This window comes from Massilia mucilaginosa (assembly GCF_011682145.1).
In the GTDB taxonomy this organism is placed as follows: Bacteria; Pseudomonadota; Gammaproteobacteria; order Burkholderiales; family Burkholderiaceae_D; genus Telluria_A; species Telluria_A mucilaginosa.
Window position 1 is genome coordinate 55,812 of the sequence record NZ_WHJH01000004.1, and the last position, 57,671, is coordinate 113,482.

Annotated in this window: 37 protein-coding genes (2 of these 37 cut by a window edge); 20 read left to right on the forward strand and 17 right to left on the reverse strand. The window is 62.5% G+C overall.

The window, feature by feature from the left end:
- Window positions 1-9,516, forward strand: the 3' portion of a protein-coding gene (locus F2P45_RS05540) for a putative Ig domain-containing protein (protein WP_166871279.1). 735 nt of this gene lie to the left of the window's left edge; 9,516 of the gene's 10,251 nt are visible here — the last part of the coding sequence; the start codon falls outside the window, past its left edge; the stop codon is at window positions 9,514-9,516.
- Between the two features lie 272 nt (window positions 9,517-9,788).
- Here F2P45_RS05540 and F2P45_RS05545 read toward each other — a convergent pair whose 3' ends face one another.
- Both F2P45_RS05545 and F2P45_RS05550 read right to left on the reverse strand, forming a co-directional pair.
- Window positions 9,789-10,103 (reverse strand): RlpA-like double-psi beta-barrel domain-containing protein, encoded by a 315-nt coding sequence (locus F2P45_RS05545; protein WP_166871281.1) that lies wholly within the window; start codon window positions 10,101-10,103, stop codon window positions 9,789-9,791.
- Window positions 10,100-10,336, reverse strand: coding sequence for a hypothetical protein (locus F2P45_RS05550; protein ID WP_166871283.1), 237 nt, complete (start codon window positions 10,334-10,336; stop codon window positions 10,100-10,102). The genes F2P45_RS05545 and F2P45_RS05550 overlap by 4 nt, the downstream gene beginning before the upstream one ends.
- A gap of 327 nt (window positions 10,337-10,663) precedes the next feature.
- On the opposite strand from F2P45_RS05550, the gene ahpC reads away from it, so the two are divergent.
- Together ahpC and ahpF are read left to right on the forward strand one after the other, a co-directional pair.
- On the forward strand, window positions 10,664-11,227 hold the full coding sequence (gene ahpC / locus F2P45_RS05555) for an alkyl hydroperoxide reductase subunit C (protein WP_166871285.1): 564 nt from the start codon (window positions 10,664-10,666) through the stop codon (window positions 11,225-11,227).
- A gap of 120 nt (window positions 11,228-11,347) precedes the next feature.
- A complete protein-coding gene (gene ahpF, locus F2P45_RS05560; protein WP_166871287.1) occupies window positions 11,348-12,949 on the forward strand; it encodes an alkyl hydroperoxide reductase subunit F in 1,602 nt (533 codons plus the stop codon).
- Between the two features lie 65 nt (window positions 12,950-13,014).
- Here the strand turns inward: ahpF and F2P45_RS05565 are convergent, their stop codons facing one another.
- From F2P45_RS05565 to F2P45_RS05595, 7 genes are all read right to left on the reverse strand, one after another.
- On the reverse strand, window positions 13,015-14,445 hold the full coding sequence (locus F2P45_RS05565) for an aldehyde dehydrogenase family protein (RefSeq protein ID WP_166871289.1): 1,431 nt from the start codon (window positions 14,443-14,445) through the stop codon (window positions 13,015-13,017).
- Window positions 14,446-14,611: 166 nt separating this feature from the next.
- A complete protein-coding gene (locus tag F2P45_RS05570; protein ID WP_166871291.1) occupies window positions 14,612-17,251 on the reverse strand; it encodes a TonB-dependent receptor in 2,640 nt (879 codons plus the stop codon).
- A 180-nt stretch (window positions 17,252-17,431) separates the two neighbouring features.
- A complete protein-coding gene (locus tag F2P45_RS05575; protein WP_166871292.1) occupies window positions 17,432-20,572 on the reverse strand; it encodes an alpha-1,6-glucosidase domain-containing protein in 3,141 nt (1,046 codons plus the stop codon).
- Between the two features lie 621 nt (window positions 20,573-21,193).
- The gene (locus tag F2P45_RS05580; RefSeq protein ID WP_166871294.1) at window positions 21,194-22,126 is read right to left on the reverse strand and encodes a phosphatidate cytidylyltransferase; all 933 of its coding nucleotides are present in this window, start codon (window positions 22,124-22,126) and stop codon (window positions 21,194-21,196) included.
- A 10-nt stretch (window positions 22,127-22,136) separates the two neighbouring features.
- Window positions 22,137-22,748 (reverse strand): lysophospholipid acyltransferase family protein, encoded by a 612-nt coding sequence (locus tag F2P45_RS05585; protein WP_166871296.1) that lies wholly within the window; start codon window positions 22,746-22,748, stop codon window positions 22,137-22,139.
- Between the two features lie 416 nt (window positions 22,749-23,164).
- A complete protein-coding gene (gene cphA, locus F2P45_RS05590; protein ID WP_166871298.1) occupies window positions 23,165-25,735 on the reverse strand; it encodes a cyanophycin synthetase in 2,571 nt (856 codons plus the stop codon).
- Between the two features lie 95 nt (window positions 25,736-25,830).
- On the reverse strand, window positions 25,831-28,026 hold the full coding sequence (locus tag F2P45_RS05595) for a cyanophycin synthetase (protein WP_166871300.1): 2,196 nt from the start codon (window positions 28,024-28,026) through the stop codon (window positions 25,831-25,833).
- Between the two features lie 289 nt (window positions 28,027-28,315).
- On the opposite strand from F2P45_RS05595, the gene F2P45_RS05600 reads away from it, so the two are divergent.
- The 4 genes from F2P45_RS05600 to F2P45_RS05615 all read left to right on the forward strand — a co-directional run bounded on the left by F2P45_RS05600 (window position 28,316) and on the right by F2P45_RS05615 (window position 33,637).
- Window positions 28,316-30,565: a cyanophycin metabolism-associated ABC transporter gene (locus F2P45_RS05600; RefSeq protein WP_166871575.1), complete on the forward strand. Its 2,250-nt coding sequence runs from the start codon at window positions 28,316-28,318 to the stop codon at window positions 30,563-30,565.
- A 2-nt stretch (window positions 30,566-30,567) separates the two neighbouring features.
- Window positions 30,568-31,047, forward strand: a complete 480-nt coding sequence (locus tag F2P45_RS05605; protein WP_370663209.1) for a cyanophycin metabolism-associated DUF1854 family protein — start codon at window positions 30,568-30,570, stop codon at window positions 31,045-31,047.
- Window positions 31,048-31,068: 21 nt separating this feature from the next.
- Window positions 31,069-31,371 carry a YciI-like protein gene (locus tag F2P45_RS05610; protein ID WP_166871304.1) on the forward strand — a complete coding sequence of 101 codons (303 nt, stop codon included), beginning with the start codon at window positions 31,069-31,071 and terminating at the stop codon, window positions 31,369-31,371.
- A 73-nt stretch (window positions 31,372-31,444) separates the two neighbouring features.
- Window positions 31,445-33,637, forward strand: coding sequence for a patatin-like phospholipase family protein (locus tag F2P45_RS05615; RefSeq protein ID WP_166871306.1), 2,193 nt, complete (start codon window positions 31,445-31,447; stop codon window positions 33,635-33,637).
- A 277-nt stretch (window positions 33,638-33,914) separates the two neighbouring features.
- Here the strand turns inward: F2P45_RS05615 and F2P45_RS05620 are convergent, their stop codons facing one another.
- From F2P45_RS05620 to F2P45_RS05635, 4 genes are all read right to left on the reverse strand, one after another.
- Window positions 33,915-34,367, reverse strand: a complete 453-nt coding sequence (locus tag F2P45_RS05620; protein WP_441295243.1) for a HipA N-terminal domain-containing protein — start codon at window positions 34,365-34,367, stop codon at window positions 33,915-33,917.
- A 2-nt stretch (window positions 34,368-34,369) separates the two neighbouring features.
- Window positions 34,370-34,633: a helix-turn-helix domain-containing protein gene (locus F2P45_RS05625; protein WP_166871308.1), complete on the reverse strand. Its 264-nt coding sequence runs from the start codon at window positions 34,631-34,633 to the stop codon at window positions 34,370-34,372.
- Between the two features lie 378 nt (window positions 34,634-35,011).
- Window positions 35,012-35,572: a 3'-5' exonuclease gene (locus F2P45_RS05630; protein WP_166871310.1), complete on the reverse strand. Its 561-nt coding sequence runs from the start codon at window positions 35,570-35,572 to the stop codon at window positions 35,012-35,014.
- A gap of 111 nt (window positions 35,573-35,683) precedes the next feature.
- A complete protein-coding gene (locus tag F2P45_RS05635) occupies window positions 35,684-37,513 on the reverse strand; it encodes a DUF885 domain-containing protein (protein ID WP_166871311.1) in 1,830 nt (609 codons plus the stop codon).
- 143 nt (window positions 37,514-37,656) lie between these two features.
- Between F2P45_RS05635 and F2P45_RS05640 the strand changes: the two genes are divergently transcribed.
- From F2P45_RS05640 to F2P45_RS05665, 6 genes are all read left to right on the forward strand, one after another.
- Window positions 37,657-38,937, forward strand: coding sequence for a glycosyltransferase (locus F2P45_RS05640; protein WP_166871313.1), 1,281 nt, complete (start codon window positions 37,657-37,659; stop codon window positions 38,935-38,937).
- A 92-nt stretch (window positions 38,938-39,029) separates the two neighbouring features.
- Window positions 39,030-41,672 carry a TonB-dependent receptor gene (locus F2P45_RS05645; RefSeq protein ID WP_166871315.1) on the forward strand — a complete coding sequence of 881 codons (2,643 nt, stop codon included), beginning with the start codon at window positions 39,030-39,032 and terminating at the stop codon, window positions 41,670-41,672.
- A gap of 87 nt (window positions 41,673-41,759) precedes the next feature.
- The gene (locus tag F2P45_RS05650) at window positions 41,760-43,127 is read left to right on the forward strand and encodes an MFS transporter (RefSeq protein WP_166871316.1); all 1,368 of its coding nucleotides are present in this window, start codon (window positions 41,760-41,762) and stop codon (window positions 43,125-43,127) included.
- Between the two features lie 19 nt (window positions 43,128-43,146).
- Window positions 43,147-44,091 (forward strand): glycoside hydrolase family 43 protein, encoded by a 945-nt coding sequence (locus tag F2P45_RS05655; protein WP_166871318.1) that lies wholly within the window; start codon window positions 43,147-43,149, stop codon window positions 44,089-44,091.
- A gap of 30 nt (window positions 44,092-44,121) precedes the next feature.
- The gene (locus F2P45_RS05660; RefSeq protein ID WP_166871321.1) at window positions 44,122-45,183 is read left to right on the forward strand and encodes an aldose epimerase family protein; all 1,062 of its coding nucleotides are present in this window, start codon (window positions 44,122-44,124) and stop codon (window positions 45,181-45,183) included.
- Window positions 45,183-46,043 carry an SMP-30/gluconolactonase/LRE family protein gene (locus tag F2P45_RS05665; protein WP_188130091.1) on the forward strand — a complete coding sequence of 287 codons (861 nt, stop codon included), beginning with the start codon at window positions 45,183-45,185 and terminating at the stop codon, window positions 46,041-46,043. The genes F2P45_RS05660 and F2P45_RS05665 overlap by 1 nt, the downstream gene beginning before the upstream one ends.
- A gap of 48 nt (window positions 46,044-46,091) precedes the next feature.
- Here the strand turns inward: F2P45_RS05665 and F2P45_RS37200 are convergent, their stop codons facing one another.
- Genes F2P45_RS37200 through F2P45_RS05680 form a run of 3 tightly spaced genes read right to left on the reverse strand, consistent with a single transcriptional unit; the run spans window position 46,092 to window position 46,698 of the window.
- Window positions 46,092-46,232 (reverse strand): RES domain-containing protein, encoded by a 141-nt coding sequence (locus tag F2P45_RS37200; RefSeq protein ID WP_187367146.1) that lies wholly within the window; start codon window positions 46,230-46,232, stop codon window positions 46,092-46,094.
- A 30-nt stretch (window positions 46,233-46,262) separates the two neighbouring features.
- A complete protein-coding gene (locus F2P45_RS37205; protein WP_188130092.1) occupies window positions 46,263-46,481 on the reverse strand; it encodes an antitoxin Xre/MbcA/ParS toxin-binding domain-containing protein in 219 nt (72 codons plus the stop codon).
- Window positions 46,465-46,698: an antitoxin Xre-like helix-turn-helix domain-containing protein gene (locus F2P45_RS05680; protein ID WP_166871325.1), complete on the reverse strand. Its 234-nt coding sequence runs from the start codon at window positions 46,696-46,698 to the stop codon at window positions 46,465-46,467. The genes F2P45_RS37205 and F2P45_RS05680 overlap by 17 nt, the downstream gene beginning before the upstream one ends.
- 225 nt (window positions 46,699-46,923) lie before the next feature.
- Between F2P45_RS05680 and F2P45_RS05685 the strand changes: the two genes are divergently transcribed.
- From F2P45_RS05685 to F2P45_RS05715, 7 genes are all read left to right on the forward strand, one after another.
- Window positions 46,924-48,663: an IlvD/Edd family dehydratase gene (locus F2P45_RS05685; protein WP_166871327.1), complete on the forward strand. Its 1,740-nt coding sequence runs from the start codon at window positions 46,924-46,926 to the stop codon at window positions 48,661-48,663.
- A 52-nt stretch (window positions 48,664-48,715) separates the two neighbouring features.
- On the forward strand, window positions 48,716-49,708 hold the full coding sequence (araD1, locus tag F2P45_RS05690; RefSeq protein ID WP_166871329.1) for an AraD1 family protein: 993 nt from the start codon (window positions 48,716-48,718) through the stop codon (window positions 49,706-49,708).
- Window positions 49,705-51,276 carry an aldehyde dehydrogenase (NADP(+)) gene (locus F2P45_RS05695; RefSeq protein ID WP_166871331.1) on the forward strand — a complete coding sequence of 524 codons (1,572 nt, stop codon included), beginning with the start codon at window positions 49,705-49,707 and terminating at the stop codon, window positions 51,274-51,276. The genes araD1 and F2P45_RS05695 overlap by 4 nt, the downstream gene beginning before the upstream one ends.
- A gap of 84 nt (window positions 51,277-51,360) precedes the next feature.
- Window positions 51,361-52,128 (forward strand): SDR family NAD(P)-dependent oxidoreductase, encoded by a 768-nt coding sequence (locus F2P45_RS05700; RefSeq protein ID WP_166871333.1) that lies wholly within the window; start codon window positions 51,361-51,363, stop codon window positions 52,126-52,128.
- A gap of 50 nt (window positions 52,129-52,178) precedes the next feature.
- Window positions 52,179-53,729 (forward strand): alpha-N-arabinofuranosidase, encoded by a 1,551-nt coding sequence (locus F2P45_RS05705; RefSeq protein WP_166871335.1) that lies wholly within the window; start codon window positions 52,179-52,181, stop codon window positions 53,727-53,729.
- A gap of 115 nt (window positions 53,730-53,844) precedes the next feature.
- Entirely contained in the window at window positions 53,845-54,855 is a 1,011-nt protein-coding gene (locus tag F2P45_RS05710; protein ID WP_166871337.1) for an arabinan endo-1,5-alpha-L-arabinosidase, read from the forward strand.
- Between the two features lie 7 nt (window positions 54,856-54,862).
- The gene (locus tag F2P45_RS05715; RefSeq protein WP_166871340.1) at window positions 54,863-57,220 is read left to right on the forward strand and encodes a glycoside hydrolase family 127 protein; all 2,358 of its coding nucleotides are present in this window, start codon (window positions 54,863-54,865) and stop codon (window positions 57,218-57,220) included.
- Window positions 57,221-57,254: 34 nt separating this feature from the next.
- On the opposite strand, the gene F2P45_RS05720 is transcribed toward F2P45_RS05715, so the two are convergent.
- Window positions 57,255-57,671 carry the 3' portion of a hypothetical protein gene (locus F2P45_RS05720; protein ID WP_166871342.1) on the reverse strand. It continues 216 nt past the right edge of the window, so 417 of the gene's 633 nt are visible here — the last part of the coding sequence; its start codon lies beyond the right edge, outside the window — the gene reads right to left on this strand; it ends in the stop codon at window positions 57,255-57,257.

The window sequence follows — 57,671 nt, forward strand, 5'->3', positions numbered from 1 at the left end:
GCGCGTAGCACGCGATTTATCGATAACGCTGGGCGTGGCATTGTTTATGGGACGGACAATGCCGATGTCATGGACGCGGATTACTTGAAACGATCAAAATTGTCGTTTGATATTGATCCACGACTAAAAAAAGCAATCGAAGACTATGGAGTTGCAATCGTAGGTGCTGGCGGCGCTGATGAGTTGACAGGCGGTGTACGTGGTGATGCGTTATATGGCGGTATTGGGAATGACACCTTGACGGGCGGTGCAGGCAAGGACAAATTACTTGGCGGGGTAGGCAACGACAAACTCGACGGCGGCACCGACAACGATCTGCTCAACGCCGGCGAAGGCGACGACACATATGTATTTAGCGGTAATTACGGTAACGACGTCATCTACGATCTCGGCGGCGTTGGCCGCATTCAAATCGATGGCGTGACGATCGGCAAAGGCATCGCTAACGGCAAGCGCGACCAGTGGCGCTTCGACATGGGCGGCGGCGTTTCAGCCACGCTGTCCTTGATGGATTCCGCTGAGAGTAGCACCGGCAAAAAACTGGTGATTGCCAAAGGTAACGACAGCAATAATAGCGTCAGTATCAGCAATTTCGATCTTGCAAAGGCGCAAGCGGGCGGCTACCTGGGCATTCAGCTCGACGGTGCGGTCAAGGCCGCGATCAAGGTCGGCGGTGGCGGCAATGTCTGGAATCAGCCCGGCTTCGACGGGAGCTTGTCAGGCAGTACCGAGCTGGTGGAAGGCACTGGCCGCACCTTCACGCTCTACCTGAACCAGGCGGCCAAGGCAGGCCAGACTGTTACCCTGAAGATCGGCGGCACTGGGGATAGCCTGAAAGCCATCCTCGGCGACGTCACTGTGCCCGCCAGCGGCGCGCTCATCCCGCTCGTGGAGGGACAGACACAGGTCTCGTTCGCGCTGGTCCAGGAGGGCCCATTGAGCACCGATGCCAGCGCGACTGTGGCAGCGAGCGTCTCGGGCAAAGATGGCCTCATCACGACCAATACGTTCAACCTGGTCCTGAAGAACAGCGGCGACTTCACGCGCACGCTGCGGGGCGATCAGAGTCCGCCGCTGGTAGGCGAATACTACGATTGGAGTAAAACAGAGTGGTTGGCCGACGGCACGATGAGCAATGGCGTGACGCAGCCAAATTTCCCTGACGTACTTCGGGCAGGCCCCCTGCGCGACAGACTACTTGGCATGGGTGGCAACGATGCGCTCGATGGGGCGGGCGATGCCGACTACATCGACGGCGGCGATGGCGACGACATGATCGGTGGCGGCCCAGGCAGCGATTACCTGTTGGGAGGCGCGGGAAAAGATCACATTTCCAGCTCGTCAACCCTGAACATGCCGCGCCGCACAAGTTCGAAGGATACTTGGAAACCACCGGAGGGGAAGCCTGTTGTCACCGCTGGCCCAAATTGGGGGGTGTATGTCAAGAGCGTTGGCGACAGCCCGGTCAATACCTGGGATGGTGTCGATGATCCATTCGGCGCGGATTCTGATTATATCGATGGTGGAGCTGGCGACGATACGCTGATCAGTAGCGATGGCGCCGATCGTGTTCTCGGTGGTACGGGTAATGACAGGATCAGCGGGCGCGCCGGCGACGACGTACTCGAGGGTAACGACGGCAACGACAACATCGATGGCGACGGTACAACCGTGACGGGTTTGCTCAGCAGCGTTAGCGATTCGATACACGGTCACGATTTCGTCGATGGCGGGGCCGGGAATGACACGATTTCCGGCGATGGCGGTTCCGACGTCGTGTTCGGTGGCGCCGATAACGACAAAATATGGGGTGACTCGGCCGGCAAAACCGACGCCAAAAATTATGCGGGCCTTCAATTCCATGGCGAGGATTACCTCGATGGCGAAGATGGCGACGACTACATTGAAGGCGGCGCCAGGAACGACACCTTGTACGGCGGCCTCGGCGCTGACAATTTATTAGGGGACACCTCTGCAGCGAATCTATCTTCTCCTGCGGACAATGCCCTCATCTGGGGCGAGGACTACCTTGATGGTGAAGAAGGCAACGACAGCCTGACTGGCGGTGGCGGCAATGACGCCATGTTCGGCGGCACCGGCGACGACAAACTGTGGGGCGATTCGTCAGGCGCCAGCACGGACGAAAGCTATATCAAGGCCGAGTTCCAAGGCAATGATTATCTCGATGGCGAAGATGGGAAGGATTTCTTGCAGGGCGGTGGCAAGAACGATACCTTGTACGGTGGCGCGGGCGATGACGCGCTGCTGGGCGACATGTACGGGTCGCAGGCAGCGGGCGACGCGGCGTTTGTATGGGGCAATGATTATCTTGTCGGCGAAGAAGGCAAAGACACCATCGAAGGCGGCGGTGGCGACGACACGCTGAGCGGAGGAACTGGCAACGACTTCTTGTTCGGCGACGAAGGCAGGCTGACGCTGAACGGCAAGCTGCACGGCAACGACCTGCTCGAAGGCGGCGAAGGCGATGATCAAATGGCTGGTGGCGGGGGCAAGGATAGCCTGATCGGCGGCGCCGGTAACGACCTCATGTGGGGCGACGATGAGGCGGCCAAACTGCTGGTCGAATGGAATGACAGCGATTTTCTTGATGGTGGCGATGGCAACGACCAACTCGTTGGGGGCGGTGGCGACGACGTACTGCTGGGCGGCGCCGGCGACGACGTGCTCGATGGCGGCAGCGGTGCCGACATCCTCGATGGCGGGGAAGGCAACGACAGCTACACCGTCGACAATGTCGGCGATGTGATCCGTGAAACCGCGCCGCCGGCCCCCGCCACGGCGAGCAAACAGTCGTCCACGTCCGGGGGACTGGACCAAAGCGGCGACGCCTTGATGATGATGGCCGGCTCGTCCGCAGCAGTGGTTGCCGTGCCAGGCATTGATTACGTTACCAGCAGCGTCAGTTATCAGCTCGGCGACAATCTCGAGAACCTGACCCTGACGGGCAATGGCAGTATCGATGGCAGCGGCAATGAACTGGCCAATAGCATTACTGGTAACGCTCTGGGCAATACGCTCGCCGGTGGCGGCGCCAATGACTGGCTCAAGGGAGGCGCAGGCAATGACGTGTACCTCTTTAACCGTGGCGATGGTGCGGATGCCATCGATAATACCGATCTGTTGCGCGATACCGCCAATCCGGCAACCGTTCAGGCGGTCGATGTGCTGCGTTTCGGCGCGGGTATTGCCGAGTCGGATATCCTCGCGCAGCGCGGCGGTAACGATATGGTGTTGAGTATCAAGGATAGTAGCGATCAAATCTTCATCAAGAATTACTACGCTCCCGATTTGATCGAAGGCACAAAAGTCTCTGACCAAAAAATTGACCGTATCGAGTTTGCCGATGGCGTGGTCTGGACTGCCGCACAGGTCGATGCAAAGATTGTCCGGCAGCAGAATAACAAGACGCCAGTGGGTGGGCCGGGGATCCCCTATCTGTCAGCGCGCGCGGGCGTGCCCTTCAGCTACACCCTCGCCGCAGCCAACCTGACCGAGCCGGATGCGGATGACAAGCTGAACTACAGCGTTACGATGAGCAACAATTCGCCGGTGCCTGCCTGGCTGAAATTCGATGCTGCGACCCGTACGCTGTCGGGCGTGCCCGACGCCGCGAGCGTCGGCAACTTTCAGGTATCGATAAAAGCAAGCGACAATTATGGCGCCAGTGCCATCATTGGCATTGGGGTGAATATCGGTGCGGCCAACCTTCCGCCGGAGGCCAAGCTTGTGCTGAACGACTTGAAAACGGCGCGCGGCATGCCTCTCAGCTACACCTTGCCCACTGGCCTTTTTGTCGATCCCGACAAGGATGCGATGACCTACAGCGTGACTCTGGACAGCGGTGGAGGTTTGCCATCCTGGTTGAAATTCAATGCCGCAACAGGTGTCCTGAGTGGTACTTCAAGCACCCTCGAGCGTCTGGTACTTGCCGTAACGGCCACCGATGCCAACGGGCTGAGCACGAAAACCTTGCTCAAGCTCGACGTTGAAAACCGCGCCCCGACAGTCGTTGTGGTGCCCAAAGGATCAGGCGGCGCGGCCAACGATCTGTGGCAATTGAGCATACCGGCCGGTAGTTTTGCCGACGCCGATGCAGGCGACATCCTGTCCTATTCGGCGAGTGCCGCCAACGGCGGACCTCTGCCGGCATGGCTCAAGTTCGATCCGGCCACGCTGACCTTTTCGGGTATTCCGCCGGTGACGGGACCGACCACGGTCCTGATTACGGCCAGCGACAGCAACGGTGCGCTGGTCTCGGCCCCGTTGACGATCTTGATCGACCCCAACGAGGCCTACACCGGTACCGCGGCGGCCGAGCAGAAAGAGGGGGGCTGGGGCCACGACACGCTCAAGGGCCTGGCCGGCAACGATACCCTGCTCGGTGGGTTCGGCAACGACCGCCTTGAGGGCGGGGTGGGTAACGATCTCCTCAAGGGCGGCGGCGGTGCCGACACCTATGTCTTCGGTAAAGGCGACGGCAACGACACCATCGACAACCAGGATATGCCATCGCACGCCGGTGTCGACACCATCGAGTTCTTGCCTGGCGTCGCGGTGGCCGACGTCAAGCCGGTCCGCGTCGACAACGACCTGATCCTCAGCTTGCCGGCCAGCGGCGACAGTGTGCGTGTCTTGAACTACTTCAAGGCTGACGAGCTGGCGTTGTCGCAGGTGGAGACAGTCAAATTTGCCGACGGCACCAAATGGACCCTGGCCAACATCCTGCCCTTTTTACTTACCGGAACCGCTGGTAACGACAAGCTGTACGGCAGCGATGCCAACGACCTGATGGATGGCAAGGCCGGGAACGACCGCGTCGAGGGTTTCGCCGGCAACGACACCCTGGCCGGGGGCGCTGGCAACGATGACCTCATCGGCGGCGGCGGTACGGACACCTATCGTTTCAACAAGGGCGATGGCAAGGATACGATCAGTGACGTCAGTCCGGTCGTCGTCTCACCCGAGGTGGACCGGCTCGAGTTCGGCGCCGGTCTGGCGCCTGCCGATGTGGAGGCCACGCGCGACGGACCCACCTTGCGCCTCAATTTTGGCGCCACGGGCGATGGCGTCACCATATGGAGCTACTTCAGCGGCCGTACCGACCTCAACCTGGCGGTCGAGCAGATTGCATTCGCCGACGGCACGCTGTGGACCATCCCCATGGTCCATCAGTTGACGCTCAAGGGCACGGACCTGAACGACAAGCTCGAAGGCTTTGCCGGCAACGACCTCATCACGGGCCGCAAAGGCCAGGATACGCTGCTGGGCCTGTCTGGAAACGACAGCCTGTCTGGTGGGGAAGGCAACGATACGCTCGATGGCGGCGCTGGCGACGACGTGCTGGGCGGTGGGCCAGGGCGCGACCGGATGGTGGGTGGCGCCGGCAACGACACCTTCTTGTTCGGCAAGGGCGATGGACCGGATGCGATCGTCGTCAATGATGTCGCGGCCGGCAAGGTCGACACCATCCGCATCGCCGACGGCGTGCTGGCCAGTGATGTGCTGGTCGAACGATGGGAAAACAAGCTGGTCCTCACGATCCTCCCTGGCGATACCTTGTTTGTTGAAGACTATTTCTTGTCGACCAATGGAGTTCGTACTGGAAAGATCGAACAAGTGCTGTTTGCTGACGGCAGCAGTTGGAATACCGCTGCCATCGATCAGATGGCAGTCCCGCACAGAAACGAACAGCCGTTAGCCCGCGATACGATTCTTCCGATGTATGGCAACATCAACAGTCCGTTCAGCGTGGTGTTGCCGACGGATAGGCACGAGGAGTATGACCGGTACGATGTGCTGTCGTTTAATGTCGGGCCGCTACCTGGCTACCCTGCATTGCCATCGTGGCTGAACTTCGATCCCCTCACCATGAGACTATGGGGGACGCCAGCGGCCAGCGATCAGGGTAAGTTGGTTTTCTACCTCTACGGCACGGATTTGTACGGCGAGAGCGCGAAAGCGCCATTGAACCTTACTGTCGGTCCGGCAAGCGTGGCGCCCACCGTCAAGTCGGCCATACCCGACGTCGCCACTTCGGAAGGGTCATCATTCCAGTTCAGCCTTGGCGACGTGTTCGCGGACGCGGACCAAGGCGATGTGCTCACTTACAGCGCCACCCTCAGTACAGGCGCCGTGCTGCCCGAATGGTTGACCTTCGATCCGGTGCTGCGTCGTTTCAGCGGATGGTACGACACGCCATCGACCGTGAGCGTCAAGGTGACAGGAACCGACCTGAGCGGCAAATCCGCATCGGATGAGTTCGATATTGTTGTCAGTCCCAATCTCAGCATCGAAGGCACGCCTGGCAATGATGTGTTGAATGGGGGACCCGCGAATGACCGGCTCGACGGATTGGGAGGCGACGATGAACTCGATGGCGGGCCTGGCTACGATGTTCTGCTCGGCGGCACCGGCAACGATACCTATTCGATCTACGACGAAAGCGACCTCATTTCCGAATACGAAGACGAGGGCACCGATACGGTTCGTACAACGCTGGCCAGTTACGCGCTGCCCGACAATGTCGAGAATGTTGTGCTCAGCGGCGAGGGCGAGGGCGCGGTCCTGACCGGCAACACGCTGAACAACCATTTGATTGCCGGTAATGGCATCCAGACGATTGATGGTGGCCTGGGCAAGGACACCATGGCTGGCGGCGCGGGTGACGACGTATACCTGGTCGACAACACACTCGATGTCGTCGTCGAACTGGCGGGGGACGGGGATGATCATGTCGATGCCAGCGCTACTTTCACCCTGCCAGCCAATGTGGAATCGCTGACCTTGACAGGCGAGGACAATATCGGTGCCACCGGCAACGCCGACAGCAACCTCATCGTCGGCAATGCGGGCAACAACCGTCTCGATGGCGGCGCCGGCATGGACCGCCTGTTCGGAATGGCGGGCGACGATACCTATATCATCGACAGCATGAATGATGAGATCGAGGACGAAAGCGGCATCGATACCATCGAGCGCAGCTTTGATTCGCACTACTACCTGATGACGGAGATCGAAAACTTGACCCTGACCGGCAACGCGGTCATCGGTTATGGTAACGAGCTTGATAACGTCGTTACTGGAAACGGGCTTAATAACAATCTGAGTGGCTTCGCGGGAAATGACCGCCTCTTTGGCAAGGCCGGCAACGATACGCTGTTTGGCGGTGCCGGTAACGATCAGCTCGCGGGTGGCACGGGCAAAGATTACCTGAAGGGCGAGGCGGGCGATGATGTGTATTTATTCGAACGTGGCGACGGCAACGATCAGATTGATAACCTGGATGACATCAGCGCCGTCGACACATTACGCTTTGGCAAGGACATTACCGAGAGCGACATCAAAGTGGAGAAGAATAATGGCCGCCTGATACTGACAATCAAGGGCACCACGGATTCAGTCTTTTTCGCTAATTATTTTTCCCCCGACGCAATCAATAATGGCGTGTCCGCGAATAATAAGATAGAACGCATCGAGTTTGCGAACGGAATTACATGGAATCAGGCCAAGATTCAAAGTTTCATTGATAGCGCGGCAGCGAATAACCGGCCGGACGTCAAGTTGCCGGTACCTGCTTTCACGGCCCAGGTTGGCAAGCCTTTCACCTATACAGTGGCCGCCGGGACGATTGTCGATCCCGACCCTGGCGACTCCGTTACGTACAGTATCCGTGCCGATAAGCTGCCTCTGCCGGCCTGGCTCAAATTCGATCCGGCGTCGCGCACGCTAGCGGGTACACCTGCGTTGGCCGATATTGGTACGACGCCATTCCTCCTGATGGGCACCGATAATTATGGCCTGGCTATCGGAACCTATGTTTCGGTCGTGGTCAACCCCGCAAACCGCTCGCCCGTCCTGTCCAGCGCCCTTGCCGACCAGTCCAATGCGCTTGGCACCGCCTTCAGCTATGTGCTGCCGGCCGGCGCTTTCACCGATCCGGATGCAGGCACCGTGCTTTCCTACAGCGCCACCTTGGCCGATGGAGCCGCATTGCCGACGTGGTTGTCGTTCAATGCCACTACCCGTACCTTCGGCGGCACGGCGGCCACGGCGGGAAAATTCAGCGTCAAGGTGAGCGCCAGGGATAGCGGGAATCTGAGCGCGAGCGATGTCTTCGACCTCACCGTCGGCTTGCAGAATCAGACACTGAGCGGTACCGCCAGCGCCGATCAGTTGAACGCCGGTGCCGGTAACGATGTGCTCAATGGCATGGCAGGAAACGACGCGCTCAGCGGCGGCGCCGGCAACGACACGCTCGATGGCGGCGCGGGCACCGATACCATGACTGGCGGTGCGGGTGACGATACCTATATGGTTGAAGCAGGCGCCGACAAGATCATCGAGAGCGCCAGTGGCGGCACAGATGTTGTTCGTTCCACAGTGAGCTACATCCTGCCTGCGAATGTGGAAAACCTCACCTTGACTGGTACCGCGCTTGCCGATGCGACAGGCAATGAACTCAACAACGTCCTGGTCGGTAACGCGGCCAGCAACGTCCTCAACGGCATGGCCGGCATCGATACCATGACTGGCGGCGCTGGCGACGACGTGTACATCGTCGATAATATCTCCGACGTCGCGATCGAAGCGGCCAACGAAGGCAGCGATACGCTCAAGTCCATTTTCAACAGCACGTTGGCGGCCAATATCGAAGCGCTGTTCCTGACAGGCTCGGCCGGCGTCAGCGGCACGGGCAACACGCTCAACAACCTGCTTGTTGGCAACATCGCTGACAATGCGCTGAGCGGCGACGCCGGCAACGACCTGCTCCAGGGCGGCGCTGGTGACGATACGCTGACTGACACCGTGGGCAATAATCTGCTCAATGGCGGCGCCGGCGCCGACAAGCTCACCGGTGGGCTCGGCAAGGAGATGCTGATGGGCGGCGCCGGCAGCGACGTCATCGTGACGGGCGGGGGCGCCGATATCATCGCGTTCAACCGCGGCGATGGGCAGGATGTGGTCAATGCGAGTGCCGGCAAGGACGATACCGTTTCGCTGGGCAAGGGCGTGCTGTACGCGGATTTGCTGTTCAAGAAAACCGCGAACGACCTGATCCTCGTTACCGGAGCGTCCGAACAGATCACCTTCAAGGACTGGTATGCGGCGCCGGCCAATCGCAGCGTTGCCAATCTGCAGATGGTGATCGAAGGCGGCAGCGACTACAACGCCACCTCGGCCAACAAGTTGAACAACAAGAAGGTGGAACAGTTCAACTTCGACGGACTGGTCGGCGCTTTCGATGCAGCCAGGACGGCAACGCCGGCCATGACCAGCTGGGCATTGTCGACTTCCCTGCTCAATTTTTACCTGAGCGGAAGCGACACGGCGGCGATAGGCGGTGATCTTGCCTATCAATACGCCGGGAATGGCAACCTGTCCTCGATGTCGATGTTGCCAGCCGGCGCATTGTTGTCGAGTCCTGCGTTCGGTGTCAGCGCGCAGCCCCTGCAGGCAGGTTCGGCATTACGCGATTTGTCGCCGCAACTTGTCTGATTGAGTGACGTCCAGAAGCGGGCGAAAACCCGCTTCTTCCTCGTGCAAGCCGTCCGTCTTACCTCGGGCGGCATTTTTACACGAATGGATCCGCGAACGCACTGGTAAATAGTCCGGCAGGGTGCGGCGCGGCGCTGCGTTGATGTCAAGGACGCCATTTACCGCTTTCGTGCTGGGGTGCAGGGCAATGCGCACCGATTCTGGACGAATGGCAGCCCCTGGAACGATGATCGGCAAATTCGGCAGGGGAAACTAGTCAGAAGGATGCAGTATCAGGTGGCAACATGAATGATCGGCTTGTGAAAGGCACCGATGACAATCACGTCGTCGATAATCTGGGCCGTCAGTCTGACCTCGCCGTCCAGCAGATCAAATCCAATAATCGTATACGACCCGTCGAAAGATGCCTCATAGAAGTCGACAGAGGTCGCCTCTGCAAATTCGTGCCAGGGAGATTCTGTATGCGCTTTTAATGCTCGCAACACGCGTCTGTAAAGCACGAGGTCATCGGCCATCAATTTGTTCAGCTGACGCGAAAATATCGAGCCAGATAGATCAAACCGGGCAAACGCGGGATAGGGCATCAAGAAGCATCTCTTGCTTCATCCAGAAGACGATCAAAGTCGTCTTTTGACATCGGCTGCGGGGGCGTTGTGCAAGCCCGTAAGGCATTTTCTTCAAGCGCGCGCAGAGTCAGCTCGCTGAACCCTGCGGATGCCAGCGGTGCAGGCGGAACGTCGTTGAGCGCTTTTTCACCATGTTGCTTAGTCAGTGTGACGGTTTTTTGTGATTTACGGACCATGTCGTCCTCCATTGTCATGGCGACTTCCCGGCGTGGCAATCGAACAGCAGCACAGGCTTTCGCTGGTAAGCATCAGCACGTCGGGCTTCTATCCTTACCGAATTCTCTACATCGTGGGTACATACTATCATGTCCCTGCGCGTGCGCGCATCGAAGCGCGCCCTCAACCACGGGGAAAGCCGTCACTTTCGCCAGCTCCATGCTCGGCCTCATACAAAATTCCCAATGACCCTCATTAATACAAACAATGAGGTGTCCGGCCTATCTTGTCGTATCATAGAAACCAATGAGAGCTTCTCATTCGATAGTTTTTCTTAACCCACAAAACCACGCACGAGGATATCTATGTCGCTGATCAATACGCAAGTTCCAGAGTTCAAAACCCAAGCTTTCCACAACGGCAAATTTGTTGAAGTCTCGAACGAGTCGATGAAGGGCAAGTGGTCGGTCGTGATTTTCATGCCTGCCGCGTTCACCTTCAACTGCCCGACCGAAGTCGAAGATGCAGCCCAGAACTACGCCGAGTTCCAGAAAGCCAACGCGGAAGTGTACATCGTCACCACCGACACCCACTTCTCGCACAAAGTCTGGCACGAGACCTCGCCTGCCGTCGGCCAGGCCCAGTTCCCGCTGGTTGGCGATCCAACCCACAAACTGACCCGCGCCTTCGGCGTGCACATCGAAGAAGAAGGCCTGGCGCTGCGCGGCACCTTCATCATCAACCCGGAAGGCGTCATCAAGACCCTGGAAATCCATGACAACGCCATCGCCCGCGACGTCAAGGAAACCCTGCGCAAGCTCAAAGCTGCCCAGTTCGTCGCCGCCAACCCAGGCCAGGTTTGCCCAGCCAAGTGGAACGAAGGCGCAAAAACCCTGACCCCATCGCTGGACCTGGTCGGCAAGATCTAAGTAGTCATGCACTAGCAACACCCCGGGGAGGGCGCGGCGCCTTGCGCTGCCTTCCCCGCACCGGGAACCAGCCCGACGGTTCCCGGTCTTAATTCAAGGCACTTTCTTACGGATATCAACATGCTTGACGCCACCTTAAAAACCCAGTTGCAAGGCTATTTGCAAAACCTGCGCGCGCCGATTCGTCTGATCGCCACGCTCGACGACAGCGACAAAAGTGCCGAACTGCGTGAACTGCTGGCCGAGATCAGCAGCCTGTCCGATAAAGTCAGTGTTGACGAGTCGGGCACCGACAGCCGCAAGCCCTCATTCGTGATCGCCCGCGAAGGCGAAACCCACGGCGTGCGCTTCGCCGCGATTCCGCTCGGCCATGAATTCACCTCGCTGGTGCTGGCCTTGCTGTGGACCGGCGGCCATCCGCCCAAAGTGGAACCCGACGTCATCGACGCCATCAAGGCGCTCGACGAATCGATGGATTTTGACGTGTACATGTCCCTGTCCTGCCACAATTGCCCCGACGTGGTGCAGGCAGCGACCCTGATGGCGGTGTTCAATCCGAAGATCCGCACCGTGATCATCGACGGCGGCATGTATCCGGCCGAAGTCGAGGCGCGCCAGGTGATGGCGGTGCCGATGGTCTTCAAGAACGACACCATGTTTACGTCCGGTCATATGACCGTGGAAGAACTGGTCGCCAAGCTCGACGTGAATTCGGCTGACCGTGAAGCGAAGAAACTCAATCAAAAATCCGCCTACGACATGCTGATCGTCGGCGGCGGCCCGGCCGGCGCGGCAGCGGCGGTGTATGCGGCCCGCAAAGGCATCCGTGTCGGCGTGGCGGCGGAGCGCTTCGGCGGCCAGGTCAACGACACCATGGCCATCGAGAACTATATCTCGGTGCTGGAAACCGACGGGCCCAAATTCGCCGCCGCCCTTGAGGCGCAGGTTCGTCATTACGAAGTCGATATCATGAACCTGCAGCGGGCCGAGCGCATCGTTCCCGCGGCCACGCCGGGCGGCCTGGTCGAGGTGCACATGGAAAACGGCGGCGTGCTCAAGGCGCGCAGCGTGATCGTCTCGACCGGCGCGCGCTGGAGGAATGTCAACGTGCCCGGCGAAGCCGAGTACAAGAACAAGGGCGTGGCGTATTGCCCGCATTGCGATGGTCCATTGTTCAAAGGCAAGCGCGTGGCCGTGATTGGCGGCGGCAACTCGGGCGTGGAAGCGGCGATCGACCTGGCCGGCATCGTCCAGCACGTTACCCTGGTCGAGTTTGCCGATGCGCTGAAAGCCGACGCGGTGCTGGTCAACAAGCTCAAAAGCCTGTCGAACGTGACCATTCACGTCAATGCGCAGACCACCGAGATTACCGGTGATGGCCAGAAGGTCAATGGCCTCGGCTACAAGGATCGTGCGACCGGTGCCGAGCATCACGTGGCGCTGGAAGGCGTGTTCGTGCAAATCGGCCTGGTGCCGAATACCGAGTTCCTGAAAGGGACTTTGGAGCTGAGCAAGTACGGCGAGATTGTCGTCGACGCCAAATGCCACACTAGCCTGCCCGGCGTGTTTGCCGCCGGCGACGTGACCACGGTGCCGTACAAGCAGATCGTGGTCGCTGCGGGCGAAGGATCGAAAGCGGCACTGTCCGCCTTCGATTACCTGATTCGCCAGCCAGTGGTGACTGATGTTGCCAAGGAAGAGGAAGTGGCGGAAGCGGCCTGATTTCCGGTTTGCATCGCTGTCCCGCAAAAACGCCCGGTGTCGACCGGGCGTTTTTGTTTGCATGCTTACACGCCGCAGTAAGCAGTCTTGACGGTGGTAAAGAACTCGGCCGCGTACGTGCCCTGTTCGCGCGAGCCGTAGCTCGACCCTTTGCGCCCGCCAAACGGCACGTGGTAGTCGACGCCCGCAGTCGGCACATTGACCATCACCATGCCCGCTTCGGCGTGGCGCTTGAAGTGGGTCGCATGCTTGAGCGAGGTGGTGACGATGCCGCTGGCCAGGCCGAACTCGGTATCGTTGGCCATGGCTAATGCGTGCTCGTAGCTGTCGGCAGGAATGACCATGCCGACCGGGCCGAAGATTTCTTCGCGGCTGATGCGCATGTCGTTGCTGCATTCGGTAAACAGGGCCGGTCGCAGGAAGAAGCCCGGCGTGGCGCACTCGACCCGTTCGCCGCCGAAGGCCAGGGTGGCGCCTTCTTCGCGGCCGATACCGATGTATGCCATATCCTGGTCGAGCTGGCTCTGGTCGACCACCGGGCCGATGTCGATGCCGGCGCCGAGCGCGTCGCCAACCGTCAGGGCAGCCAGTTTTTCTTTCATGGCGGCTACAAAGGCCGGGTAGATGCCCTTTTCGACGATCAGGCGGCTCGACGCCGTGCAGCGCTGGCCGGTCGAGAAGAACGAGCCCTGCACCGCGCAGTTGACGGCGGTGGCGAGGTCGGCATCGTTGAGCACGATCAGCGGATTCTTGCCGCCCATCTCGATCTGCACCTTGGCCATGCGTCCGATGGCGGCGGACGCCACCTTGGCGCCGGTCGCGGCCGAGCCGGTGAAGCTGATCGCGTTGACGCGGCGGTCATGCAGGAAGGCCTGGCCGACCACGCTGCCGCGGCCCATCACCAGGTTGAACACGCCCGGCGGCAGGCCGGCGCGGCTGATGATTTCGGTCAAGGCCCAGACGCTGGCCGGCACCAGCTCGGCCGGCTTGATCAGCACGCAGTTGCCGTAGGCCAGCGCCGGTGCGATTTTCCAGGATGGAATGGCGATCGGGAAATTCCACGGTGCGATGATGCCGACCACGCCGACCGGCTCGCGCGTGACTTCCACGTCGAGGTTGGGACGCACGGACGGCAGCTTGTCGCCGCGCAGGCGCAGGCATTCCTGGGCGAAGAATTTGAAGATGGCGCCGGCGCGGGCGACTTCGCCGATGCCTTCGGGACGGGTCTTGCCTTCCTCGCGCGAGAGCAGGGTGCCGAGCTCTTCTTTGCGGGCCAGGATTTCGCTGCCGATCTTGTCGAGCGCGTCCGCGCGCAGCTGGATGTTGGACAGCGCCCAGCCCGGTGCGGCGGCAGCGGCGGCGGCAATCGCCAGCTCGGTTTGCTGCGCGTCGGCCTGGGCGTAGTGACCGATGATGTCGTTCGTGTTCGATGGGTTGATGTTGGCGGAAGACGAAGCGCCGTCGACCCAGGCGCCGTTGATATAGTTCTGTTTCATGGAAGCTTTCTACGTGGCTCGCAAGGGCTCGCGATGCGTGTTTATCAAAAAACAAGAGCTTACCATTGCGGGCGCAATGCTGCCGGCGGGAGGGCGCCGATCAGGGGGTGTTGTGCCGATTGCGGCGCTTATCGCGAGCGCCGGCAACCGGCCTTCATCAAATGGATCAATGCTTGTAATGCAAGGCCAGGCCCACCGCCCGGTCATACCTGCGCGTATCGCGCACCAAACCCGGGTCCTTGTTGAAATAATCGTGATACGGCTGGTCCAGCAGATTATTCCCATCCAGCGTCACGGTCAGCTGCTTGCTGATCCGGTACGACAAGGACCCGTCCAGCGAGCGTAACGGCGCCACATACAAGTCCAGCTTGTCGTTGCCGCGATAGCGTTCCTCGGCCATGAACTTCGAGCGCCAGTTGTACGCCAGGCGCGCCGACCAGGCCTCCTTCTCGTACAGCCCGACCAGGTTGTAGGAGGTCTTCGACATCCCCAGGAATGCCGATTCGCGCCCGTCCGGGTTGGTCTGCTTGCCGGTGATGTAGGTGAAGTTCGCCTCCAGTCCCAGCCCGCTGAGCATCCCCGGCAGGAAGTCGTAAAACTGCCGGTAGCTCATCTCGAAGCCTTCCAGGTTGGCCTTGGACAGGTTGTACCGGCGCGTTACATCGTATTCGCGGCCATCGATGATTTCGCGCGCCGCCTTTTCCACTGAACGGTCGGTAAACTTGTGCTTGAAAACGGTCCCGGTGAGGGAACCGGTTGGCGCGAAATACCATTCCAGCGCCACGTCGATATTATCCGACCTGGTCGGCCGCAGGTTCGGATTGCCCGCCGTGCCGGTGCCGACGATGCCCGACGAGTTCGCGGTCGCCGCCACGCCGTCGGTCAGACGCAGCGCCGGATTGTAATCGGCAAATGCCGGCCGCTCGACCGCGCGGCCGGCGACCACGCGCCCCACCAGGGTCGGGCGCAGGTCCGCGCGCAGCGCAAAACTCGGCAGCACGTCGGTGCGGCTGGTATCGACCGACACCGGCGCCACCACGCCGACGATCGACGAATTGCCCTTGAGCGTCTGTTCGGTGCGCACCACGCGCGCGCCCACCACGCCGCTGATCGGCACGCCCATGTGGAAGCCGAATTTGGCCTTCGCATACAGGGCCGAGGTGCGTTCCACGTCGCTGTAGTACGACAGTGGATTGTCTTCCAGCTGCGCCGGCGAACCGGTGAGGATGGTGCGCACCACGTCGGTGTGATCGAGGATGTAGTTATAGTCGGCCACCACGTAGCGGTTCACGCCATAGTTGCCGCCGGTCGGCGCCGACAGGGTCCACAAGCCCGGGAATTGGCTCGCCGGCACGCCCTTTTGCGGGCTATTGTCGTACCACATATCGCGAATCCCGCGCGACGACGCCTTGCGCTCGGCCAGGCGCACGCCGCCGGCCAGCTCCTTCACAAAACCGAGGATGCCGTTATCAATGGCGTCGTACACCACATCGCCGCGCCAGTCGTTGGACGTGCCCTGGCGCGCGTTGGCGATGTCGGTGCCGCCGCGCACGCGGAATTTTGCGTCGTCCGGGTTTTCCATGTTCGTGCCCGGGAAGTCCATGTAGCCGCCGCCCGCACGCACCGCGCCCACGAAGCCGCGCGCGGTGTAATCGAAATCGAAAATCACGCGCCGCTCCTTGAAGTAGCTGGCGGTACGCGCCACTTCGGTGGTGAACCGCAGCTTGGGCGTGGCATCCCAGCGCGCGCCCAGCGCCACCTGCTCGTTGCTTACATCGTGCTGGTAGGCCTGGGTCGACGCAAAGCCCGGCGCATCCTGGTTCAGGCGCGTGATGGTATCGAGATTGTTGGTGCCCGGCTTGGTGGTGATGGTCGCGCCGGCGAAGTGCGGCGGGAATCCGATCATGAAATTGTTCTGGTAGCGGTGGTCGATATTCGTGCGGAAGCCTTCCGCGAATACTTCCACGGTTGGCGCCGGGCGCCACTGCAGCGCAAAATTGCCCGCCTCGCGTTTGCGGTCGCCGTTGCCCATGAAGCGGCCGAAGTTCTCGGCGCCGGTGATGCCGTTGTCGATCGGGAGCGGAAAGCCGGCGAACGCCACCTCATCATGATAGCGCCCGCGCTGGTACGACAGGCCGACCAGCGCGCCGATCTCGCCGATGCCGGTTTTCCAGCGGTCGCTGAACATCGCGCTCACGTCGGGATTATTGGTCTTGGCCTTGTCGCGGTTTTCGACGCGCGCGTTCAGCTTGATTTGCCGTCCCTTGAAATCGAACGGCCGGTTGGTGCGCACGTCGATCACGCCGGCGGTGCCGCCTTCGGGCAGGTCGCCGCCCTGGGTCTTGTAGACATCGATCCGCTGCAGCATGGACGCCGGCACATCGGCCAGGTACAGGCTGCGGCCGGTATCGGAGAAGAACTCGCGCCCGTTCAGGAGTGCGACCACGCCGCCGAGGCCGCGGATGATCACGGTGCCCGCTTCACCGGCGCCGCGCGTGACCTGCACGCCAGTGACGCGCTGCAGGATTTCGGCCACGTTCTTGTCGGGGAACTTGCCGATATCGTCGGCGACGATGGAGTCGACCACCTGGTCGGCGTTTTTCTTGATCGCCTGCGCGCTTTGCGCCGCCTTGCGCACGCCGCTGACGGTGACCACCGCCGTATCAGCCGGTGCGGGAATCGCTTCCTGGGCGGCTACGCAGAGGTGCGTCAGCATGCCTGTGGCGAGCAGGGAAGCGACCAGCGATTTGAGGACGATCGGATGGGCCGCGCGGGAGCGGCCACGGGCGAGGGCGGGATGGTTCATGGGTCTCCATTATCGTTATTGAGCTAGATGCTCTTGTTTGCCCGAATAATAGGGGACGCGCACGAAATGCTCCAATCATGTTTTTGCCGAAGGTGATACCGATCCGGGTATCGGCGACACCCGTGTCGTCCCCGGCCTTGGCGGCCCGCCACGGCCGGGGACGACGCTACTTTTGATGGCCTAGTCGTCGTTCTGCCAGAACGGACCATTCTCCACGAACACCACCGTCGTGCGCGGCGGGATGCTGAAGGTACCGCTGGCGCGCTCGTAGCTCGCCGTCCTGGCCAGCCGGTCGTTGTTCGACTTGCGCTGCACCTTGTGCAGCGCCAGCTTGCGCCCTTTGAGTTCATCGATCGTGATGCGCTTCGCGACCTTGTCCACATTGAAGAAGGTCACCACGCTGCCGTACTTCGCCCCCGGATAGCGCTTGCCGTCGATGCTCATCGCGATCAAGCCGGCGATCTGCTGCGGCCCCGTGTTGTGAAACCTGAGCCGCTCGCTCACATCGTTCGCGCTGCGCAGGCGGAACAGGGTGCTGTCCTTGCGAATCGCCAGCAGGTCGATGAAATAGTCGCGCGCCGACACAATCGCCGCCATATCGGGCTTGATCAGCGCATTGGCCAGAATCGGCGACATCAGTTCCCAGTTAGCCTTGTTCACGCCCGCCATCGGCAAGCCAACCCCGAAATTATTCGACTGGTAGCCAAAATCGAGGCGGTTGAACCAGTCGCCGGCGTTGTAGCTGTCGCGGTCGAGCGACTTCGAACGCAGGATCTCCTGCCCCGCGTGGAAGAAGGGCACGCCCTGCGACAGCATGTTGATCGCCGCGCCCAGGTTCTGCACGCGCACGCGATCGGCCAGGCTGGTCGACTGCGGCAGCTTGAACGCGTTCAGGTCGAACAGGGTCTGGTTATCGTGCGCTTCGACGTAGTTGATGGTCTCCGCCGGACTGGCCGCAAACCCCGCCTTCTGCCCGAAATAGTCGATATCCGCGTTCTTGCGCAGCACGCCCGCGCGGTCGGTAAAACTGTAGTCGCGCAGGGTGCCCGACAAGCCCACCTTGATCAAGTCGCCCAGGCGCAGCAAGTCGTCCTTCGTTTGCGTGCTGGTCGCATTCGGGTCGGTAAAGGCGCCGTTGATGAAGCCCTGCTGGCTGATCAGATCGGCCCCGCCATCGCAGCAGCCGCCGCCACGCACGGCGTCGCGCAAGCGGTCGTTGAACGAACCGACGCCGGTGCCGAACATATTGGCCTGGCGCGCCTGCACGAAGCGCGCATCGTTGCCGACCGCGCCGAAGTTCCAGGCCTCGCCGTACAGATAGATGTCGCGCTGCGCTGCGCGGTCGACCTTCGTTTTCAGATCGGTGATGACCGACAGCGGCGCCATGCCCATGATGTCGAAGCGGAAGCTGTCGACCTTGTAGCCGGTGGCCCAGGTGACCACGGAGTCGGTCATCAGCTTGGCCATCATCGCGTTTTCGGCGGCGGTGTCGGCGCAACAGCTGTCGTTGATGATCGCGCCGCTCGGGTTGAGGCGGTAATAGTAGGTCGGCACGATCTTGTCGAGCACCGACAGCGGGCCTTGCTGCGAGCCGCTGGTGTGGTTGTAGACCACGTCCATCGTCACGCGCAAACCTTGTTCGTGCAGCGACTTGATCATGGCGCGGAACTCGCGCACGCGCACCGCGCCGTCGTTGGCATCGGTCGCAAAACTGCCATCGGGCGCGCTGTAATGGACCGGATCGTAGCCCCAGTTGAAGCAGTCGCTGTCGCCGGCGGCTGCGACTGCGGCCTGCTGCGTCTCGGCGTTGGCGGCGGCGTTCGGAATGGCTGGCGTGGTGCAGCCGGTTTCATTCACGCTGGCGATGTCGAAACTGGGCAGCAGGTGGATGTGGCTCATGCCGGCGCGCTGCAATGCGCGCAGGTGGCGCATGCCGTTCGAATTCACATCGGTGAAAGCGAGGAATTTGCCGCGATGCGCCGCCGGTACGGTCATGTCGCTGGCGCTGAAATCGCGCACCTGCAGCTCGTACAGCGAGATATCGGTCGGATGGTCGAGGCGCGCAATTGCATGGTCATCCCAGCCGGCCGGTTTCAGCGCCGCGCTGTCGAGGTTTGCGACAAAGCTGCGCTGGCCGTTGGCGTTCAGGCTCAATGAATACGGATCGGTGACCACGTTGCTGACCACCGTGTTGTGCGCCCAGCGCGACAGCACGTTGACCGTATAGGTGTAGTAGGCGCGGTTGGTCCACGCCGTGTTGGGAGCGGTGTAGTGCCACACGCCGCTGCTGCCGTCGCGCGTCATCGGCACGCTGCTGGCGCTGCTGGTCGTGGCGTCCGCATACACATTGAGCGCGACCGACTTGGCGGTCGGCGCCCACACGCGAAAGGTCGGCACGCCGGCGCGGTTGAAGGTCGCGCCCAGCGCGCTGTTGGCGGCGGCCGGGGCGAACAACGCGTCGAGCAGGCCGGCCGTTTGCAGCGACGTGACCTGTACCAGCTTGCCGGCCGCATCGAACTGCGCGATGGCGAACTGGCCGCTGACCCTGGCCGGCAGGCCGGCCAGGTCGGCGCTGGACAGCGTCAACGCGGTGGACGCGGCCAGGTGCGGATACTTCGCTTGCAGCGCCGGCGGCAACGCACCGGCGACGCGCAGCGCGATGCTGCCATCGGCGCCGGTGACGCCATCCGGCGCGGAACCCATGCCGCCGCTGGCCGCGTAAAACAGCTTGTAGCTGGCAGCAGGCGGCGTGCCGGGCCAGACCAAGGTATCGGGCGAGAGCCAGTGCGCGGCGGCGTTGGCCAGATTGCCGAAGCTGATTGCCGGGGCGCTGGTGTAGACCTTGCAGTCGCCTTCGAGCAGCCAGAGCTCCTGGCCGCGGGTGGCGATGTCCGCAGCAAAATCGCCGGCCTGGTCGCTCGCGCAGTTCTTGTTGCCGCTACCATCGGTAAGCAGGAAGTCGATTCTGGTTTTGGTGGCGTCGACCGCAATGTCGACATAGCCGCCGTAGCTATCGCTGGCGGCCAGCATGAACCGGTCCCTGATCCATTCCACGCTCGGCTTGGCGGGGCCCGACCAGGAATACACGCCCCACTGCGCTTCATCGCGCTGGGTGCGGCGGTAATGCATGCGGATGGTGCCGGGCGCCACGGCCGCAATCGAGACCGAAGCGCGCTGGACCGATTCCGACATCGTCGCCGGTGCCTGCGTGCTGCTGCCGGGGGCATCGGAACCGCCGCAGGCCGCGAGCAGGCTGGCGCACAGACTCGTGATGAGCAGGCGTGAAGGGATGAGTGAAGTAATACTACCTAGAGAATGCATGTGCAACTCCTGAAGAGGGAGGGATGTGCAGCGGCGCCCTTGTCCTTAATACGTCATTCTTGTGGCGCCACTGGCGATCGGCATAGTGCCGATGTAATATTACTACACATCGTTTCAGGAATTACATGGATATCAAGTCGAATCGGCCTGCACCGCCGCCGGTGTCGCCGCCGGTGTCAGGTCTGACATTCGGACACGGCCTCAGCGTTAAACCGGCTCCACCGCCGGTGTCAGGTCTGACATTCGGACACGACTTCAGCCTTTAAAGCCCGGAAAACAGTACTTAAGGTTGGGCTTGTGTCCGAATGTCAGACCTGACACCCGGAGGAAGGTTGGGCTTGTGTCCGAATGTCAGACCTGACACCCGGAGGAGACACCCGGAGGAAGGTTGGGCTTGTGTCCGAATGTCAGACCTGACACCCGGAGGGACAGACACCCGGAGGGACACCCGGAGGATTGACCCTCAGAGGATTAGTTGAGGTCGTGTCCGAATGTCAGACCTGACACCGGGGACGGTTGAGGTCGTGTCCGAATGTCAGACCTGACACCGGGGACGAATGTCAGACCTGACACCGGGGAGACATGACACCGGGGAGACGACACCGGGGAGGGGGCGGTGCGTTAAGGCAGTGCCCAGATCCAGCGCACGATGTGGAAGAAGACCGGGGCGGCGAAACCGAGCGAATCGAGGCGGTCCATGTAGCCGCCGTGGCCGGCGATGCCGGTGCCCCAGTCCTTGGCGCCGAGCGAGCGCTTCACGCCGGACATCACCAGGCCGCCCATGACACCGCCGATGACGATCAGCGCGGCCATGCCGGCAGCCTGCAGCGGCGTGAACGGTGTGACAAAAGCCAGCAGCGCGCCGATCCCCATCGTCGCCAGGCCGCCGCCGAGCAAGCCTTCCCAGGTCTTGTTGGGGCTCAGTTTGGGCACCATCTTGTGCTTGCCGAAGAGTTTGCCGAAGATGTACTGCAGCACATCGCTGATCTGCACGATGAAGACGAAGAAGAACAGCAACTGGGCGTTATGGCCACGGAAGCTCGGGATGTCGAGCATCAGCAGCGCCGGCGCGTGGCTCACGCCGTACACGCAGAACATCACCGCGAACAGGATGCGCGCGTTGCGCGACAAAAAGTCATCGGTATCCTGGCTGATCGCGCTGGCGGCCGAGATGAGGAAGAAGATATACACCGGGATCATGATCGCGAACAGGCCATACCACTGGGTCCACAGCAGCCAGTACTGGGCCGGCAGGGCGATGAAAAAGGCGATGAACAGCGGCCAGTAATCGCTCTTGCGGGTCGGCGTGAGGGTGAGGAACTCGCGCAGCGCCATCAGCGAGGCGAAGCCGAACACCACGATCGTCACATAGCGGCCCAGCACCAGCGCCGAAAACAGCACAACCGCCATGATCCACCAGGCGTTGATGCGGGCGTTCAGGTTGACGATGGTCGCATTGCCGGGATTCCTGAGCCGCAGCACGAAGCCGATGCTCGAGGCGAGGACCAGGATCGCCAGCAGGATCTGGCCGGTCAGCATGAATAAGGGAGTCATCGGGGTCTTTTCAGAAAGTATCGGCCAGGTCGCAAACGGCCTGGTGCATGCGGGCGATGAAGGTTTCCTTGTCTTCGCCGCGGTCGTTGTAGAGCGGCGCGCCGAAGTGCGAGCGGCACAGCAGCGGTAGCGGAAACGGCGCGCCCTTGGGCAGCGCGCGGTGCAGGTTTTGCTGGTACACCGGGATCAAGGCCAGGGTCGGGCGGTCTTTGCTCAAGTGATACAGGCCGGACTTGAACTCGCCCGGCAGGGTCGTATCCCTGCGCGTGCCCTCGGGGAAGACGATCAGCGAATCTTGCTGGTCGAGCGCGGTTTTCAGCGGCACCAGCGCATCCGCGCCGCCTTTTTCGCGATCGACCAGCACCACATTGAGCAGCGTGTGCGCGATGTAGCGGCGCATGGCGGTCTTGTTCCAGTAATCGGCGCCGGCGACGGGCCGGGTGCGGTCGCGCATGGCCGGCGGAATGGCGGCCAGCAGGCCGGTGGTATCGAGGTGGCTGGTGTGATTGGCGAAAAAGACGCAGGGATGAACGGGCGGTACATCGTAAAAGGCGGCACCGCCGACGACCAGGCGCTGCAAGCCGAGCAAGATATCGCGCTGCAGGCGGAAAAAGGGGTTCAAAGTTGGGCTTTCTGTTCGGGCTGGCGGTACACGGTCAGCGGTCGAGTATCTTTAATCGGTACTAAAGCGGCCAAGTGTAAATGTTATTTAACTGTCTATCAACATTAATATTTTTACCTGTGCAACTTTTCCCACAACCGGGGTCAGAGCTCTAATCTGCAATTAGTTGTCGTTTCGTGAGCCGCATATTGGAGGGAATGCGCGCTGATGGGTTTGTTACTCTGGTCGGTTTTTTTGCTTCTATAGAGGGAGAGCGTCTCTTGAGTGAGCTCGTGGGACTGTGCGGAAATATTGGGATGGAAATAGTTTCGAATTAGAGCTCTGACCCCGGTTGTAGGAGGTCGGAGCTCTATTTGGGGTTTGTCTGACCTCTGACGGGCAATGTTTCGAATCAGATGTCAGAGCCCGGTTGGGGCTCAGCCTTGGGCGATGCGGCCGGCGATGTGGGCCAGGGCTGCGTCGACCTGGTCGATCAGGATCAGGCACAGGTCGCCTTCGCCCAGGCGCGCCAGCGCAGTGTCGATGGCGATGAACTCGCCGTTGATTTCGTCAACGTGGGTGGTGCGCACGGCCCCGGCCAGGCCCTGGCGCAGCAGGGCGACCACTTCGCCGTCGGCGCGCCCGCGCTGGCACTGGTCCTGGTACAGCAGCACGTCGTCGAACGCCGCGCCGAGAATCTCGGTCTGCTGGCGGATGTCTTCGTCGCGCCGGTCGCCCGCGCCGCTGATGACCACCGAACGCCGCTTGGCGGGCATGCTTTCCACCGCGCCCACCAACGCCAGGATCGCGTCGGGATTGTGGCCGTAGTCGGCAATCACGGTCGCGCCGCGGTAGCTGAAGACGTTGAAGCGCCCCGGCGCGTTGTCGCTTTCGTTGGCGAACGATGCGAGGCCGGCGCGGATGTCGTCCCACGAGGTGCCGACCGCCCATGCCGCCGCCACCGAGGCCATCACGTTGTCGACCTGGAAGCCGATGCTGCCGCCGCGCGTGATCGGCACTTCGGCCAGCGCGATGCGGTGCTCGATCTTGCCCTGGGCGGCGACCAGCATGGCGCCGTCCACATACACCACGCGCTGCCCTTGGGCGCGGTGGGTCGACATGACCGGGTGCCCCGCGTCGGCGGTGAAGAAGGTGACGCTGCCACGGCAGTTGTTGGCCATGCCCACCACCGCCGGGTCATTCGCGTTCAATACCGCGACGCCGCTGTCGGCGACATTTTGCACGATCACGCGCTTGAGCACCGCCAGGTCTTCGACCGTGGTGATGTAGTTCAGGCCCAGGTGGTCGCCGGCGCCGATGTTGGTGACCACGGCAACCTGGCAGCGATCGAACGCCAGGCCTTCGCGCAGCAGGCCGCCACGGGCGGTCTCGAATACGGCGGCGTCGACGTCGGGATGGAGCAGCACGTTGCGCGCGCTGCGCGGGCCGCTGCAGTCGCCGCTGTCGATGCGGCGGCCTTCGATGTAGACGCCGTCGGTGTTGGTCATGCCGGTGCGCAGGCCGCCCGCCGTGAGCAGGTGGGCGATCAGGCGCACCGTGGTGGTCTTGCCGTTGGTGCCGGTCACGGCGACCACCGGAATGCGGCCGTCGTCGCCGTCGGCGAACATCGAGGAGATGATCGCTTCGCCGACCGGGCGGCCTTTGCCGAACGAGGGCGAGAGGTGCATGCGCAGGCCCGGCGCGGCGTTGACTTCGACGATGCCGCCGTTCTGTTCTTCGATCGGTTTGAGCACGCTGTCGCACACCAGGTCGACGCCGCAGATGTCGAGGCCCACCATGTGGGCGGCGGCGATCGCGCGCGCGGCGACTTCGGGATGGACGTCGTCGGTGACGTCGCTGGCCGCGCCGCCGGTCGAGAGGTTGGCGTTATTGCGCAGAACGACGCGCTGGCCCTTGGCGGCGACCGATTCGGCCACCAGCCCTTGCTTGGCCAGGCTGGCCAGCGCGATGTCGTCGAAGCGGATCTTGGTCAGCGAGGTCGCATGGCCATTCCCGCGGCGCGGGTCGAGGTTGACCTGTTCGACCAGTTCGCGCACGCTGTGCTTGCCGTCGCCAACCACGATCGGCGGGTCGCGCCGCGCGGCGGCAATGAGTTTGTTGCCGATGACGAGCAGGCGGAAGTCGTGGCCGGGCAGGTAGCGTTCGACCAGGATGTCGTCGCGGAATTCAGCGGCGGCGTGGTAGCCGGCCACCAGCTGTTCGCGGGTGGTGACGTTGACGGTGACGCCCTTGCCCTGGTTGCCGTCCTTCGGCTTGATGACGACCGGCAGGCCGATTTCCAGCGCGGCGGCCCAGGCGTCGTCCGGGTCCGCGGCCACGCGCCCGAGCGGCACCGGCACGCCGGCCGCGTGCAGCAGTTTCTTGGTCAGTTCTTTATCTTGCGCGATCGATTCGGCAATCGCGCCGGTGCTGTCGATTTCGGCGGCCTGGATCTTGCGCTGGCGGCTGCCCCAGCCGAACATGACCAGGCTGCCGTCGGTCAGGCGCCGGAACGGGATGTTGCGGGCCAGCGCGGCTTGGACGATGGCGCCGGTGCTGGGCCCTAAGCGCACGTCTTCGTCGAGGTCGCGCAGTTGCAGCAGGGCGGCGCCAAGGTCGAACGCAGTGTCGTCGGCGGCGGCGGCGCACAGTTGCGCGGCCAGGTCCATGGCCAGGCGGCCGACCACTTCTTCGGAGTACTCGACCACGACCTGGAAGATGCCATCTTCGGGCGTGGCGGTGGTGCGGCTGAAGGTGACCGGGCAGCCGGCTTGCGCCTGCAGGCCGAGCGCCGCCAGTTCCAGCACCTGGGCCATGGCGATGCGGTCGTGGTGGCCGAGCGTTTGCAGCGGGCTCATTTCGGGGAAGCGCGCGCGCAGGCGCTCTTCGAAGCCGGGCAGGGCGCCGACATCTTGTTCGGCACCGGTGCAGGCGACGATCGCTTCGATCGAGGTGTGGGGGCTCCAGAGGTTGGGGCCGCGCAGGGCCCGTACGCGAGATACTTCCATAAAGCGTTTCATCCTAAGTGTTGCGCTGGTGCGTCGCTGCGCCCTCGGGCGTTGACACTGCCGGCAGCCCGGCCATCCGGCCGGGCGCTGTGTTGTTAAAGTTTGGCTTTGGTGGGTTTACTGGCGTTGCCCGCGGCCGTGTCGAAGGTGCGCAGGCCGGCGCCGATCAGCGCGACCGGCACGTCCAGCGCCCACGCCGCCGCCACCGCCGCCAGCACCGTTTCGGGATACTGGGCGGTGCCCGGTTTGAGCGTGGACATCCGCAGCAGCACCGTCTCGGCCGCGCCGTCGCCGAGCACCACGTCCTGGCCGCGCATGAACACCGCGCGCTGGCCGGCGGCGCGGTGCGCCACGATCACCGGCAGTTCCGGGTCGACCGCGTAGAAAATCACGCTGCCGTCGCACAGGCCGGCCAGTTCCGCCACGCGCGCGTCGGCGCCGTTGAGGACCGCCGCGCCGTCGGGCAAAATCACGTCGACCTGGCTGCGGATCACGTTGGCCATGCCGTCGGCGTCAATAATGTGATATTCCGCCAGCGCTTCCTGGCCTTCCATGTCGGTCACCACGCCGACCGTGCACTTGTCGTAGGCCAGGCCTTCGGACAGGATCATGCGCGCATTGCTCTCGAAAACAGCCGCTTCGACGGTACGGTTGATCAGCAGGCGCTGGCCGGCGTCGAAGGTCATGGCGTTTTCGCTCGAGACCTGGCGCTGGTCGAGGAACAGGCCCTGGCCGCTGACCACGCCCGTGTGCTTGCCGGTCAGGTTGACCAGGCAGCCGATCAGGCGCGCAATCAGGCTGGTGCCCCTGGTGCCGGTCACGCCGATGATGGGAATGCGTCCGCTTTCGCCGTCGGCGAACAGGTGCTCGATGATGGCCGTGCCGACCGGACGCGCCGCGCCCTGGCCGGGTTTCAGGTGGGCCAAGAGGCCCGGGCTGGCGTTGACTTCGATGATGGCGCCGCGCTGCTCGTCGAGCGGACGGGTGATGTCTTCGGCCACCAGGTCGATGCCGGCGATGTCCAGGCCGACGATGCGCGCGGCCAGTGCGGCGGCGTGCGCGATTGACGGGTGCACCAGGTCGGTGACGTCGATGGCGACGTTGCCGTTCGGCTGGATCAGCACTTTCTGGCCGGCCAGCGGCACCGAGTGCGCAGTCATTCCCTGGCGTTCGAGTTCGAGGATGATTTCGGCCGAGACGTCGGGCTTGACCGGGTTCAGTGGCGCGTCTTCGCCTTCGCCGCGGCGCGGGTCGGTGTTGATCTGGCTGTTGACCAGCGCGACGATGTCGCCCACGCCGTCGCCGGTGACCCAGAGCGACTCGCCCCTGGCCGCGGCGACCATGCGCGTGCCGACCACCAGCAGGCGGTGTTCGTCGCCGGGGATGAAGCGCTCGACGATCACGCTGGCGCTGTCGCCCTTGCGCGCGGCCAGGTGGTAGGCTTTTTCGACGTCGGCCTGGGTCATCAGGTTGAGCGAGACGCCGCGTCCGTGGTTGCCGTCGTAAGGTTTGAGCACGACCGGCAGGCCGATGTCCTGCGCTTCTTCCCATGCGGCGGCCGCGCTGCGTACCAGGCTGCCCTCGGGCACCGGCACGCCGCACGATTGCAGCAGGGTCTTGGTCAGGTCCTTGTCGCTGGCGATGCTCTCGGCAATGGCGCTGGTGCGGTCGGTTTCGGCGGTCCAGATGCGGCGCTGGGCGGCGCCGTGGCCAAGCTGCACCAGGTTGCCGTCGGTGAGGCGGATGAACGGGATCTTGCGCTCGGTGGCCGCTTCGACGATGTGCGCCGTGCTGGGACCGAGGCAGTGGCGGTCGACGACGTCTTTCAGTGTGGCGACGGCGGCGTCCAGATCGAACGCGGTGTCGTTAATGGCCGCCATCAGCAGCGCGCGGCCGGCGTCGAGCGCGGCCAGGCCGACTTGTTCCTGGCGCGTGCGGAAGGCCATCTTGTAGACGCCATGCTGGCCGGTGGAGCGGGTCTTGCCGAAACCGGTGCGCATGCCTGCCAGGTTTTGCAGCTCAAGAACGACATGTTCGAGGATGTGGCCGGACCAGGTGCCTTCGCGCAGGCGTTCCAGAAAGCCGCCGCGCTCACCCACGCCGCAGCGGTGTTCGATCAGGCCCGGCAGCGACGCGGTGAGGCGCTCGTACAGGCCGGGCAGCAGGTTCGACGGAAACTCTTCCAGCTCGCCAATATCCAGCCACGCCTCGATCACCGGGCGATAGGTCCAGATGTTGGGTCCGCGCAGGTGACTTACCCGCAGAACACTGATTTCTTTCTTCTTTGTCATGTCGTTATTTCTTGATAACAGGCTTGGCGTTGTTCACGCCCTAAGACCTCGTGAGGCTTTTCGAAGCGCATCATGTTGTATACTTGCTAGAGACGAAGCTTACCGTGCTGAACCGATTTCTGCCAGTCTGGATTCCCGAACGCGTCGCGCGGGCCTGCTCCGCAGCATGCCGGTTCGGCGTCCCAGGGAGCCCTGCTACCGGCGCCCACGTTGAACAATTTCCGCCCGTAAATTCGTGGCCCAGAGCCGGAACCGCACTACGATGACTATCAATCCATCTGTTTCTCCTATGACGACGGGCACCGGCCCGCTTTCCCTGCCCGAACACTGGCAGGCTGACGTCGCTAAAAAACTTGCACCAGGGGAAAACGTTTTAAGTGGCGTCGAGGTTGACCTCGATGCCAAATTGCATTTCAAAAAAGGCCTGGTGGTGGTCACCAGCCGCCGTTTGCTGGCCCGCGCGCCGGGCGAAAGCGCGTGGCGCGAGTGGGCTTTCCGCCCCGGACTGTCGCTCACGCACCACGATCACGCCGGTGTCGGCCATCTGCAATTGTTCGACGAGCAAGGTTTATTGACCTCCTGGCGTTTCACTCTGGGGCAGAACCTGCACGCGATCCGCGTGCTCGACCATTTCAGCGAGCAGCGCGACAGTTTCCTGAGCGGCTTGCCGGTGCAGTCGGCCGAGCAGGATGTGTGTCCGAGCTGCAAGGCGCCACTGGAACCGGGGCAGGATGAATGTCCGATCTGCACCAAGGTGCTGTACACGCCGCCGTCGACCTGGACCCTGTTCCGCCTGTGGCGCTTCGCCAAGCCGTACAGCGGGCAGCTCGGGCTGGGCTTCTTTTTGATGCTGGCCAGTACCGCGGCGCATATGATACCGCCGTATCTGACCATGCCGCTGATGGATAACGTGTTGATACCGTTCCAGAACGGGCAGCCGGTCGACCAGCGACTGGTGTGGATGTATATGGCCGGCTTGTTCGGCTCGGCCGTGCTGGCCTGGCTGCTGGGCTGGGGCAAGACCTACGTGCTGGCGCTGGTGTCGGAACGGATGGGCGCCGACCTGCGCTCGGCCACCTATGAACACCTGATGAAGCTGTCGCTGGAGTATTTCGGCGGCAAGCGCACCGGCGATCTGATGTCGCGCATTGGCAGCGGCAGCGACCGCATTTGCGTGTTTTTATCCTTGCACCTGCTCGATTTTGCGTCCGACGTGCTGATGATTATCATGACCGGGGTGATCCTGTGCTCGATCAATCCGATGCTGGCCGTCATTACCCTGGTGCCGCTGCCGTTTATCGCGTGGATGATCCACATCGTGCGCGACCGCCTGCGCACCGGCTTCGAGAAAATCGACCGGGTCTGGGGCGAAGTGACCAATGTGCTGGCCGATACCATTCCCGGCGTGCGCGTGGTGAAAGCCTTTGCCCAGGAACAGCGCGAAGCGACCCGTTTCCGCGATGCGAACAAACATAACCTGGCCGTCAACGATAAATTGAACCGGGTCTGGTCGCTGTTTTCGCCGACCGTGTCGTTCCTGACCGAACTCGGTTTGCTGGTGGTGTGGGTATTCGGCATCTGGCTGGTATCGAACAAGAACATCACGGTCGGCGTGCTGACCTTGTTCATTACGTACAGCAGCCGGTTTTATGGCCGCCTCGATTCGATGAGCCGCATTGTGTCGGTGACGCAGAAGTCGGCATCGGCCGCCAAGCGCATTTTCGATATTCTCGATCATGTATCGAGCGTTCCGGAGCCGGTCAATCCGGTCAAGCTGGACAAGATCGAAGGGCGCATCGATTTGCGCGAAGTCGGTTTCCGTTACGGTAACCGCGCGGTCAATCGCGGTATTTCGCTCAATATCAAGGCCGGTGAATTCGTCGGCCTGGTGGGGCATAGCGGATCGGGCAAGAGCACCCTGGTCAATCTGATCTGCCGTTTCTACGACGTGTCGGAAGGGGCGATTCTGCTCGATGGCGTCGATATCCGTTCGTTCGCGGTGTCCGATTACCGCAAGAATATCGGGCTGGTGCTGCAGGAGCCGTTTTTGTTCTTCGGCACCATCGCCGAGAATATCGCTTACGGCAAGCCGCATGCGACGCGCGAGGAAATCATCGCGTCGGCCCGCGCGGCGCATGCGCACGAATTCATCCTGCGCCTGCCGCAGGGTTACGATTCGATGGTGGGCGAGCGCGGGCAGGGCTTGTCGGGCGGCGAACGCCAGCGCATTTCGATTGCGCGCGCCTTGCTGATCGACCCGCGCATTCTGATCATGGATGAAGCGACTTCGTCGGTCGATTCGGAAACCGAAAAAGAAATCCAGAAAGCGCTCGATAACCTGGTGCAGGGCCGCACCACGATCGCCATCGCGCACCGTCTGTCGACCCTGCACCGGGCCGACCGCCTGGTGGTCCTGGACCGCGGCGTGGTGATGGAAGAGGGTAGCCACGATGAATTGATGGCGCGTGAAGGCGCATATTTCCGGCTGTACGAAGCGCAGGCGCGCAACGTCGATACGGATATGGACGACAAGGATTGATGATGGCAAGCGCAGCAAGTTCGGTATTCACATTGAGCCGCGACAGTTTCGGCAAATTGACGTTGACGGCGGAAGACGGCGAAGTGCATGTGGGCGTGTCGCCGGTGCGCGCGTTCCCGATCCAGGCGCCGGACCAGGGTATTTCGATGGTGCTTTCGAATGGCAAGGAAGTCGGCTGGATCGACAGTCTGGCGGCACTGCCAGCGCCGATTCGGGAATTGGTGCAAGATGACCTCGATGGGCGCGAATTCATGCCGGTGATTTACCATATTGTCAGTGTCAGCAGTTTTGCCACGCCATGCACATGGGAAGTCAAGACCGACCGGGGCGATACCGCGTTTACGCTCAAGGGCGAAGAAGATATCCGCCGGATCGGCGACGCGTCGCTGCTGGTGGCCGATAACCACGGCATCCAGTTTCTGATCCGCGATATGTTCACCATCGACAAGCACAGCCGGAAGATTCTCGACCGGTTTTTATGATGGCGTTTTGATGGAGTATGCATGCACTATTTGTTATGTTACGACCTGGCCCCGGATTATCTTGAAACACGCGGCAAATACCGCAACGCGCATTTGAAACTGGCGTGGGAAGCGCAGGAACGCGGTGAACTGATCATGGGCGGCGCGTTTTCCGATCCGGCCGATATGTCGGTGCTGTTCTTCCAGAGCGAATCGCCGGCGCTGGTGGAGGCGTTTGCCAAGGCCGATCCGTATCTGCTGCATGGCGTGGTGACCGGGTATAAGGTCCGGCAGTGGAATACCGTGGTCGGCAAGGATGCATTCAATCCTTTGCGGCCCGAGTAAGACCGCTAAGCTCCAAACCGTCTCCCCCGCGCAGGCGGGGGGCCATAGCACGCCTGAATTCAACCGGAAACCCATGCGCGCCTTCCACGCCTCTGTCTTCCTCCTCCTCGCCGTCTTCCACGCCACCGTCCTCGCCGCCGATCCTCCCAAACGCCCCAAAATCGGCCTGGTGTTATCCGGCGGCGGCGCACGCGGCGTGGCCCACATCGGCGTCCTCAAAGTCCTTGAAGAGATGCGCATCCCGGTCGACTACGTGGTCGGCACCAGCATGGGCTCGATCGTGGCCGGCGCCTACGCCATGGGCAACCGTCCGGACGAGCTGGAAAAGCGCATCGCCGCCGTGGAATGGAACAATGTCCTCACCGACAGCCCGCCGCGCCTGGAGCGCTCGACCTACGCCAAGGCGACCGAGCGCAAGAACATCGTCAGCGGCGAGATCGGCTTTTCCGACGCCGAAATGCGCCTGCCGCGCGGCCTGAACTACGGCCAGCAGATCGAATTCTTCTTCAACACACTGGCGGCGAAAACCGGCGACGTGACCCACTTCGACGAGCTCGACATTCCCTTCCGCGCCATCGCCACCGACATCGAAAACGGCAAGATGGTCGTGCTCGAACGCGGCGGCATCGCCCGCGCGATGCGGGCCAGCATGTCGGTGCCGGGCGTGTTCGCCCCGGTCGAGATCGACGACCGCGCGCTGCTCGACGGCGGCCTGGTGCGCAACCTGCCGGTCGACGTGGCGCGCTCCATGGGGGCCGACATCATCATCGCCGTCAACCTCGGCACGCCGCTGCTCAAGCGCGACAAGATCGTGTCGGCCTTCGGCGTCGGCCAGCAGATGCTCAACATCCTCACCGAGCAGAACGTCGAAGCGTCGCTGCGCGAGCTGACGCCGAACGACGTGCTGATCCTGCCGCAACTGGGCGACTTCAGCGCCGCCGACTTTGAAAACTCCGCCAAGACCATCGACATGGGCGAGGCCGCCGCGCGCGTGGTGGCCGATCGCCTGGCGCCGCTGGCCTTGTCCGACGCCGATTTCAAGGCGCACCTGGCGGCGCGCGCGGCGCGCCATCCGGCGGTGGTCAAGGTCAATTCGGTACGCATCGATACGAAACAGTTGAAAAATGTCAGCGAGAGTTTCATCAACCGCAAATTCTCGATCAAAGCTGGCCAGGCCTTCAGCACGGCGGAACTGCACGCCAATATGAACAGCCTGTATTCGACGGGCGACTTCGAAAACGTCACGCACCGTTTCGAACAAGGGCCGGAAGGACGCACCCTGGTGATCGAACCGGTCGAGAAGGAATGGGGACCGAATTACCTGCAGGCGGGCGTGCGCCTGTCGACCGATCTGGCCGGCGAAAGCGACTTTACGATCTTGCTGGCGCATCGCGGCAAATGGCTGACGCGCTCCGGCCTCGAATGGCGCAATACCGTCTCGCTCGGGCAGGTCAATTCGTTTGCCTCGCAGCTGTATCAACCGCTTGGCGGCGAAAGCCGCTGGTACGTGGCACCGTCGGTGCGTTTTTCGCAGAACAAGGATAACCTGATCATCAACGACAAGGCGGTGGCGACCTACAGCGCCAAGCAGGCCTCAGTCGGCATCGACCTGGTCAATCACGTGGATGACGACAGCACCTTCAAGGTGGGCCTGGAACGCGGTACCGAACGGTCGGACCCGAGTATCGGCGTGTCGCAGCTGACCACCGAGAAAAGCCAGATCGGCGTGGTGAAATTCGAATACGTGCAGGACCGGCTGGACGACTGGGTATTTCCATCGACCGGCAATTACAGCTTTGTGAACGCGCGGATCGCCCCGACCTCGGTTGGCGCCACGGTCGAATACAAGCGGCTCGAAGTGGGGCACGAAATGGCGTGGAACCGTGGCCCGCACCGGTTCAGCGTGGCCGGACGGGCGGGCCATTTGTGGGGCGATGATTTACCGCTGATGGAGTTGTTTTCGCTGGGCGGTTTTTTGAATTTGTCCGGCTACCAGGCGCGCCAGTTCCTCGGCGGCGATTATCTGTTCGGGCGCGGCGTGTACACGCGTAAAATGACCTTGCTGGGGGCGCGCAATGTGTACCTGGGCGGTTCGGTTGAACTGGGCAAGATGACGCGGCGTTTGAACGGCGACCAGATGGAGCGGGCGCAGTTTGCCGGCTCCCTGTTCGGCGCGGTCAATACCGCGCTGGGGCCGTTCACCGTGGCGGTTGGGGTGGGCGAGCGAGGCAACCAGACGTTTTATCTGTTCTTCGGTAAGCCGTGAATACGATCCGTCTCGATTGCTCGCTACCAATGCACTGCCACTGGAGTCCGGACAGGTGGTGTTTTCTGACGGTTTCATTCCCCGCAAAGATTCATGCTCGGTTGACAGCCAAAAGCGAACACAGACGAAAGACGACACATCGCTATCAAAAAGCATAAAGGATGGGAAGGGTGGGGCTTGAGAATCCAAGCGTTGTTGACGCTGTCGGCATTGAAGCTGTATCGGACAGCATTGTCCTGTCGATCCTCGACTCGTGGTACTGGTCGGATGAACGTGATCATTTGCTGCCGTACTGGTCCGGGTTAACCACTTCAAGCAGGTGCCGCTCAATGGCTTCCTCGTCCACGGCGATGCCGTCAACCTGTGCAAGTCCTTCCGGTTCAATGCCTTCGGGCAGGAGCTGCAAAGCGCCCACGCAGTCCCGGCCAATGGCTGCGAGAAGGTCGAACGCTTCGACAGAGCCTGTCTTGAACCGGGCCGCAACACGTTTACGGATAATATCGCTGTCCGCCAGCAGGCCCTCGAAGTAGTGCGAGACGCTTGCTCCCTTGAGCGGCTCATTATGGAGATTGAACGGCATCGACAGCGAGATGGCTCGCCCACGCTGGGAGCTGCGCCAGGCGGTGTCGTACTGTAGCTCGGAGTCCCCATTGGCGTTGACCGTCCAACAGCCAACGTAATCCCCATTGGCCCAGAGATGCAGTGTTTGGCTGTGCGAGCGGCGGCCCATGCTTACCACTCCGCCGAGACGCTTGCAGTAAAGGTATCCCGCTCGCCCAGGCGAAGCTCCAGTTCAATTGCCGAGCACCAGCTGAGCAGCTGCTTGACGCTGATTTCGTCAGGATGTTTCTCAAGGTACGAGATGCGATTCTGGCTCAAGCCGACACGACTGGCTACCGCCGTCTGGGTGAGCTTACGCCGTTTGCGGGTCGATACGAGCAGCAGGCCGAGCTGTGGCGCGGTGAGGAGAAGATGGGGCGTGGGCGCGAAAGCCATGGAAGAAAATATCCGCTATTCAGATAGGTCCATTTAATCTGAATACCGGCTAAAGTCAATTTGGCCGAATTGCAGCTAAATCAGAGATAGCCGAATTGCGGATAAACCCGAGGCCAGGGTGCCGCCACTGGGTCTGCTGGGTTGGAGTCGCTTCAAGGTCAGGAGGCATCTTGACTCGTCGGCAAGCTGCCAGGCAAGCTCAGGCAACAGGCTGGTGGTCGCAGTCAATGCGGATGGATGGGAGAAACAGGTGAAATGCGCGTTGTGCCGCCGCGTGCATGATCGCGTTGTTGTGTCCGTCCGATAGCAAAACCCGAGGAAAAGTCAGTTCCGGTAACGATGGCGCTGCCCTTGAGGCAAGGGGCGCTGCAAATTCGCTTAGCGGCGCAGCCGGGCATCGCCAACGATGTAAGGCAGCAGCCGCGCGATATTGCGGGCGTCGTCGATGCCGCGATGGTGGGCGCCTTCGAACTTCATGCCGGCCAGGCGGATGGCTTCGCCCAGCCCCGGTTTCTTGGACAGCTTCTGGCGCTCCGCCATCAGGCGCTTGAGGTTCGCATGCGAGGCGCTGATCGGGTAGGGGAGCTTGTGGAATGCGCAGTCCTGGTGCAGCTGTTTCAGGTCGTAGTCGCCCCAGGAACAGAAAATGAAGTCGCTGTATTGATAGAGCCAGGTCTTGAAGTGGCCGATCGCTTCTTCGAACAGCGGCGCACCGTCGACGTCCTTTTGCCCGATTGAGGTAAGCGTGGTGCAGAACGGCGTGAGCCGCGGGTGGCGCACCGGACGAATGAAGGTCTGGAATTCATCGACCACGGCGAGGCTGGCGCCATCGACCATCACGGCGCCGATCTCGATGATTTCCATATGGTCGCGTGGCACCGTGCTCTTGTCGCAGCAGGTGGCTTCAACGTCGATGACGAGATAACGGGATGCTTGCATTCAGTTGAATTTCCTTATGTGGTTAAAACGCTACTATAACCAACATCGGGAGACGGCCGGAAAAAGCCTCTTTTACAGCCGCTCCCCTCATGCGCTTCTTCCACGCTTCTTCTATTTTGCCGATGCAATCCAGCGCTCCACCCGCGCTTCCAGCAGCGGCAGCGGCAAGGTGCCGTCGCCGATCACCACTTCATGAAACCTGGGCAGGCTGAATTTCTCGCCCATCGCCTTGCGCGCCCGCTCGCGCAATTCCAGTATCTTGAGCGCGCCGATTTTGTAGCTCAGCGCCTGCGCCGGCCACACCATGTAGCGCTCGATCTGGTTTTTGGCGCGCGCTTCGCTGTAGCCGAGCGTCTTGCTGGCGTACGCAATCGCCTGTTCGCGGGTCCAGCCTTTGGCGTGCATGCCGGTATCGACCACCAGCCTGACGGCGCGCAGCAATTCATCGTTCAGGTGACCGAAGTACGCTTCCGGATCGTCGTACAAGCCGAATTCGTGCCCCAGGGTTTCCGCATACAGCGCCCAGCCTTCGGTAAACGCCCCGATATTCGGATTTTCGGTATTGAATTTGCGGAAATCCGGTACGTCGAGTTCTTTCAGCAGGCCCGCATGGAAATGGTGGCCGGGCTGGCCTTCGTGCAGGTACAAGGTCACCATGCCGGTGCGGCTGTAATCCTTTGGATCGTTCACGACCGCCCAGAACACGCCCGGATGCGAGCCGTCGGCCGCTGCCGGCGTGTAGTGATCGGACGCGGTGGCGCGGGTCAATTCGGGCTCCAGCTGCAATCCGAGCGGCGCTTTCGGCAGCAGTGAAAACAGCGCGGGCAGCTTGGTCTTGACCTTGCTGTCGATCTGGCGATATGCGTCAAGCACCTCCTCCTCGGTCTTGAAGGTCTTGAATTTGGCCTGCGCTTCGACCCATTGCGGCAGTGCCTCCGGCGGGCCGCTGTATCCGAGCTTGGGGCCGAGCAGCGCCCATTGCTGCCCGATGCGCGCCACTTCCTTGAGCCCTAGTTGATGAATCTCGTCGGGATTCATCGAGACCGTGGTGCGGTCCTTGATCTGCGCCTGGTACCACGCCGCGCCATTCGGCAGCGCGCTCCAGCCGTCGCTCGCACGGCTGGCGGGCAGGTATTCCTTTTCCAGATAAAGCGCGAGCCGGTCGAGGGCGGGGGACAGCCGCGTGGCGATCATTGCGCGGTACGCCGCTGTCAGACGGTCTTTATCCGTCTGCGAAAACGCCGCCGGCAGATTCTTGATCGGCGTGTAAAAGATATTCGCTTCCGGCGTGGCGCTGCGCAGTTGCCGGAACTGCGGCAGCATCGCCACCGCGATCGCTTTCGGCTGCACGATGCCGCGCCTGACGCCTTCGCGCATATTGGCAATCGCCTGGTCGATCCAGGCTGGCAGCTGGTTCAGGCGATTCAGGTAATCCCCGTACTGGGCGACGGTATTGAAGGGCTGCGAACCGGTGCCGCTGGCGTAATTGGCCAGGGTGCCGGGCACGTTATCGAGGTGGTTCAGCGGGAGCAAGTGCTCGGGGAATTTTTCCAGGCTCAGACCGCTGTCGAGCTCGAAGGCCAACATAGCGTAATTGAGCTGCTCCGCCTCGCTCAGACGGGTGCGCGGGATGGCTTTGAGCTGGCTTTGCATGCGCCGGTACAGCGCAAACTGGCGGCTGCGGCGCGCAGGCGACATGCTCATTCCCAGCTCGCCGTTATAGCGGCTGTCGCCGTTGGCGGTAATGAGCAGCGGGTCGAAATGCGCGCGTGCGCGATAAAAAGCATCTGCCAGTTTATGCAGTTGGCTCGCGGAGGCGGACGACGCGCTGGCGGCGGATGGCGCGGCCGGCGGCGCCGCGCTGGCGCCGCAAACAGGTGACATCAACACGGCCAGCAATGCCGTGGTTCCGAGCAGCGGGCGGGAAAGGCTGAAACGCATGAAGGTTCCTTGTAGGTGGATTGAGGAGAACCGAAGCAGGATAGCGCAAATGACCGGGGCTGGGCAGCCCGCTCACGCTGTATGATGAGCGGCGCTTCGCGCCCGCCGGCGCCAGCGCGCTTGATCCACTTTCTGGAAGCGCCATGTCCGATTATTCGACCGTTTTGCCGCACATTGTCGTGGTCACCACCGGCTCGGCCGGCGACCTGTTTCCATTCCTGCGGGTCGCGCTGCGGCTACGCGAGCGCGGCCACCCCACCACGGTGCTTGCGCCCCTCATGCACGAGGCGCTGGTGCGCCAGGCCGGCCTGGCCTTCCATCCGCTGCCGGCCGATCCGGCGGTGCTCGACAATCCCGACCTGTGGCATCCGCGCCGCGGCTTCGGCGTGGTCTGGCGCGCCATGCGCCCCGGCATGGAAGCGATGCAGGCCTTCGTGGCGGCCTTGCCGCGCGAGCAGCCATGCGTACTGCTGGTGCATCCCCTGGCCGTGGCGCATGCCGACCTGTGCCGCGCGGACCGTCCCGGCTTGCGGATCGTGGCCGGCTACCTGGCGCCATCGAACCTGCGCACCGTGCACGATCTGCCGGTACTGGGGCCGTTCCCGATACCGGGCTGGATGCCGTTGAAGGTGCGGCGCTGGCTCTGGAACATGGTCGAGGCAACGGCCATCAACCCGGTCGTCGTGCCTGAACTGAACGCGGCCCGGCAAGCGCAGGGCCGCGCGCCCATTGCCAGCTACATGGACGAGATGTATGGGGTGCCCGATCTGTCCGTAAGCTTGTTTCCGGAATGGTTCGGCGGGCGCCAGCCGGACTGGCCGTCGCCGCTGCTGTGCGGCGATTTTCCGCTGTACGATCCGCATCCGGAGGCGTCGATCGCGCCGGCGCTGCTGCAATTCATGCGCGCCGGCAGTGCCCCCATCATCGTCACCCACGGTACCGCCAACCTGCACGCCGCCAGGTTCTTCAGCAGCGCCCTGGCGGCGGCTGAGCGGCTGGGCCGGCGCATCGTGTTCCTCACGGCACACCGGGCGCAGGTGCCGGCAACCCTGCCGCCAACGGCCTTCTGGCAGGATTACTGCCCGCTGGCAGCCTTGCTGCCGGACGCGGCGGCACTCGTGCACCACGGCGGCATCGGCACCACGGCGGTTGCCTTGCGCGCCGGTACGCCTCAACTGGTCGTGCCGATGGCCTACGACCAGTTCGACAACGGCGTGCGCGTCACGGCCCTGCATGCCGGATTGACCTTGAAGGCGGAGCGCGCCACTACCCGCACCCTGGCCGACGCCTTGCAGCGCCTGCTGCAATCGCCCGAGATTCATGTCGGCTGCGCGGCTGTCAAAGAGCGTATGGCGAGCGGGGGAGCGTTGGACGGCATGATCGATGTCATATCAAAAACGGTATCGAAAAGCGGAAAAATATGATTGGATTGATTCTTTGGCTTTCCTTACTATCCGGTTCAAGGGCTAAAAATACCCAAGAATCATATAACTAGAACCAAAAGCCAAGGAGACGTATGACATCGCACGCACAAGGCCCCGTCGCGGCCGTTTTTTGCTCCCCCTTGTTCGGCACCCCCTTCATCCGCAGCCCCTTGACCCTGAAGCTGATCGTGGCGGCCCTGGCCGGCGCCGGCATGCTGAGCGGCGCCTCGGTCCGGGCGCAGGATGCCATCGCCGCCGACACCACCAGCGTGGTCACCGTCTCGGGCGTGCGCAAGGCCGCCCAGAGCGCCCAGGCGATCAAGCGCAATTCCGATGAAGTGATCGATTCCATCGTGGCCGAGGAAGCCGGCAAGTTCCCCGATAAAAACGTCGCCGAAATGCTCGGCCGCGTCACCGGGGTGCAGATCCGCCGCGAAAACGGCGAAGCGCGCGAAGTCGTCATCCGTGGCTTGCCGGGCCTGGTGACTCTGCTTAACGGCCGCGAAATGTTCACCGCCGGCAAAGAGGGCCGCAGCCTGTACCTGGCCGACATTCCCGCCGCCATGCTGCAACGGGTGGATGTGTACAAGACCCAGGGCGCCGAGATGGTCGAAGGCGGCACCGCCGGCGTGATCGATGTGCGCACCGCGCGTCCGTTCGATGCCAAGGGCTTCGCGTCGAGCCTTACCGCGCGCGTGGAAAACCGCGACAAATCCAAAACCAACGATCCCAATCTGTCTGGCATGATCTCGAACCGCTGGAAAACCGGTTACGGCGAGATTGGCGCGCTGGCCGGCCTGTCCTACCAGGATGGCAACTACCACGACGAAATCACCTGGAATTCGCCGCCGAAGGACCGCGCCGCCGATCTCGGCGCCGGCATCTCCGCGCCGGACGAGCTGGGCCATGTGCTGTACCAGGGCCAGCGCAAGCGCGTGGCAGGCAACTTTGCCGTGCAGTGGCGTCCGAATTCGGCATTGGAGTTCTTTGCCGAAGGCATCTCGACCGAAATCCATCACGACGCCGAGCGCCAGTTTTATGTGGGCGCGCTCGGGCTGAACAAGAATTCCAGCTACACCCTGATTCCCGGCACCAACCAGGTGCAGACCGTCACTTCGCCCGACAGCAAGCCGTTCGCGCTCGGCTCGACCCAGGCGCCGCACGACTACTCGCTGGGCAGCCAGGGCGCCATCGGTGCGCGCTGGAATGTGTCGCCGACCTGGCGCGTGACGACCGAACTGGCGCGCACCTTGAGCAAGGTTACCCAGGAGTTTCCCATCGTCGACCTGGTGGCGGCACCGCCTACCATTACCGGCAATACTTACGTGAACGGCGGAGCGCAGTTTTCCTATCCCGGTTACGACATGAGCAACCCGAACAATTACCGGGTCGCTACCTTCTTCGACAATCACAGCCACGCCGAAAGCCGCGCGACCGACTGGCGCGCCGACGCCACCTGGACCCCGGAAGAAGACGGCTTCATCAAGGATGTGTCGACCGGCGTGCGGGTCGCCAAGCGCAAGGCGGCGTATGTGCACGAGCTGGACGGCTTCCGTCCGGCGCCGGGCAACATTGCCCTGGGCTCGGTGCCTGGCCTGGCCTGCAACTCGATGCCGATGGCGGGCGACTACGGCATGGCTTCATGGGTGACGCCGTGCGCCGGCTTCATGCACGACCATATCGGCGACCTGCGCAAGCTGTTCGGCGACGGCAGCAAGTCGGCGGAAGACAAGCTGTCCCAGTTCAACAACCAGGAAACCACCTACGCCATCTATACCAAGGCCAAGTACGGCTTCACGGCCGGCCACATCCCGGTCGAGGGCACGGTCGGGGTGCGCGTGGTGCAGACCAAGGGTGTGCTGAGCGGCTATTCGCAGGCCAACGGCGTGATCGTGCCGGTATCGAGCACGCCATCGTCGACCGACGTGCTGCCGAACGCCACCCTCAAGGCCATGATCCTGCCGGAGGTGCAGGCACGCCTGACCGCCGGCAAGTCCATGCAGCGCGCCAACTTTGACCAGTTCAATCCGGGCGTCTCGTACAACGTGCCGAGCACCACGGTGCAAGCGGTGGGCACGGGCGGCAATCCGAACCTGAAACCCATCGAAGGCAATAACTTCGATGCTGCGATGGAATGGTATTTCGCACCGACCGGCTCGCTCACGGGCACCGTGTTCCGGCATGACTTCAAGAACTACATTCTGACCAGTTCGACCAAGGAAACCTACAACGGCATCGTCTACGACGTGAACCGTCCGCGCAACATGTCCAAGGGCACGCTGCAAGGCGTGGAACTGTCTTACCAGCAGTTCTACGACAAGCTGCCGGGCTGGCTGGGCGGCTTCGGCCTGCAGGCGAACGTGACCTACATGAAGGGCGACCTGACCGACACTGGCGGCGTGCTGAAACCGTTCGTCGGCATGTCCAAGCTGTCGTACAACATTGTCGGCCTGTACGAGCGCGATGGCTGGTCCGGCCGCGTGGCCTACAACTGGCGCGACAAGTATGTGGACACCTTCAACTACCGTGGCCTGGGTTTCGACCTGATCGTCGATCCGATCAAGACCATGGACGCCTCGCTCTCCTACAAGATCAGCGAAGCGATGAGCGTGACTGTGGACGTGGAGAACTTGCTTGATCGTAAGTACCACGATTACCATGGCGTGGACAGCAACCCGCGCGACATCCGCCGCTACGACCGCGTGGTGGGCTTGTCGCTGCGCTACAAGATGTAAGTCCTGGCTGGAAAATGATCGTCCCGGAAGCGTTGCGTGGAAATTGAACGCAGCGCTTTCTGTCCTTGTATGGCTGAGAAAGTTTGCATGAATACGCTCGATAAGAATTCCCAGAAATTATCCACGCTCGAAAAAGTCGGCTTCGGTACCGGCGACATGGCGCTCAACGTCGTGATCTCGTCGATGATGCTGCTCATTACCTTCTTCTACACCGACATCTACGGCCTGCGCACCGAGCACCTGGCGCTGCTGTTCGTGGTGGTCAAGGTGGTCGGCGCGGTGGCCGACCTGGCCATGGGGCAGGTGACCGACCGCTTCACTTCCCGCTTCGGGCGCTATCGGCCATGGCTGCTGTGGCTGTGCGTTCCCTATGGCGTCAGCGTGTTTTTCGTGTTCACCACGCCAAGCTGGGGCTACGACGCCAAGCTGGTGTGGGCGTACTCGACCTACATCCTGATGACCCTGATGACGGCCGGGGTCGGCATTCCGTATATTTCCCTGATCAGCGGACTGACCAGCGATCCGCAGGAGCGCCTCTCGGCCAACGGCTACCGCCTGTTCTTCGCCAAGGTCGGCGCCTTCATGGTGACCATCATCGTGCCCAAGCTGGCGGAAAAATGGGGCGCGGGGGACCTGGCCGTCGGCTACCAGGCCGCGATGGCGCTGATGGCGGTGATGGGCGTGGGCCTGTTCCTGTTCTGCGTGTTCACTACGAAAGAACGGGTGATCCACGTGGTCGAGCGCCAGCCTTTGATGGAACAGTTCAAACTGCTGATGCGCAACGACCAGTGGCTGATCCTGTGCGGCGTGTGCCTGACCGGCACCGTCGGCTACGTGGTGCGCGGCTCGGTCGCCATCTACTACGCCATGTATTACCTCGGCGGCGACACCGATACCGTGGCGGCCTTTCTGTCGACCGGCGTGGCGGCGGCGATCCTGTCGATGGTGGCCTCGACCTGGATCACCAAGTCCTACTGCAAGGTCAAGCTGTTCCGCTATACCCAGATCGGCGTGGCCCTGATCAGCGTGCTGATGTACGTCGCCATCAAGCCGGGCGACATGGTGCTGGCCTTTGTCCTGTATTTCTTGCTCTCGTTCGTGGTCGACCTGCACGCGCCGGTGTTCTGGTCGGCGATTGCCGAAACCATCGACTACGGCCACGTCAAGACCGGCAAGCGCGTCTCCGGCTTTGCCTTCGGTGGTATTTCGGTGTGCCAGAAGGCCGGCATGGCTGTGGCCGGCGGCATGGTCGGCCTGCTGCTGACGTATTTCCAGTACGTGCCGAACCAGGCGCAAAGCCCGCTGGCGCTGAGCGGCATCGCGCTGATGCTGACCGTGATCCCCGGTTTTTTCCACTTCCTGATGGGCATGCTGATGTTCAAGTACCGCATCACCGACAGCTACTACGACGAGGTCAAGACCGACCTGCGCAGCGCCGGCTTCGCCACCACTTAATTTACCAGACCCAATCATCATGCAGATCCTGACACCCCTGATCGAGCAACGCGCCGATCCGTTCATGTACAAACACAGCGACGGCTATTACTATTTCACCGCCTCGGTGCCGGAATACGACCGCATCGAAGTGCGCCGCGCGCGCACGATTGCGGAACTTGCGGGCGCGCCCGCGGTCGATGTATGGCGCAAACCGGATTCGGGACCGTACAGCGAACTGCTGTGGGCGCCGGAGATCCACTTCAACCAGGGCGCGTGGTATGTCTACTTCGCCGCCGCCCCGAGCCGTGAGATCAAACACAAACTGTTCCAGCACCGCATGTACGCCGTCCGCAACACCAGCGCCAATCCGCTTGAAGGCGAGTGGGAATTCATGGGTCGAATCGACACCGGCATCGACACCTTTTGCCTGGACGCCACCACGTTCACGCACGGCGGCGTGCTGTACTACCTGTGGGCGCAAAAGCACGAGGCCATCGAAGGCAACTCCAACCTCTACATCGCGCCGATGGCCACGCCGTGGCAGCTGGGCGGCCCGCCGGTCATGCTCAGCAAACCCGAGTTCGGCTGGGAAATCCGCGGCTTCCGGGTCAACGAAGGGCCGTCCGTGCTCAAGCGCAACGGCAAGATCTTCATCAGCTACTCGGCCAGCGCCACCGACGAGAACTACGCGATGGGCTTGCTGTGGGCCGACGACAACGCCGACCCGCTCGATCCGGCAGCGTGGACCAAGCTGCCCGAGCCGGTGCTGCAGACCTGCTACGAGCACGGCATCTACGGCCCGGGCCACAACAGTTTTACTTATGGCGAGGATGGCGACACGGTGATGCTGGTGTACCATGCCCGTACCTACACCGAGATCGTCGGCGACCCCCTGTGGAACCCCGACCGCCACACCTTCGTCAAGCCATTGCGATGGGACGAGCAGGGCATGCCCGTGTTCGGACGCCCCTCACTCTCTTGACTCGCCTGGACCAATCTAACGAGGAGCACCGTGCAAGCCAGTATCACGCAAGCCGCATTCGGCCACCTGCCCGACGGCAGGGCGGCCACCTTGTTCACCCTGACCAATCCGAACGGGCTGGTGGTGAAGATCACCAATTTCGGCGGCATCATCACCGAAATCCACGCGCCCGACCGCCACGGCGCGCTGGCCGACATCACGCTCGGCTTCGACAGCGTCGCGCCGTATGTGAAGGAGTCGCCGTACTTCGGCGCCTTGATCGGACGCTACGGCAACCGCCTGCGCGACGGCCGCTTCACGCTCGACGGCCAGGTGGTGCAACTGCCGGCCAACGACGGCGCGCATCATCTGCACGGCGGCGAGCTGGGCTACCACCGCGTGCTGTGGCGCGCGATTCCTTTCCAGGAAGGCGACTCGGTCGGCCTGACCCTGATCTACCGCAGCCCGGACGGCGAACAGGGCTATCCCGGCACGCTGGACGTGACCGTGGTATACGAACTGACCGCCGGCAACGAACTGGTGGTGACCTTCGACGCCGTGACCGACAAGGCCACGCCGGTCAACCTGACCCAGCACGCGTACTTCAACCTGGCCGGCAAGGGCGACATCCTCGGCCATCTGCTGCGGATCGACGCCGATGCGTATACGCCGATCGACGGCACCCTGATTCCGACCGGGGAACTGGCGCCGGTGGCAGGCACCGCGTTCGACTTCCGCACGCCGCACGCGATTGGCGAGCGCATCGGCAACGATGAAGAACAGTTGCTCCACGGCAGTGGCTACGATCACAATTTCGTGCTCAACAAGCCGGCGCGCAAGGCGATGACCCTGGCCGCGCGCGTGCATGAGCCGGTGTCGGGCCGGGTGCTGGAACTGTTCACCGGGGAACCGGGGGTGCAGTTTTACAGCGGCAATTTCCTCGATGGCAGTTTGACGGGCAAGGGCCAGGCCTACGGCTATCGCAGCGGCTTTTGCCTCGAACCCCAGCATTTCCCGGATTCGCCGAACCAGAGCGCTTTTCCGGATACCATCTTGCGTCCCGGTGAAGAATATGCGACCGTATCCCGGTACAAATTTTCGGTGGAGAAGTGATGCTTGAATTAATGGTCGACGCGAAAAATGCGCTGGGTGAATGCGTGCTGTGGTGCGAGCGCAGCGGGCGGGTATTCTGGACCGATATCCTCGGTTCGACCTTGTGGGCGCATCATCCGGCCACGGGCGTCACGCGCAGCTGGACCATGCCGGAACGGCTGGCCTCGTTCGCCCTGACCGATCACGACGAGCGCTTGCTGGTGGGGCTGGCCACGCGGCTGGCGTTTTTCGAGCTGGACAGCGGAGTCGTGACGTCCATCTGCGAGGTCGAGGCCGGCCTGAGCACGCGCCTCAATGACGGCCGCTGCGACCGCCAGGGGCGCTTCGTGTTCGGCACCTTCAACGAAGTCGAGCCGCGCCTGCCGATCGGCAGCTTTTACCGGCTCAACCGCGATTTGCGCCTGGAGCTCCTGCAGCTGCCGCATGTGGCGATTGCCAACAGCATCTGTTTCAGTCCGGACGGCGCGACCATGTACTACTGCGATTCGCCGGACCGGGTGATCCGCTGCTGCGATTACGACGTGGTCAGCGGCGCGCTGTCGAACCTGCGCGTGTTTGCGCAGGTGGAGGGCGAGGGCGAGCCGGACGGATCGTGCGTGGATGCGCGCGGGTATGTGTGGAACGCCCAGTGGGGAGCGGGCAAGCTGGTGCGCTATGCGCCGGACGGCAGCATCGACCGCAGCGTCGCCTTGCCGGCCAGCCAGCCGAGCTGCGTGGCGTTCGGCGGCGCGCTGCTCGATCAGCTGTACGCGACCAGCGCGCGGGTGGGGCTGGCGGCGCCGGGGGCGGCCGATGGCGGCTTGTTCACGGGGACCATGCCGGGCGTGCGGGGACTGCCGGAGAGCCGGTTTGTTTGCTGACGCGTGCTTCCCGTGCTGTGTGACCGCAGCGATCCTTGCAAGGCAAGTCTATCTCTCCAGCGTTGCCAATGAAATAGACGTAGCAGCGTATACGACAGGCATGCCCTTGCTATTCCATCTCCCACCGGTCAATTTCGCTCCGCCGCCTCCTAGCCTCGGTTGCGTGGTACTTGGCTGTGTGCCTGGCAATGCGCCATACGATCTGGCCGTGCCCGCGCACTATGCCACTACCCCATACTCAATTCTCCCGAGTGTGTCGAGCACCAGTTCGTAGCCGACTTCCGTGTCGAGCAACGCAAGCGGTGCTTCGCCGCCGAGAGAGCGATTGATTCGGACGATCCAGCGCCGGGTGGAATCTTCGTCGTCAAGAACTTCAAGCGTTCGTTTCCAAACGCGGTACGCTCGGTACAGGCGGTCCTGCTCAGTCGACGACAGCAAGGTTTTTGTGAATGCGATCTGTCAGGGTGTGCGGTGGAAGGCGCAGGTGGTCGAGCAGTCTCTCCTGAGTGATGCCAAAACGGCTTGCCAGCGCAGAAATCACGCTCGCAGGGGTTCCACTGCGCAGTCGACTGATGACGACCGACGTATCGCCCGCAAAAGCGTCGTCAATCGTGTCGGAGAGCATACTTGTGTCGTCAATGATGGAATAGGCCATGGTTTCTCCAGTCAGGATGGGGGAATCGTGTCTCATTGCCAGATGACGTCATCTGGCTACTCTACATTTAGATCCAGCTTTGCAGATTGAGTTCGATATCATTATCGATATCACTATCGCCAAAAAAGTGATTGGAAAGGCATCCCAAGAATCTTTAGTATTCCTCTATCGCTGCCGAACGACGACATGAGTTCGAGACGGCATCAGAACAACCAGGAGGAATACATGTCTGAGACGAAAAAGCCGAAACTGCGCTCCGCGGAATGGTTCGGCACCCAGGATAAAAACGGTTTCATGTACCGCAGCTGGATGAAAAACCAGGGCATCCCCGACCACGAGTTTCAAGGCAAGCCGATCATCGGCATCTGCAACACCTGGTCCGAACTGACTCCTTGCAACGCGCATTTCCGCCAACTGGCCGAACACGTCAAGAAGGGCATCCTCGAAGCGGGCGGTTTCCCGGTCGAGTTCCCGGTGTTTTCCAACGGCGAATCGAACCTGCGCCCGACCGCCATGCTCACCCGTAACCTGGCCAGCATGGACGTGGAAGAATCGATCCGCGGCAATCCGATGGACGCCGTGGTGCTGCTGGTCGGCTGCGACAAGACCACGCCGGCCCTGCTGATGGGCGCGGCCAGCGTCGACCTGCCGACCATCGTCGTCAGCGGCGGCCCGATGCTCAACGGTAAGCTGAACGGCAAGAACATCGGTTCCGGCACCGCCGTCTGGCAGTTGCACGAACAGATGAAGGCCGGCACCATTACCCTGCACCAGTTCATGTCCGCCGAGTCCGGCATGTCGCGCTCGGCCGGTACCTGCAACACCATGGGTACGGCCTCGACCATGGCCTGCATGGCGGAAGCGCTCGGCACCTCGCTGCCGCACAATGCCGCCATTCCCGCCGTCGACTCGCGCCGCTATGTGCTGGCGCACATGTCGGGCATCCGCATCGTCGAGATGGTGCAGGAAGACTTGCGCCTGTCCAAGATCCTGACGCGTGAAGCGTTCGAGAACGCGATCAAGGTCAACGCCGCCATCGGTGGCTCGACCAACGCCGTGATCCACCTGAAAGCCATTGCCGGGCGCATCGGCGTGCCGCTCGAACTGGAAGACTGGACTGCGATCGGCAAGGGCACCCCGACCATCGTCGACCTGCTGCCGTCCGGGCGCTACCTGATGGAAGAGTTTTACTACGCCGGCGGCCTGCCGGGCGCGATCCGCCGCCTGGGCGAGGGCGACCTGCTGCCGCACAAGGGCGCGCTCACCGTCAACGGCAAGAGCCTGTGGCAGAACTGCGAAGAAGCGCCGATCCACGACGACGAGGTGATCCGTCCGCTGGCCAGGCCGCTGATCGAGGATGGCGGCATCTGCATCCTGCGCGGCAACCTGGCGCCGCGCGGCGCCGTGCTCAAGCCGTCGGCCGCCTCGCCGCACCTGATGAAACATCGCGGCAAGGCTGTCGTGTTCGAGGATTTCGAGCACTACAAGAACCGCATCCTCGACCCGGACCTCGATGTCGATGCCGATTCGATCCTGGTCATGAAAAACTGCGGGCCGAAGGGTTATCCCGGCATGGCCGAAGTTGGCAACATGGGCTTGCCGCCCAAGCTGCTGGCCCAGGGCGTGACCGACATGGTGCGCATTTCGGACGCGCGCATGAGCGGCACCGCCTACGGCACCGTGGTGCTGCACGTGGCGCCGGAAGCGATGGCCGGCGGACCGCTGGGCATCGTGCAGGATGGCGACTTCATTGCACTCGACTGCCACAACGGCAGCCTGAACCTGGATATCTCGGACGAAGAAATGACCAGCCGCCTGGCGGCCCGTGCCGGTTCACAAGCGCCGGTGGCCAAGAGCGGCTACCAGAAGTTGTACATCGACCATGTACTGCAGGCCGATGAAGGCTGCGACTTCGACTTCCTGCTCGGCAGCCGCGGCTCGGCCGTGCCACGCCATTCCCATTAACATCCACGGCTGGTGTCAGACCTGACACCAGCCGGTGACACGGAGACACATCATGTTACTCGTCCAATTTACCAATGAAGCCGGCGCCCGCCGCGTTGCCGTGCTCGAACAAGACCTGCTGCGCGTTGTCGATGGCTATGCCAGCACCTACGCCCTGGCGCAAAAAGCCATCGCAAGCAAGACCACGCTGGCCGAACTGGCCGCCGCCGCCATCGGCGCCGAGATCCATTCCTTTGAGGCGGTCGCGACCGCCGGCCGCCTGCTGGCGCCGCTCGACCATCTTGATGCCGCCCACTGCTACGTCACCGGCACCGGCCTGACCCACCTCGGCAGCGCCGACACGCGCGACGCCATGCACAAGAAAATCGGCGGCGATGTCGAGACCTTGAGCGACAGCATGAAAATGTTCCGCATGGGCGTGGAAGGCGGCAAGCCCGCCGACGGCGCGCGCGGCGTGCAGCCGGAATGGTTCTACAAGGGCGACGGCTCGGTGGTGCGCGCCAGCGGCCAGCCTTTGCTGATGCCCGACTTCGCCCTCGACGGCGGCGAAGAGCCCGAAATCGCCGGTCTGTATCTGATCGGCGACGACGGCCAGCCGCACCGCCTCGGCTACGCCATCGGCAACGAATTCTCGGACCACGTGACCGAGCGCCAGAATTACCTGTACCTGGCCCACTCCAAGCTGCGCAATTGCGGCCTCGGCCCGGCGCTGCTGGCCGGCGAACTGCCCGCGCATGTGGCCGGCACCTCGCGCATCATCGCGGCCGATGGTTCCGTGCGCTGGGAAAAGGATTTTGTCAGCGGCGAGCAGAATATGTCGCACTCGATCGCCAACCTGGAATACCACCACTTCAAGTACGGCCTGTTCAACCGCGCCGGCGACGTCCACATCCATTTCTTCGGCACCGCCACCTTGAGCGTGGCCGACAACATCACGGTCCTGGCCGGCGAAACATTCGAGATCGCATCTCCCGTCTTCGGCCCGGCCCTGCGCAACCGCCTCGACCGTGAGCAATCCACCTTTACGAAAGTACACGCTTTATGACCATTACCGGTGAAGCATTGATCGGCGGACACGCCGTCCGCGGCAACGGCGGCGCGTTCCAGGCTGTCGATCCATCCACCCGCGCGCCGATCGCGCCGTCCTTTTACATGGTCGACGCCGCCCAGATCGATGAAGCCTGCCGCCTGGCGGAAGCGGCTTTCGATCCGTTCCGCGCAAGCAGCAATGAAGCGCGCGCGACTTTCCTGGAAACCATCGCGGCCCAGATCCTGGAACTCGGCGACGAGCTGATCGTACGCGCAATGACCGAATCCGGCCTGCCGCGCGCCCGTCTCGAAGGCGAACGCGGCCGCACCACGGGCCAGCTGAAGCTGTTCGCGGAACTGCTGCGCGAAGGTTCGTGGGCCGACGTGCGCATCGACAGCGCCTTGCCGGAGCGCCAGCCGCTGCCGCGTCCCGACCTGCGCCTGCGCATGATTGGACTCGGCCCCGTTGCCGTGTTCGCCGCGAGTAACTTCCCGCTGGCGTTTTCGGTGGCCGGTGGCGATACCGCCGCCGCGCTGGCGGCCGGCTGCCCGGTCGTGCTGAAAGCCCATTCCGCCCATCCGGGCACCTCCGAACTGGTGGCGCGCGCCGTGCTCAAGGCGATTGAACTGTGCAAGCTGCCGGTAGGCGTGTTCGCGCTGCTGACCGGCACCGGCAACGGCATCGGCCAGAGCCTGGTGGCGCATCCGTCGATCAAGGCGGTTGGCTTTACCGGCTCGCGTTCGGGCGGACAAGCGCTGATGGCCGTGGCCGCCGCGCGTCCGCAGCCGATTCCTGTGTATGCGGAAATGAGCAGCATCAATCCGTTTTACCTGATGCCATCGGCGCTGGCCGCGCGCGGCGAGCAGATCGCGACCGCCTTTGCCGGCTCGATGACCATGGGCGTCGGCCAGTTCTGCACCAATCCCGGCCTCGTGCTGGGTTTGAAAGGTCCGGATTTCGACCGCTTTGCCGACCAGGCGGCGCAGGCTTTGTCAAGCATCGACGCGGGGACCATGCTGACGGCGGGCATCGCTTCGGCCTATCAGAGGGGCGTGCACAAGCTGGCGCAGCACGAGGCGGTCGATTCCTTGAAGGAAGCGACGCACACGGAAGGCAAGGGCGGTCCGGCCTTGTTCCGCACCAGCGGCAAGGCGTTCCTGAGCGAACAGGCGCTGCATGGCGAGATTTTCGGACCGGCATCGCTGCTGGTCGCCTGCGACAGCGTCGAGGAAATGCGCGCCATCACGGAAGGCCTGGAAGGACAACTGACCGCGACCGTGCAGATGGACGAGGGCGACACCGAACTGGTGCGTGCCTTGCTGCCTGTGCTGGAGCGTAAGGTTGGCCGGATCCTGGCCAATGGCATGCCGACCGGCGTGGAAGTATCGACGGCGATGGTGCATGGCGGACCGTTTCCGGCGACGTCGGACGGGCGCAGCAGCTCGGTGGGGACGGCGGCGATCCAGCGCTTCCTGCGGCCGGTGTGCTACCAGAACCTGGCGCAGAGTTTGCTGCCGGAAGTGCTGCGCGACGATCATGAGGGCGTGTGGCGCCGCCGGGATGGGGCGTTGACGAAGTCCTGAATCGCCGCAGCTACTAAAGGTCCGTCGTCCCCGCCGAGGGCCGCCTTGGCGCGGGGACGACGGCGGAAAAACGTTGGAGACACCATGAAAAAATCAGCCACCTACCCGAGCCTGTCAGGCAAACGGGTATTCATCACCGGCGGCGGCACTGGCATCGGCGAGTCGCTGGTCGCCTCGTTCGCCGCCCAGGGCGCCCAGGTCGCCTTCGTGGACATCGTGCGCGACGCCAGCGAAGCGCTGTGCCTGCGCGTCGCCGAATCCGGCGCCCCGGCACCGCTCTTCCGCCACTGCGACATCACCGACATCCCCGCCCTGCAAGCGACCATGGCCGACCTGGCCGCGCAGCTGGGCGACTTCGACATCCTGGTCAACAACGCCGCCAACGACCAGCGCCACCAGACCGAAGACGTCAGTGTCGAATTCTACGACCAGCGCATCGCCATCAACCAGCGCCCCATGTTCTTCACCTGCCAGTCGGTCCTCGCCGGCATGAAGAAGAAGGGCCTTGGCTCCATCATCAATGTCGGCTCCATGTCGTGGCACGCCAAGAACGGCGGCTACCCGGTCTACACCGCCACCAAGGCGGCCACGGTCGGCCTGACCCGCGGCCTGGCGCGCGACTTCGGCGCCCACGGCATCCGCGTCAACACCGTCACGCCCGGCTGGGTCATGACCGCCCGCCAGCTCGACCTGTGGGTCGATGAAGCCGGCAAGGCCGACATCAAGCGCAACCAGTGCCTGCCCGGTCCGCTGATGCCGGACGACATCTCGGCCATGATCCTGTTCCTCGCCTCCGACGACAGCGCCATGTGCACCGGCCAGGATTTCGTGGTCGACGCCGGCTGGATCTGACCCCGCTTTCCAACATAACACCCAAAACAAAAACGATTCAGGAGACAAGCATGAACATCATCCAACGCAGCATCGCCGCCATCAGCCTGCTTACCGTCAGCGCGTGGCCGGCGTTCGCCGCGGTCAACGTGACCATCGACGCCGGCAAGCCAGGCCCGGTCATCAACAAGAACGTCTACGGCCAGTTCGCCGAGCACCTCGGCACCGGCATCTACGAAGGCATGTACGTCGGCCCAGGTTCCAAAATTCCGAACACCAAGGGCTGGCGCAACGACGTCGTCGGCGCCCTGAAGCAACTGCACGTGCCGCTGGTGCGCTGGCCGGGCGGCTGCTTCGCCGATGAATATCACTGGAAAGACGGCATTGGCCCGCGCGCCAAGCGTCCGGTCAAGGTCAATACCAACTGGGGCGGGGTGGAAGAGAGCAACGCCGTCGGCACGCACGAATTTTTCGACCTGGTCGACCTGCTGGGCGCGCACGCCTACGTCAACGGCAACCTCGGTTCCGGCACCGTGCAGGAAATGGCGGACTGGGTCGAGTACATGACCTCCGACAGCAAATCGAGCCTGGCCAACCTGCGCCGCAAGAATGGGCGCGACAAGCCGTTCAAGGTCGCCTACTTCGCGATCGGCAACGAGGCCTGGGGTTGCGGCGGCAATATGACGCCCGAGCACTACACCAATCTGTACAAGAATTACGAGACGATGCTCAAGGCGCCGAAGGAAAGCCGGCCCCTGATGATCGCCAGCGGCGGTAACGATCACGACACCAAGTGGACCGATGTGATCAGCAAGAACGCCAAGGCGCAAACCTCGGCCATCAGCTTTCACTACTACACCATCCCGACCGGCAAGTGGGAAGGCAAGGGCGCAGCCACCGGTTTCGCCGAGCCGCACTGGATCTCGACCCTGGCGAATACCTTGAAAATCGATTCGATGATCAAGAACAATATCGCCGTACTGGACAAGAACGATCCCGAGAAGAAAATTGGCTTGTACGTGGATGAATGGGGCACCTGGTACGACGTGGAAACCGGCACCACGCCCGGCTTCCTGTTCCAGCAGAACACCTTGCGCGATGCGGTGGTGGCCGCGCTCAACTTCAACATTTTCCACCAGCACGCCGACCGCGTTCACATGACCAATATTGCGCAGATGGTCAATGTGCTGCAGGCCATGATTCTGACGGAAAAGGACAAGATGCTGCTGACGCCGACCTATCACGCCTTCCACATGTACGTGCCGTTCCAGGATGCGACCTCGTTGCCGCTGACGGTGGCGGACGACACGGCCTACACCTTGGGCGAGACCACGATTGTCGGCATCAGCGCGTCGGCGGCGCGGGCCAAGGATGGCAAGCTGTACCTGTCGCTGGTCAACACCAATCCGGGCAAGCCGGCGGATGTGGTGGTCAATGTGTCGGGTAAGCAGTTGGCGGCGGCGACTGGCCGCGTGCTGACGGCAACGGCAATGGACGCGCACAACACCTTCCAGAACCCGCAAGCCATCAAGCCGGCGCCGTTCAGTGCCAAGGCGAATGGCGGTAAACTGACGGTGACCGTGCCGGCGAAAGCGGTTGTGGTGGTGGCGCTGGAAGGCTGATTACTGCGGACAGCGTTGCCATTCGCACCACCGCCCCGTCGTCCCCGCATCTGCGTGGAGTCGTTTCCGGCAGTGCCGGAAACGACGGTCTCGCGTTCACTTGGGAATTTTCACAATGCGTTCTTTGATCCGATCGCTCGCCTGTATCGCCAGCATTTTCCTCTCCACCGCCCACGCCAAACAAGTCAGCGTCCACGACCCCGTCATGGCCAAGGAAGGCAACACCTTCTACCTGTTCAGCACCGGCCCCGGCATCACCTTCTACAGTTCGCCAGACATGCGCAACTGGAAGGAAGAAGGCCGCGTATTCCCGGGCGAACCCGCCTGGGCCAAAACAGCCGCCCCCAGCTTCAACGACCACATCTGGGCGCCGGACATCTACTTTCACGACGGAAAATACTACCTCTACTATTCCGTCTCCGGTTTTGGTAAAAACACCTCCGGCATCGGGGTGACCACCAACGCCACCCTGAACCCGCGCGCCGCCAACTATCAATGGCAAGACCAGGGCATGGTCCTGCAATCGATCCCCGGCCGCGACAACTGGAACGCCATCGACCCCAACATCGTGGACGACAGCAGCGGCACGCCGTGGATGTCGTTCGGCTCGTTCTGGAGCGGCATCAAGCTGGTCAAGCTGGATGCCTCGCGCACCCGCCTGGCCGAGCCGCAAGCCTGGCACACCATCGCCCAACGCACGCGTCCGGCCGGCGTGCCCGAGGAAGAAGCCGGCCCGGCCGAAATCGAAGCCCCCCACATCCTCAAAAAGAATGGCTATTACTACCTGTTCGTCTCCTGGGGCCTGTGCTGCAAGAAAGAAGCGAGCACCTACCACGTGGTCATGGGCCGCTCGAAACAGGTCACCGGCCCCTACCTCGACCGCGCCGGCAAGGACATGGCCAAAGGCGGCGGCTCGCTGCTCATCGACGGCAACGCGCAGTGGAAGGGCGTCGGCCACAACAGCGCCTACACAATCGACGGCAAGGACCTGCTGGTCATGCACGCCTACGAAACCGCCGACAACTACCTGCAAAAGCTCAAAATCCTCGACATGGCGTGGGACCAGGACGGCTGGCCCACGGTCGACCCGCAAGACCTGAACCGCTACCAGAGCAAGCAACGATAAGGCTGTCATGAAACGACACTTCCTGGCTGTCGCGCTGACGGCGGCCTGCGCGCTGCCGGCGGTCGCCGCCGAACGCTTTGCGCTGGCCGACGTGCGCCTCACCGCCAGCCCCTTCCTCGACGCCCAGAACACCAACCTGCGCTACCTGATGGCGCTCGAGCCCGACAAGCTGCTGGCGCCATTCCAGCGCGAAGCCGGCCTCCCGCTCAAGCAGGAAAGCTATGGCAACTGGGAGTCTAGCGGCCTCGACGGTCACATGGGCGGCCATTACCTGTCGGCCATGGCGCTGATGTTTGCTGCGAGCGGCGACCAGGAAGTGCTGGGGCGCCTGAACTACACCATCGCTGAACTCAAAAAGTGCCAGGAAGCGAACGGCAACGGCTACCTGGGCGGCATTCCCGGCGGCGCCGATGCGTGGCAGGCCGTTGCCAAAGGCAAGCTCGAAGCGGACCACTTCTCGGTCAACGGCAAGTGGGTGCCCTGGTACAACCTGCACAAGGTCTACGCCGGCTTGCGCGATGCCTATCGCTACGCCGGCAACGAGGACGCGCGCGCGATGCTGATCTCGCTGTCGGACTGGGCCTTGAAGCTCACCTCCTCGCTGACGCCCGAACAGATGCAGGCGATGCTGCGCAGCGAGCACGGCGGCATGAACGAGGCCTTCGCCGACGTCTACCAGATCACGGGCGACAAAAAATACCTGGCGCTGGCGATGCGCTTTTCGCACCAGGCCATCCTGGAACCGCTGCTCACGTCCCAGGACAAGCTGAGCGGCCTGCATGCCAACACGCAAATTCCCAAAGTCATCGGCTTTCAGCGCATCGGCGAGCTGAGCGGGGAGCGGACATGGCACGATGCCGCGCAGTATTTCTGGACCACGGTGCGCGAACGGCGCACGGTCGCCATCGGCGGCAACAGCGTCAAGGAGCACTTCCACGACGATCAGGACTTTTCGCCGATGGTGAACGAGGTTGAGGGCCCCGAGACCTGCAACACCTACAACATGCTGCGCCTGACGGACCTGCTGTTCCTCAGGGACCAGCAGGTGCGCTATGCCGATTACGTGGAGCGCGCGCTGTACAACCACATCCTGTCGTCGCAGCGCCCGCTTGATGGCGGCTTTGTGTACTTCACGCCGATGCGGCCGAACCATTACCGCGTGTATTCGCAGGCCGACAAGGCGATGTGGTGCTGCGTCGGCTCGGGCATCGAGAGCCAGTCGAAATATGGCGAATTCATCTACGCGCACGATGGCGACGCGCTGTTCGTGAATCTGTTCATCCCGTCCACCCTGCACTGGCGCGCGCAGGACGTGAAGCTGAGCCAGACAACCGGCTTTCCGGACGAAGGCAAGACGCGCCTGAGAATCGAATCGGACAAGGCATTCACGCTCAAGCTGCGCTATCCGGGCTGGGTCAGGCGCGGGGCGCTGCAGCTCAGGGTCAACGGCAAGCCGGTCAAGGTCGATGGCGAGCCGGGCGCGTACGTGAGCCTGCGGCGCGCATGGCGCAAGGGCGATACGGTCGATGTCACCTTGCCGATGCACACCACGCTGGAGCAGATGCCGGACAAGAGCGACTATTACGCGGTCCTGCACGGGCCGATCGTGCTGGCGGCCAAGACACAGTTGTTCGCGGATGAAAAGCTGAACTTTGCCGCCAATGCCACACGCATGGGGCATATTGCATCCGGGCCAGTGTGCCCGCTGGAGGCGGCGCCGGTTTTTGTGAGCAATACGCGCGACTTCGTGGCGCGCTTCAAGCCGGTCAAGGGACTGCCGCTGACCTTCACGGCGCCCGGGCTGATCCAGGGGAAGGGTGCCGGGAGCCTGCGGCTGATGCCGTTCTTCCGCCTGCACGATGCGCGCTACATGGTGTACTGGCCGTATTCGACGCCGGCCAACCTGGCGCTCACGCAGGCGGCCACCGCCAGGGGCGAGGCGGAGCGGCTGGCCTTGACTGCGCTGACCATCGACCAGGTGGCGCCGGGCGAGCAGCAGCCGGAGTCCGATCATGGCTACCAGGCTGAAGGCGGCGATGCCGGGGTGAACAAGGGCAAGCACTGGCGCCATGCGAGCGGGTGGTTCAGTTATGTGCTCAGCGATGCCAAGCTGGAGGCGGTGGTGCTCAGGCTCAGTTTCTCGACCCTGGATGCGGGGCGCAAGTTCGATGTGGTGGTCAATGGCGAGACGATTGCGGCCGTGCAGCTCGATGCGCCGGCGGGACCGGAGGTGTACACGCGCGATATCGCGATTCCCGCCGCAATCGCGGCGGGGTCGGCGGGCAAGCTCACCGTGAAGTTTGTTGCCAAACCGGGTTCGTTGGCGGGCGGATTATATGGATTACGCTTGTTGCGAGCCGGTTGATGGAATGCGAGAAAGCCGGCTCGCTGCGCTTGGCCTACACCGGCGGCATGTGGGGAATATAGCCTTCGACGAAAAATCCGCGGAAATCCCCGGAGTAACTATGGTGTATGGGCCGGTCGCCAGGGTTATAGGCTGTGGTGAAGGTAAGCCGATGCTCTTCATTGGGTCGAATATTATCGTAAATCAGTATTGACGAATATTCCGCGCCTTCTTCATAGCCATAGGCGACGACCTGATGATCGTTGTGGAATTCAAAAATGCTGCGGGCCCTGGTCAGGGCCAGTGCGCATGGCTGGCCCTGGTCGATCAGATTTTTCAGTCGCGGGAATTCTATTTCGCGGGTAGCGCGCCCCACGCCCATGCCAAACCAGGTCGGGTGATCGTTAATGCGCATGAAATCGAAATATTTGAAGGCGTTGATCAAGATGCTGTGGATCAGCCGGTCGTAGAT

What these genes read in the sequence shown, in the direction of transcription:
- F2P45_RS05550 (WP_166871283.1), bottom strand. Translation starts at nt 10,336, where the DNA reads ATGACAATGGAGGACGACATGGTCCGTAAATCACAAAAAACCGTCACA.
- ahpC (WP_166871285.1), top strand. Translation starts at nt 10,664, where the DNA reads ATGTCGCTGATCAATACGCAAGTTCCAGAGTTCAAAACCCAAGCTTTC.
- ahpF (WP_166871287.1), top strand. Translation starts at nt 11,348, where the DNA reads ATGCTTGACGCCACCTTAAAAACCCAGTTGCAAGGCTATTTGCAAAAC.
- F2P45_RS05565 (WP_166871289.1), bottom strand. Translation starts at nt 14,445, where the DNA reads ATGAAACAGAACTATATCAACGGCGCCTGGGTCGACGGCGCTTCGTCT.
- F2P45_RS05570 (WP_166871291.1), bottom strand. Translation starts at nt 17,251, where the DNA reads ATGAACCATCCCGCCCTCGCCCGTGGCCGCTCCCGCGCGGCCCATCCG.
- F2P45_RS05575 (WP_166871292.1), bottom strand. Translation starts at nt 20,572, where the DNA reads ATGCATTCTCTAGGTAGTATTACTTCACTCATCCCTTCACGCCTGCTC.
- F2P45_RS05580 (WP_166871294.1), bottom strand. Translation starts at nt 22,126, where the DNA reads ATGACTCCCTTATTCATGCTGACCGGCCAGATCCTGCTGGCGATCCTG.
- cphA (WP_166871298.1), bottom strand. Translation starts at nt 25,735, where the DNA reads ATGGAAGTATCTCGCGTACGGGCCCTGCGCGGCCCCAACCTCTGGAGC.
- F2P45_RS05595 (WP_166871300.1), bottom strand. Translation starts at nt 28,026, where the DNA reads ATGACAAAGAAGAAAGAAATCAGTGTTCTGCGGGTAAGTCACCTGCGC.
- F2P45_RS05600 (WP_166871575.1), top strand. Translation starts at nt 28,316, where the DNA reads ATGACGACGGGCACCGGCCCGCTTTCCCTGCCCGAACACTGGCAGGCT.
- F2P45_RS05605 (WP_370663209.1), top strand. Translation starts at nt 30,568, where the DNA reads ATGGCAAGCGCAGCAAGTTCGGTATTCACATTGAGCCGCGACAGTTTC.
- F2P45_RS05610 (WP_166871304.1), top strand. Translation starts at nt 31,069, where the DNA reads ATGCACTATTTGTTATGTTACGACCTGGCCCCGGATTATCTTGAAACA.
- F2P45_RS05615 (WP_166871306.1), top strand. Translation starts at nt 31,445, where the DNA reads ATGCGCGCCTTCCACGCCTCTGTCTTCCTCCTCCTCGCCGTCTTCCAC.
- F2P45_RS05620 (WP_441295243.1), bottom strand. Translation starts at nt 34,367, where the DNA reads ATGGGCCGCCGCTCGCACAGCCAAACACTGCATCTCTGGGCCAATGGG.
- F2P45_RS05625 (WP_166871308.1), bottom strand. Translation starts at nt 34,633, where the DNA reads ATGGCTTTCGCGCCCACGCCCCATCTTCTCCTCACCGCGCCACAGCTC.
- F2P45_RS05630 (WP_166871310.1), bottom strand. Translation starts at nt 35,572, where the DNA reads ATGCAAGCATCCCGTTATCTCGTCATCGACGTTGAAGCCACCTGCTGC.
- F2P45_RS05635 (WP_166871311.1), bottom strand. Translation starts at nt 37,513, where the DNA reads ATGCGTTTCAGCCTTTCCCGCCCGCTGCTCGGAACCACGGCATTGCTG.
- F2P45_RS05640 (WP_166871313.1), top strand. Translation starts at nt 37,657, where the DNA reads ATGTCCGATTATTCGACCGTTTTGCCGCACATTGTCGTGGTCACCACC.
- F2P45_RS05645 (WP_166871315.1), top strand. Translation starts at nt 39,030, where the DNA reads ATGACATCGCACGCACAAGGCCCCGTCGCGGCCGTTTTTTGCTCCCCC.
- F2P45_RS05650 (WP_166871316.1), top strand. Translation starts at nt 41,760, where the DNA reads ATGAATACGCTCGATAAGAATTCCCAGAAATTATCCACGCTCGAAAAA.
- F2P45_RS05655 (WP_166871318.1), top strand. Translation starts at nt 43,147, where the DNA reads ATGCAGATCCTGACACCCCTGATCGAGCAACGCGCCGATCCGTTCATG.
- F2P45_RS05665 (WP_188130091.1), top strand. Translation starts at nt 45,183, where the DNA reads ATGCTTGAATTAATGGTCGACGCGAAAAATGCGCTGGGTGAATGCGTG.
- F2P45_RS05680 (WP_166871325.1), bottom strand. Translation starts at nt 46,698, where the DNA reads ATGGCCTATTCCATCATTGACGACACAAGTATGCTCTCCGACACGATT.
- F2P45_RS05685 (WP_166871327.1), top strand. Translation starts at nt 46,924, where the DNA reads ATGTCTGAGACGAAAAAGCCGAAACTGCGCTCCGCGGAATGGTTCGGC.
- araD1 (WP_166871329.1), top strand. Translation starts at nt 48,716, where the DNA reads ATGTTACTCGTCCAATTTACCAATGAAGCCGGCGCCCGCCGCGTTGCC.
- F2P45_RS05695 (WP_166871331.1), top strand. Translation starts at nt 49,705, where the DNA reads ATGACCATTACCGGTGAAGCATTGATCGGCGGACACGCCGTCCGCGGC.
- F2P45_RS05700 (WP_166871333.1), top strand. Translation starts at nt 51,361, where the DNA reads ATGAAAAAATCAGCCACCTACCCGAGCCTGTCAGGCAAACGGGTATTC.
- F2P45_RS05705 (WP_166871335.1), top strand. Translation starts at nt 52,179, where the DNA reads ATGAACATCATCCAACGCAGCATCGCCGCCATCAGCCTGCTTACCGTC.
- F2P45_RS05710 (WP_166871337.1), top strand. Translation starts at nt 53,845, where the DNA reads ATGCGTTCTTTGATCCGATCGCTCGCCTGTATCGCCAGCATTTTCCTC.
- F2P45_RS05715 (WP_166871340.1), top strand. Translation starts at nt 54,863, where the DNA reads ATGAAACGACACTTCCTGGCTGTCGCGCTGACGGCGGCCTGCGCGCTG.